The sequence below is a fragment of the Streptomyces violens genome (assembly GCF_000717745.1).
Classification (GTDB): domain Bacteria; phylum Actinomycetota; class Actinomycetes; order Streptomycetales; family Streptomycetaceae; genus Streptomyces; species Streptomyces violens.
Genome location: NZ_JOBH01000002.1, coordinates 684,749 through 742,249, shown reverse-complemented (window position 1 = coordinate 742,249; position 57,501 = coordinate 684,749). Strand labels below are relative to the sequence as shown.

47 protein-coding genes (2 of these 47 only partly in view) are annotated in these 57,501 nt (G+C 71.9%); 22 read left to right on the top strand and 25 right to left on the bottom strand.

Annotation, left to right across the window (positions count from 1 at the left end):
* Nucleotides 1-835 carry the 3' portion of an esterase/lipase family protein gene (locus IF04_RS0106585; protein ID WP_030252281.1) on the top strand. Its footprint begins 53 nt before the window's first position, so the window shows 835 of its 888 coding nt (coding positions 54-888); the start codon falls outside the window, past its left edge; it ends in the stop codon at nt 833-835.
* A gap of 71 nt (nt 836-906) precedes the next feature.
* Here the strand turns inward: IF04_RS0106585 and IF04_RS0106580 are convergent, their stop codons facing one another.
* Both IF04_RS0106580 and IF04_RS0106575 read right to left on the bottom strand, forming a co-directional pair.
* A complete protein-coding gene (locus tag IF04_RS0106580; protein ID WP_030252279.1) occupies nt 907-1,884 on the bottom strand; it encodes a lytic polysaccharide monooxygenase in 978 nt (325 codons plus the stop codon).
* Between the two features lie 180 nt (nt 1,885-2,064).
* Nucleotides 2,065-2,739 (bottom strand): response regulator, encoded by a 675-nt coding sequence (locus tag IF04_RS0106575; protein WP_030252277.1) that lies wholly within the window; start codon nt 2,737-2,739, stop codon nt 2,065-2,067.
* A 154-nt stretch (nt 2,740-2,893) separates the two neighbouring features.
* Here IF04_RS0106575 and IF04_RS0106570 point away from each other — a divergent pair, with 154 nt between their 5' ends.
* The 4 genes from IF04_RS0106570 (at nt 2,894) to IF04_RS0106555 (ending at nt 7,246) form a co-directional block, all read left to right on the top strand.
* Nucleotides 2,894-3,877, top strand: a complete 984-nt coding sequence (locus IF04_RS0106570; protein ID WP_211259772.1) for a Bug family tripartite tricarboxylate transporter substrate binding protein — start codon at nt 2,894-2,896, stop codon at nt 3,875-3,877.
* On the top strand, nt 3,874-4,413 hold the full coding sequence (locus IF04_RS0106565) for a tripartite tricarboxylate transporter TctB family protein (protein ID WP_030252271.1): 540 nt from the start codon (nt 3,874-3,876) through the stop codon (nt 4,411-4,413). Before IF04_RS0106570 ends, IF04_RS0106565 begins: the two co-directional genes overlap by 4 nt.
* A 3-nt stretch (nt 4,414-4,416) precedes the next feature.
* The gene (locus tag IF04_RS0106560; protein WP_030252269.1) at nt 4,417-5,919 is read left to right on the top strand and encodes a tripartite tricarboxylate transporter permease; all 1,503 of its coding nucleotides are present in this window, start codon (nt 4,417-4,419) and stop codon (nt 5,917-5,919) included.
* 154 nt (nt 5,920-6,073) lie between these two features.
* Nucleotides 6,074-7,246 carry a methyltransferase domain-containing protein gene (locus IF04_RS0106555; protein WP_030252266.1) on the top strand — a complete coding sequence of 391 codons (1,173 nt, stop codon included), beginning with the start codon at nt 6,074-6,076 and terminating at the stop codon, nt 7,244-7,246.
* 65 nt (nt 7,247-7,311) lie between these two features.
* On the opposite strand, the gene IF04_RS0106550 is transcribed toward IF04_RS0106555, so the two are convergent.
* Complete coding sequence (locus IF04_RS0106550; protein WP_051830742.1) at nt 7,312-8,292, bottom strand: GNAT family N-acetyltransferase; 981 nt, start codon at nt 8,290-8,292, stop codon at nt 7,312-7,314.
* A gap of 527 nt (nt 8,293-8,819) precedes the next feature.
* Here IF04_RS0106550 and IF04_RS0106545 point away from each other — a divergent pair.
* The 3 genes from IF04_RS0106545 (at nt 8,820) to IF04_RS0106535 (ending at nt 11,110) form a co-directional block, all read left to right on the top strand.
* Complete coding sequence (locus tag IF04_RS0106545) at nt 8,820-9,218, top strand: GntR family transcriptional regulator (protein ID WP_030252261.1); 399 nt, start codon at nt 8,820-8,822, stop codon at nt 9,216-9,218.
* A 128-nt stretch (nt 9,219-9,346) separates the two neighbouring features.
* Nucleotides 9,347-10,129 carry a dimethylargininase gene (gene ddaH, locus IF04_RS0106540; RefSeq protein ID WP_030252259.1) on the top strand — a complete coding sequence of 261 codons (783 nt, stop codon included), beginning with the start codon at nt 9,347-9,349 and terminating at the stop codon, nt 10,127-10,129.
* A gap of 18 nt (nt 10,130-10,147) precedes the next feature.
* On the top strand, nt 10,148-11,110 hold the full coding sequence (locus tag IF04_RS0106535; RefSeq protein WP_030252257.1) for a pirin family protein: 963 nt from the start codon (nt 10,148-10,150) through the stop codon (nt 11,108-11,110).
* Nucleotides 11,111-11,212: 102 nt separating this feature from the next.
* On the opposite strand, the gene IF04_RS0106530 is transcribed toward IF04_RS0106535, so the two are convergent.
* A complete protein-coding gene (locus IF04_RS0106530) occupies nt 11,213-12,325 on the bottom strand; it encodes a DUF5925 domain-containing protein (RefSeq protein WP_030252254.1) in 1,113 nt (370 codons plus the stop codon).
* Nucleotides 12,326-12,507: 182 nt separating this feature from the next.
* On the opposite strand from IF04_RS0106530, the gene IF04_RS0106525 reads away from it, so the two are divergent.
* Complete coding sequence (locus IF04_RS0106525; protein WP_078599895.1) at nt 12,508-13,893, top strand: GH39 family glycosyl hydrolase; 1,386 nt, start codon at nt 12,508-12,510, stop codon at nt 13,891-13,893.
* A 36-nt stretch (nt 13,894-13,929) separates the two neighbouring features.
* Here IF04_RS0106525 and IF04_RS0106520 read toward each other — a convergent pair whose 3' ends face one another.
* From IF04_RS0106520 to IF04_RS0106490, 7 genes are all read right to left on the bottom strand, one after another.
* Complete coding sequence (locus IF04_RS0106520; RefSeq protein WP_030252250.1) at nt 13,930-17,766, bottom strand: lipopolysaccharide biosynthesis protein; 3,837 nt, start codon at nt 17,764-17,766, stop codon at nt 13,930-13,932.
* A gap of 86 nt (nt 17,767-17,852) precedes the next feature.
* Nucleotides 17,853-18,623 (bottom strand): polysaccharide deacetylase family protein, encoded by a 771-nt coding sequence (locus IF04_RS0106515; RefSeq protein WP_030252248.1) that lies wholly within the window; start codon nt 18,621-18,623, stop codon nt 17,853-17,855.
* Nucleotides 18,624-18,709: 86 nt separating this feature from the next.
* Nucleotides 18,710-19,819 (bottom strand): glycosyltransferase family 2 protein, encoded by a 1,110-nt coding sequence (locus tag IF04_RS0106510; RefSeq protein ID WP_245654294.1) that lies wholly within the window; start codon nt 19,817-19,819, stop codon nt 18,710-18,712.
* Nucleotides 19,816-20,628 (bottom strand): glycosyltransferase family 2 protein, encoded by an 813-nt coding sequence (locus IF04_RS0106505; RefSeq protein WP_030252242.1) that lies wholly within the window; start codon nt 20,626-20,628, stop codon nt 19,816-19,818. Before IF04_RS0106505 ends, IF04_RS0106510 begins: the two co-directional genes overlap by 4 nt.
* 315 nt (nt 20,629-20,943) lie before the next feature.
* On the bottom strand, nt 20,944-22,086 hold the full coding sequence (locus IF04_RS0106500) for a GNAT family N-acetyltransferase (RefSeq protein WP_037958340.1): 1,143 nt from the start codon (nt 22,084-22,086) through the stop codon (nt 20,944-20,946).
* 1 nt (nt 22,087) lies between these two features.
* Nucleotides 22,088-22,501 (bottom strand): hypothetical protein, encoded by a 414-nt coding sequence (locus IF04_RS0106495; RefSeq protein WP_030252238.1) that lies wholly within the window; start codon nt 22,499-22,501, stop codon nt 22,088-22,090.
* A 237-nt stretch (nt 22,502-22,738) separates the two neighbouring features.
* A complete protein-coding gene (locus IF04_RS0106490; protein WP_030252236.1) occupies nt 22,739-23,974 on the bottom strand; it encodes a S8 family peptidase in 1,236 nt (411 codons plus the stop codon).
* Nucleotides 23,975-24,275: 301 nt separating this feature from the next.
* Between IF04_RS0106490 and IF04_RS0106485 the strand changes: the two genes are divergently transcribed.
* Complete coding sequence (locus IF04_RS0106485) at nt 24,276-25,082, top strand: SGNH/GDSL hydrolase family protein (protein ID WP_030252234.1); 807 nt, start codon at nt 24,276-24,278, stop codon at nt 25,080-25,082.
* On the opposite strand, the gene IF04_RS0106480 is transcribed toward IF04_RS0106485, so the two are convergent.
* Nucleotides 25,052-26,851, bottom strand: a complete 1,800-nt coding sequence (locus tag IF04_RS0106480; protein ID WP_063829437.1) for a serine/threonine-protein kinase — start codon at nt 26,849-26,851, stop codon at nt 25,052-25,054. The genes IF04_RS0106485 and IF04_RS0106480 overlap by 31 nt on opposite strands.
* Nucleotides 26,852-27,194: 343 nt before the next feature.
* Between IF04_RS0106480 and IF04_RS0106475 the strand changes: the two genes are divergently transcribed.
* Nucleotides 27,195-27,455, top strand: a complete 261-nt coding sequence (locus IF04_RS0106475) for a hypothetical protein (protein ID WP_030252229.1) — start codon at nt 27,195-27,197, stop codon at nt 27,453-27,455.
* A 354-nt stretch (nt 27,456-27,809) separates the two neighbouring features.
* Entirely contained in the window at nt 27,810-29,555 is a 1,746-nt protein-coding gene (locus IF04_RS0106470) for an amidohydrolase (protein ID WP_030252226.1), read from the top strand.
* 21 nt (nt 29,556-29,576) lie between these two features.
* On the opposite strand, the gene IF04_RS0106465 is transcribed toward IF04_RS0106470, so the two are convergent.
* The 3 genes from IF04_RS0106465 to hmgA all read right to left on the bottom strand — a co-directional run bounded on the left by IF04_RS0106465 (nt 29,577) and on the right by hmgA (nt 32,996).
* Complete coding sequence (locus IF04_RS0106465; protein WP_030252224.1) at nt 29,577-30,794, bottom strand: type ISP restriction/modification enzyme; 1,218 nt, start codon at nt 30,792-30,794, stop codon at nt 29,577-29,579.
* A gap of 72 nt (nt 30,795-30,866) precedes the next feature.
* Nucleotides 30,867-31,616 carry a GntR family transcriptional regulator gene (locus tag IF04_RS0106460; protein WP_030252222.1) on the bottom strand — a complete coding sequence of 250 codons (750 nt, stop codon included), beginning with the start codon at nt 31,614-31,616 and terminating at the stop codon, nt 30,867-30,869.
* 12 nt (nt 31,617-31,628) lie between these two features.
* On the bottom strand, nt 31,629-32,996 hold the full coding sequence (gene hmgA / locus IF04_RS0106455) for a homogentisate 1,2-dioxygenase (protein ID WP_051830739.1): 1,368 nt from the start codon (nt 32,994-32,996) through the stop codon (nt 31,629-31,631).
* Between the two features lie 136 nt (nt 32,997-33,132).
* Between hmgA and IF04_RS0106450 the strand changes: the two genes are divergently transcribed.
* The 3 genes from IF04_RS0106450 (at nt 33,133) to IF04_RS0106440 (ending at nt 36,625) form a co-directional block, all read left to right on the top strand.
* Nucleotides 33,133-33,747 (top strand): TetR/AcrR family transcriptional regulator, encoded by a 615-nt coding sequence (locus IF04_RS0106450; RefSeq protein WP_030252218.1) that lies wholly within the window; start codon nt 33,133-33,135, stop codon nt 33,745-33,747.
* A 148-nt stretch (nt 33,748-33,895) separates the two neighbouring features.
* Nucleotides 33,896-35,344 carry a CitMHS family transporter gene (locus tag IF04_RS0106445; protein ID WP_030252214.1) on the top strand — a complete coding sequence of 483 codons (1,449 nt, stop codon included), beginning with the start codon at nt 33,896-33,898 and terminating at the stop codon, nt 35,342-35,344.
* A gap of 3 nt (nt 35,345-35,347) precedes the next feature.
* Complete coding sequence (locus IF04_RS0106440; RefSeq protein ID WP_030252212.1) at nt 35,348-36,625, top strand: MFS transporter; 1,278 nt, start codon at nt 35,348-35,350, stop codon at nt 36,623-36,625.
* Here IF04_RS0106440 and IF04_RS0106435 read toward each other — a convergent pair.
* On the bottom strand, nt 36,570-38,927 hold the full coding sequence (locus IF04_RS0106435; RefSeq protein WP_245654292.1) for an ATP-binding protein: 2,358 nt from the start codon (nt 38,925-38,927) through the stop codon (nt 36,570-36,572). The two genes, IF04_RS0106440 and IF04_RS0106435, sit on opposite strands and share 56 nt — an antisense overlap.
* 262 nt (nt 38,928-39,189) lie before the next feature.
* On the opposite strand from IF04_RS0106435, the gene IF04_RS0106430 reads away from it, so the two are divergent.
* From IF04_RS0106430 to IF04_RS0106420, 3 genes are all read left to right on the top strand, one after another.
* Nucleotides 39,190-40,608, top strand: a complete 1,419-nt coding sequence (locus IF04_RS0106430) for an aldehyde dehydrogenase family protein (protein ID WP_030252206.1) — start codon at nt 39,190-39,192, stop codon at nt 40,606-40,608.
* A 103-nt stretch (nt 40,609-40,711) separates the two neighbouring features.
* On the top strand, nt 40,712-41,791 hold the full coding sequence (locus IF04_RS0106425) for a Zn-dependent alcohol dehydrogenase (RefSeq protein ID WP_030252203.1): 1,080 nt from the start codon (nt 40,712-40,714) through the stop codon (nt 41,789-41,791).
* A 213-nt stretch (nt 41,792-42,004) separates the two neighbouring features.
* Nucleotides 42,005-43,390 carry an MFS transporter gene (locus tag IF04_RS0106420; RefSeq protein WP_030252200.1) on the top strand — a complete coding sequence of 462 codons (1,386 nt, stop codon included), beginning with the start codon at nt 42,005-42,007 and terminating at the stop codon, nt 43,388-43,390.
* On the opposite strand, the gene IF04_RS0106415 is transcribed toward IF04_RS0106420, so the two are convergent.
* Complete coding sequence (locus IF04_RS0106415; protein ID WP_245654291.1) at nt 43,365-44,372, bottom strand: urea transporter; 1,008 nt, start codon at nt 44,370-44,372, stop codon at nt 43,365-43,367. The genes IF04_RS0106420 and IF04_RS0106415 overlap by 26 nt on opposite strands.
* A gap of 102 nt (nt 44,373-44,474) precedes the next feature.
* Nucleotides 44,475-45,107 carry a TetR/AcrR family transcriptional regulator gene (locus IF04_RS0106410; protein ID WP_030252196.1) on the bottom strand — a complete coding sequence of 211 codons (633 nt, stop codon included), beginning with the start codon at nt 45,105-45,107 and terminating at the stop codon, nt 44,475-44,477.
* 67 nt (nt 45,108-45,174) lie between these two features.
* On the opposite strand from IF04_RS0106410, the gene IF04_RS0106405 reads away from it, so the two are divergent.
* Together IF04_RS0106405 and IF04_RS0106400 are read left to right on the top strand one after the other, a co-directional pair.
* Nucleotides 45,175-46,326, top strand: coding sequence for an acyl-CoA dehydrogenase family protein (locus tag IF04_RS0106405; protein WP_030252193.1), 1,152 nt, complete (start codon nt 45,175-45,177; stop codon nt 46,324-46,326).
* 118 nt (nt 46,327-46,444) lie between these two features.
* Nucleotides 46,445-47,068 carry a TetR/AcrR family transcriptional regulator gene (locus IF04_RS0106400; protein ID WP_030252192.1) on the top strand — a complete coding sequence of 208 codons (624 nt, stop codon included), beginning with the start codon at nt 46,445-46,447 and terminating at the stop codon, nt 47,066-47,068.
* 21 nt (nt 47,069-47,089) lie between these two features.
* Here the strand turns inward: IF04_RS0106400 and IF04_RS0106395 are convergent, their stop codons facing one another.
* Nucleotides 47,090-47,551, bottom strand: coding sequence for a MaoC family dehydratase (locus IF04_RS0106395; protein ID WP_030252189.1), 462 nt, complete (start codon nt 47,549-47,551; stop codon nt 47,090-47,092).
* A 90-nt stretch (nt 47,552-47,641) separates the two neighbouring features.
* Here IF04_RS0106395 and soxR point away from each other — a divergent pair, with 90 nt between their 5' ends.
* A complete protein-coding gene (gene soxR, locus IF04_RS0106390; RefSeq protein ID WP_030252186.1) occupies nt 47,642-48,133 on the top strand; it encodes a redox-sensitive transcriptional activator SoxR in 492 nt (163 codons plus the stop codon).
* A gap of 6 nt (nt 48,134-48,139) precedes the next feature.
* Here soxR and IF04_RS40325 read toward each other — a convergent pair whose 3' ends face one another.
* From IF04_RS40325 to IF04_RS0106375, 3 genes are all read right to left on the bottom strand, one after another.
* On the bottom strand, nt 48,140-48,253 hold the full coding sequence (locus tag IF04_RS40325; protein ID WP_417828981.1) for an MFS transporter small subunit: 114 nt from the start codon (nt 48,251-48,253) through the stop codon (nt 48,140-48,142).
* The gene (locus IF04_RS0106380) at nt 48,250-49,614 is read right to left on the bottom strand and encodes an L-lactate MFS transporter (protein WP_030252184.1); all 1,365 of its coding nucleotides are present in this window, start codon (nt 49,612-49,614) and stop codon (nt 48,250-48,252) included. The genes IF04_RS40325 and IF04_RS0106380 overlap by 4 nt, the downstream gene beginning before the upstream one ends.
* Before the next feature lie 214 nt (nt 49,615-49,828).
* Nucleotides 49,829-50,440: a hypothetical protein gene (locus tag IF04_RS0106375; protein WP_030252181.1), complete on the bottom strand. Its 612-nt coding sequence runs from the start codon at nt 50,438-50,440 to the stop codon at nt 49,829-49,831.
* Between the two features lie 224 nt (nt 50,441-50,664).
* On the opposite strand from IF04_RS0106375, the gene IF04_RS0106370 reads away from it, so the two are divergent.
* A complete protein-coding gene (locus IF04_RS0106370; RefSeq protein WP_030252179.1) occupies nt 50,665-53,487 on the top strand; it encodes a penicillin acylase family protein in 2,823 nt (940 codons plus the stop codon).
* An 88-nt stretch (nt 53,488-53,575) separates the two neighbouring features.
* Here the strand turns inward: IF04_RS0106370 and IF04_RS0106365 are convergent, their stop codons facing one another.
* The 3 genes from IF04_RS0106365 to IF04_RS0106355 all read right to left on the bottom strand — a co-directional run.
* The gene (locus IF04_RS0106365; protein ID WP_030252177.1) at nt 53,576-54,907 is read right to left on the bottom strand and encodes a hypothetical protein; all 1,332 of its coding nucleotides are present in this window, start codon (nt 54,905-54,907) and stop codon (nt 53,576-53,578) included.
* 95 nt (nt 54,908-55,002) lie between these two features.
* A complete protein-coding gene (locus IF04_RS0106360) occupies nt 55,003-56,334 on the bottom strand; it encodes an MFS transporter (protein ID WP_245654304.1) in 1,332 nt (443 codons plus the stop codon).
* 88 nt (nt 56,335-56,422) lie between these two features.
* Nucleotides 56,423-57,501: the 3' portion of an exo-beta-N-acetylmuramidase NamZ family protein gene (locus IF04_RS0106355; protein WP_030252172.1), read on the bottom strand. It continues 187 nt past the right edge of the window; the window shows 1,079 of its 1,266 coding nt (coding positions 188-1,266); the start codon falls outside the window, past its right edge; the stop codon is at nt 56,423-56,425.

Here is a 57,501-nt window from a genome sequence, read left to right as displayed (position 1 = left end):
CTCCGCCCTCGCCCTCGCCTTCGGCGCCGCCACCGCGGCCACCCCCACGGCGGCAGCCGCCACCGCGCCGGACGCCACCGTCTCCGCAGGCTGGAACGACTACTCCTGCAAGCCGTCCGCCGCCCATCCCCGGCCCGTCGTCCTCGTCCACGGCACCTTCGGCAACTCCGTGGACAACTGGCTCGCCCTGGCGCCGTACCTGGTCGCCCGCGGCTACTGCGTTTTCTCCTTCGACTACGGGCAACTGCCCGGCGTCCCCCTCTTCCACGGCCTCGGCCCGGTCGACAAGTCGGCCGAGCAGCTCTCCGCGTACGTCGACCGGGTACTGGCCGCGACGGGCGCGCCGGAGACCGACCTCGTGGGCCACTCGCAGGGCGGCATGATGCCCCGCTACTACCTCAAGTTCCTCGGCGGCGCGGCGAAGGTGAACGCGCTGGTCGGCATCGCGCCCGACAACCACGGCACCGACGTGAACGGGCTGACCCGGCTCCTGGACCAGTTCCCGGACGCCGAGAAGTACCTCGACTCGCTCGCACCGAGCCTCAACGACCAGATAGTGGGCTCGGACTTCCTCAAGCGCCTCAACGAGGGCGGCGACACCGTGCCCGGCGTGCGTTACACGGTCATCGCGACCAAGTACGACGAGGTGGTCACGCCCTACAAGAGCCAGTTCCTGAACGGCCCGGATGTGCGGAACGTACTGGTCCAGGACCTGTGCCCGACCGACCTCTCCGGGCACCTGGTCATCGGCCTGGCCGACCGGGTCGCCTTCCACGAGACGGCCAACGCCCTGGACCCGGCCCACGCGACGCCGACGACCTGCACGTCGCGCTGACCCCATTGCCGTGCGGTGCGCTGCTCCCCGGGAGCAGCGCACCGTCGGCCTGCCGCGCCGTCGCCCGGTCCTCAGCCGCCGTTCCGGGCGGCCTTGCGGCGGGCGACGGCGAAGAGCAGCGAGGCGCCCAGCGCCAGCACGGCCGCGCCGCCGATGGCGAGCGGAGCGGTCGAGTCGTCGCCGCCCGTCTCGGCGAGCTGCGTGGTCACCGCCTTGCCCGACGAGCCGTCGGGGCGCACGCCGTCGGCGGCGCTCGCGCTCTGGTCCGCGCCCCTGCCCTCGTCCCCGTGGTGCATGTGCGTGTGATCCATCGACGACTTGTCCGCGCCGGCCGCGAGCTGCCGTTCGGTCGGGGCGGTGGCCGCGGGGTGCGACTCCGCGCCGGTACCCGCCGCCGTGCCCGCACTGTCGCCGGCCTTGCCGAAGACCACGTCCGAGCAGGTGTAGAAGGCTTCGGGACTGTCCGAGCGCTGCCAGATGCTGTAGATCAGATGGCGGCCGGAGCGGGCCGGCACCTTGCCCTCGAAGACGTAGTCGCCGTCGGTCAGGGTGGGGTCGGTGACCTTCGCGAACGGCTTCGCCTCCAGGTCCGACCACTTCAGCGGTTTGGCCGGGTCGTAGCCGTCCTTGGTGAGGTACAGCTCGAACGTGCCCTTGTGGGGCGCGGTGGCCTTGTACCGGAACGTGTGGGCACCCGCCGCCATCGGGCTGGCCGGCCAGTCGGCCCGGGCCAGGTCCAGGCCCTTGTACTCCTCGCTGTTCGCGCTGCACAGCTTGCCGTCCGGTATGCGGGTCCTGGACTGGCCGCCCGCCGCGCCGTCCCGTACGCCGTTCCAGTCGTACAGGGCCTGCACGCCGCCGGCCGCGACCATCGCCTTGCAGGCCGCGGAGTCCGGTGACTCCGGGCCCTCGGCGTAGCACGCGGAGATCCGGCTCACCGGGTCCGTCATCGAGCCGTGCGCGGCCGCCGGGCCCGCGGCGAACACGGTGAGGGCGAGCGGGGCGAGGGTCGTGAGGGCGAACGCTGCGGCCTTGCGACGAGCGGTCATCGTGGGGGTCTCCTTCAGGACGTACGGGAGTTCATGCCGTACGTGGCGGGTGCACGCGGCGGGCAGCACGCTAGCCCCGCCGACCAGCGAATTCGCCGTCCGGAGCAGCCCCTTGGCGATCTTTATGGGTGGCTTAAGGAACCGCTCAGCGGTGGTTAAGTACCACGGGCGGGACGGCCGTCAGGCGATCCACCGGTAGCGCCGTTCGGGGCGGCCGGTGCCGCCGTACCGGAGGGAGACCTCGGCCTGCCCGGTGCCCGTGAAGTACTCGAGGTAGCGGCGCGCGCTCACCCGGGACAGCGCGCCCGCCGCCGCGCACTCCGATGCCGAGAGTCCGTCCTCGTGCTGTCGCAGGGTGCGTTCGACCAGATCCGCCGTATGGGCGGCGAGACCCTTGGGCAGACCTCTGGAGGCACGCGGGCGGGTGCCGAAGATCTGGTCCACGTCCTCCTGGCTGGCCTCGCCGAGCCGTTCCAGACGGGTGCGCAACGCGGCCACGTGCCGCAACTGCTCCTGAAGGGAGGCACGGTCGAACGGCTTGATGAGGTAGTGCAGCGCGCCGGCCCGCAACGCGTCCCGTATGACGTGCGCGTCGCGTGCCGCCGTAACGAAGAGCGCGTCGGCGTGCGTCCCGCCCTCCAGGGCCCGCAGCCGACGCAGCACACTGATGCCGTCCATGTCCGGCAGGTAGATGTCCAGCAGGAGGAGATCGGGGCGGAGCCGTTCGGCCGCGCGCAGTGCCTCGGCACCCGTATGTGCCACGCCGGCCACCGAGAAGCCCTCAGTGGCGTTCACGTAGTGGCTGTGCAGCTTGGCGACCATGAAGTCGTCATCGACGACCAGCACCTTGGTCATCGAACGATCCCTTCCGCGACCACAACGTTCACAACGACCCTTAATACCGGAAGCGAGACGCGGAGTTAACCCCCGGGCAACATGTGGCCCTCACCACGATCTCCCCCCCCCACAGAGCCACGAAGCCACACGTAAGAGAAGGGTGGTGTCATCTGTGCATGCGCGCACACCCCTCGCCCTCCTGGGGGCGGTTCTGATCGTCCTCCTCGGCCCGCCCCTGCTGACATCGGGCAGCGGGGCCGACACCGGGACCCGGATCCCGGGCCTGCAGTTCATGGTGCCCAACACGCCGGGCGGTGGATACGACATCACGGCCCGTACGGCGGCGAAGAGCATCGAGGACGCCGGGCTCAACCACAATGTCGAGGTCTTCAACCTCCCCGGGGCGGGCGGCACGGTCGGCCTCAGCCGGATGGTCAACGAGCACGGCAACGGCAAGCTCGCGATGTCCATGGGGCTCGGCGTCGTCGGCGCCGTCCACACCAACCACTCGCCCTCCGGGCTCGGCGACACCACGCCCATCGCGCGGCTCACGGAGGAGCCGGACATCGTGGTAGTCGCCAAGGACTCCAAGTACAAGACGTTCGACCAACTGCTCGCCGACTGGAAGAAGAATCCCCGGAAGATGCCGGTCGGCGGCGGCTCCTCCGCCGGCGGCCCCGACCACCTGGCGCCGATGCTGATGGCCAAGGCCGCCGGGATCACGCCCAAGTCCGTCAACTACGTGCCGTTCGACGGCGGCGGTGAGCTGCTCGCCTCCGTACTGGGCGGCAAGGTCGCCTTCGGGGTGTCCGGCGTCGGCGAGTACCTCGACCAGATCAAGTCCGGGGAGCTGCGGCTGCTGGCCGTCACCGGCCCGGAGCGGGTGAAGGGCCTGGACGCGCCCACCCTCAAGGAGGCCGGCGTGAACACCGAGTTCACCAACTGGCGCGGCATCGTGGCGCCCCCGGGGCTCACCGACGTCGAACGGCAGAAGCTGACCGCCCTCTTCACCGAGCTGCACGCATCCCCGCAGTGGAAGGACGCGCTCAAGCGCAACGGGTGGAGCGACGCCTTCATGACCGGCGACAGGTTCGGCCGCTTCCTGGACGCTCAGGACCGGCGCGTCGACACCGTATTGAAGGAGCTGGGGCTGTGAGCACCGGTACCGAACCCACCGCGCCCCCGAAGGGCAGCGGGCTGCGCGCCTCCTTGCGCGGCCGATCCGAACTGGGCGTCTGCCTCATCCTCCTGGTCCTCGGCGTCCTCGTGCTCACCGACGCGGTCACGATGGACGCCGACATCACCCAGCGCGGCCCCATCGGGCCCACCACCGTGCCGATCGTCGTCGGGGTGCTCCTCCTGGTCATCGCCGTGCTCCTCGCCGTCGACGTCCTGCGGGGCGGCCGCGGAGAGGCCGAGGGCGGCGAGGACATCGACCTCTCCGAGCCCGGCGACTGGCGCACTGTCGCCCTCCTGGCCGGCGTCTTCCTCGCCAACGCCGTCCTCATCGGCCCGCTCGGCTTCCCGATCTCCGGCGCGCTGCTCTTCTGGGGCTCCGCATACGCGCTGGGCAGCCGCAACCTCACCCGGGACCCGCTCATCGCGGCCGTCCTGTCCCTGGTGACCTACGTCGTGTTCAACAATCTGCTGGGCGTGCCGCTGCCCGGCGGCCCGCTCATGGGGGTGCTGTAGACGATGGGCTCCCTGTCCTCACTCATCGACGGCTTCGGTACGGCGCTGACGCCGATCAACCTGCTGTGGGCCGCCATCGGAGTGCTGCTCGGCACCGCCATCGGTGTACTGCCGGGCATCGGCCCCGCCATGGCCGTCGCGCTCCTCCTCCCCGTCACCTACGGGCTGGACCCGACGGGCGCGTTCATCATGTTCGCCGGGATCTACTACGGGGGCATGTTCGGCGGCTCCACCACCTCCATCCTGCTCAACACCCCTGGAGAGAGCGCGGCGGTGGTCGCGGCCATCGAAGGCAACCCGATGGCACGCGCCGGGCGCGGCGCGCAGGCCCTGGCGGCCGCCGCCGGCGGGCACTTCGCGGGCGGCATGATCGGCACGATCCTGCTGGTCGTCCTCGCGCCCACGGTCGCCGCGCTCGCCGTGGACATCGGCGCGCCCGACTACTTCGCCATCATGGTGCTCGCCTTCATCGCCGTGACGTCCGTACTCGGCAGCTCCCGGATACGCGGCTTCGCCTCGCTGCTCATCGGCCTCACCCTCGGGCTCGTCGGCCTGGACCAGATGACCGGGCAGCAGCGGCTGACCTTCGGGATCCTCGAACTCGCCGACGGCATCGACGTCGTCATCGTCGCCGTCGGACTGTTCGCCATCGGAGAGGCACTGTGGGTGGCGGCGCATCTGCGGCGCACGACCGGGGAGTCGATCCCGGTGGGCCGCCCCTGGCTGGGCAAGTCGGAGCTGCGGCGCACGTGGAAGCCGTGGCTGCGCGGGCCGCTCATCGGCTTCCCGTTCGGTGCGATCCCGGCCGGCGGCGCCGAGATCCCCACCTTCCTCTCGTACGTCACCGAGAAGCGGCTCTCCAAGCACCGCGACGAATTCGGCCGCGGCGCCATCGAAGGCGTGGCCGGGCCCGAATCGGCGTCCTCGGCGTCGGCGGCCGGCACGCTCGTGTCGATGCTGACCCTCGGCCTGCCGACGACCGCCGTCGCCGCGGTGATGCTGGCGGCCTTCCAGCAGTACGGCATCCAGCCCGGGCCGCTGCTCTTCGAGCGCGAACCGGAGCTCGTCTGGGGCCTGATCGCCTCGTTGTTCGTCGGCATGGTGCTGCTCCTCGTCCTCAACCTGCCGCTGGCGCCCGTCTGGGCGAAGCTGCTGCGGATCCCGCGCCCGTACCTGTACGCCGGGATCCTCTTCTTCGCCGCGGTCGGCGCGTACGCGGTCGGCGGTGAGCCGCTCGACCTCGTCATCCTGCTGATCATCGGGCTGATCGGGCTGGGCATGCGGCGGTACGGCCTGCCGGTACTGCCCGCCGTCATCGGCGTCATCCTCGGCCCGGCCGCCGAACAGCAGCTGCGGCGGGCGCTGCAGATCAGCGACGGCAGCGTCACCGGCCTGGTCAACACGCCCTTCTCGATCACCGTCTACGCCGTGATCGCGGTACTGCTGGCCTGGCCGTGGATCAAGCGGGCGCTCCCGCGCGGGCGTTCCGCGCGCGCGGAGGACTGAGAGCGGGACGGGAGCCGGACGGGGGCGGGGCGGCGGTCGGCTTTTGTCACCGCGCCCACGGCACCCGCCCGCCTCCGCCCGACCGGCGTCCGGCCGAAATCCGGGTTATCCACAGGCCAGAGCGATTGTCAGTGGCGGCTGTCACTATCTGTACATGGCTACCGACACGCCGGTCACCGACGCCGGTTACTGGGAATCCGCCGCCGAGCGGTTCGACGACGAGCCCGATCACGGGATGCGCGATCCGGCGGTCCGGGCCGCCTGGGCGGACCGGCTGCGGGACTGGCTCCCGGCCGGGCCGTCCGACGTCCTCGACCTCGGCTGCGGCACGGGCAGCCTGGCCCTGCTCGCCGCCGAGCAGGGCCACCGCGTCACGGGAATCGACCGCTCGCCGCGGATGGTCGACAAGGCCCGCGCCAAGTTCGCGGCGGCGCGGCTCGGGGACCGGACGCCGGCCGCGCGGCTGATGGTCGGTGACGCCGCCGAACCACCGGTGGGGGAGCGGCAGTTCGACGTGGTCCTGGTCCGGCATCTGCTGTGGGCGCTGCCCGATCCGGAGGCGGTGCTGCGCCGGTGGGTCCGGCTGCTGCGGCTCGGGGGCCGGCTGGTGCTGATCGAGGGCCGGTGGGGCGAGTCCGATCCGATCGGCTTCACGGCCGCCGAGCTGGAGCGGCTGACCGCTCCGCTGGCCCGCCGCACGCATCTGGAGAGACTCGCGGCTGATACCGCGCTGTGGGGCAGGGAGGTGCGGGACGAGCGGTACGCGTTGGTGGCCCACCCCGCGCCACCGGCCCGCCATACGGAGGTGATCGATGTCCATCTGATTCTGCACCGCGGGGACGAGGTGCTGCTCGCCCGGCGTGCGAACACCGGATACGCGGACGGGTTGCTGCACGCACCCAGCGGGCACGCCGAGGACGGCGAGGACGTCCGGGAGGCGATGATCCGAGAGGCGGCAGAGGAGACCGGGTTGCGGCTGACCGCGTCCGACCTGCGGGTCGCGCTGGTCATGCAGCACCGCGCGCCGGACGGGCGGCCGCGGATCGGCTGGTTCTTCGAGGCGACGTACGGCGCGGGCGGCGAGCCGGTCAACCGGGAGCCGGAGAAGTGCTCCCAGCTCGCCTGGTTCCCGCTGGACGCGCTGCCGGACGACATGGTCGCGTACTGCAGGGCGGGCCTGGACGCGTACCGCACGGGCCGGCGCTTCGTCCTGCACTGGCACCGGCCCGGCGATTCCCTCGCGTACGCCCCGGCGGGCCCGGACCGCGCGGTGCCGCTGCCACCGAGCACGGGCGGCCGCACGGCGGAAACGGGGGGACGGGGATGAGGGGGACGAGATGAGGGGGACGAGGAGGGTGAGGAGGTCGGGGATATGAGGAAGGCGAGGGCTGCTCAGGCCGGGTTCCGAATACCTTCGGCGGTGCCGGTGCCGGTGCCGGTGCTGCGGACGTCGCTGAGGTCGCGGAGGCAGCGCCACTCGGTGGCGTACGGCGCGTAGCCGAAGGCGCTGTTGATGGCCAACATGGGCGCGTTGGTGGTGTCGTTGCCCGTGAAGGCTTCGGTGCAGCCGGCTGCCCGGGCCTCGTGCAGGGCGTGCAGCTTGGCGAGCTTCGCCAGGCCACGGCCGCGAAAGGCGCGTTTGGTTCCGGTAGTGGCGGACGAGCAGCGGCCGAGGCCGTCGGCCGCCACCGCGCTGAACGCGGCCGGTTCGCCGTCCACCACCGCGACCGTGGTGAGGCCGAGGTCGATGTCCGGGTGCTCCCAGGTCTGCGAGAGCCAGTCCTCGTACGACATGGCGTCGCCGGGCACGTCGCACGGCTCGTCGGAGGTGGACTCGGCGTCCAGTGCGTACAGCGGGTACGGGTCGGCGCCGAAGTCGGCGGCGCTGCGCAGTTCCACACCGGGAGGGAGGCGATCGGGGAGCGGCGGCAAGGGCGTTTGGGCCAGGTCGAGGCGGAGGTAGCGGGAGGTGCGGCTGCGGCGGTAGCCGTTGCGGTCGGCGAACGCCGTTGAGCGGCCGTCCTCGTGGACGCTGGCGAGGATGCGGGTGGCACCGAGGGCTGCCAGGCGTTCCTCGGCGGCCGTGAGCAGGGCGCGGCCGGCGCCGTGGCCGCGGTGCGCGGGGTGGACCATCGGGTTGGCGACCGCCTGGCCGGGGACGGTGCTGTCGTGGATGAGCCCAGTCTTGGCGGCGCCGACGACGCGGCCGTTCAGTTCGGCGACGAGGATCCGGAAGTGCTGGGCGGCCGGTGCGTTGGCGGCCTCCCATGCCACTGACTGCGGGGTACAGACGAGGAAGGAGGCGACGGCCCGGCGTACGTCGGCAACGGCCTTGGCGTCGGAGGGACGGAACGCGCGAACGGTGAGCGACATGGCGCAGAACGCTACGCCGCGCCCACCCCACCCGCCTCCCAATTTCGGGCGCCCGAGGGGGGGACGGGGGCAGGCGCCTCGGTCGGTGACAGCGCCGTACCCCCGCCGGGGAGAGTCCTCTCGGTCGGACGCAGCGCCTGGGCCGGAGACGGTCACGCCGGCGGAGGGGGCAGCACCCTGGTCGGGGAGGGCGCACCCTGGTCGGGGAGAGCAGCATCCTGGGCTGGGGAGGGCGCACCCTGGTCGGGGAGAGCAGCATCCTGGGCTGGGGAGGGCAGCGCCCTGGTCGGGGAGGGCAGCACTCCCCGGTCCGGAGCGGTGCCTCGGTCGGGGACGGCCGTGTCGGGCGAGGGGCGGCACCTCGGTCGGAGTCGGCCGCATCGGTATCGAGGGGCGGTGCCTCGGTCGAGGACGGTCGTGTCGGGCGAGGGGCGGCACCTCGGTCGGAGACGGTCGTGTCGGTCGGGGGCGGAGGAGAATGGGTGGGGGAATGGTTTTGTAGCCTCAGCTCTATCGGGAGTGTCACCGTGGCCCTGCACCCTCTGCAGCTTGTCGTCGATCCGGAAGCGGCGGACGCGCCGTACGAGCAGGTGCGCACCCAGATCGCCGAGCAGGCGCGGAGCGGGCGGCTGCCGGCCGGGTTCCGGCTGCCGACGGTGCGCGGGCTGGCGGGGGAGTTGGGGCTGGCCGCGAACACCGTGGCCAAGGCGTACCGGGCGCTGGAGAGCGACGGGGTGATCGAGACCCGGGGGCGGAACGGTACGTTCGTCGCGGCTGCCGGGGACGCGGGGGCTCAGCAGGCCGCGGAGGCCGCCCTGGCCTTCGCCCAGCGGGCGCAGCGGCTCGGCCTCGACCACCAGGCCGCGCTGACCGCCGCGGTGACGGCCCTGCGCGCCACGTACGGCGAGGACGACCAGGACGGGTGACCACCCACCAGTAGCGAGAGCGCCGGAGAGTGTTCTGTCGTCCGGTCCCCGCGTAAGGTGACCCTGCTAACTCGTCGTTCAGTAAGCCCGGTGCGGACTCCGTGCCGGGAACCGGAGGTGGGTGCGTTATGGCCAGCAAGAAGGCGCTTGTTCGTCGGCCTGGTTCGCGGCTTGCGGAAGGGCTGGTCACGCATATCGACCGGCGGCCGGTGGATGCCGGGCTCGCGGGGCGGCAGTGGGAGGCGTACGTCGGGACGCTGCAGGCGCACGGCTGGGAGACCATCGAGGTGCCGCCCGCCGACGACTGCCCGGACGGCGTCTTCGTCGAGGACACCATGGTGGTGTACCGCAACGCCGCGCTGATCTCGCGGCCCGGCGCGGACGAGCGGAAGCCGGAGACCGCGGCGGCCGCGGAGACCGTCGAGGCGCTCGGCTGCTTCGTGGCCCGGGTCCGCGCGCCCGGGACGCTGGACGGCGGGGACGTGCTGAAAATCGGCGACACGGTGTACGTGGGCCGCGGCGGGCGCACCAATGGGGACGGAGTGCGCCAAATTCGGGCCGCATTCGAGCCATTGGGGGCGCGGGTCGTCGCCGTACCGGTCAGCAAGGTACTGCACCTGAAGTCGGCCGTTACCGCACTTCCCGACGGCACCGTCATCGGATACCCGCCGCTCGTCGACGACGAGGCGCGCGCACTCTTCCCGCGGTTCCTGGCCGTACCGGAGGAGAGCGGCTCCCACGTCGTGCTGCTGGGCGGTGGAAAACTGCTGATGGCGGCCAGTGCGCCGAAGAGCGCCGAGCTGTTCGCGGATCTCGGGTACACGCCGGTGCCCGTCGACATCGGTGAGTTCGAGAAGCTGGAGGGGTGCGTGACGTGTCTGTCCGTACGCCTGCGGGAGCTGCCCGCATGACCGCCATATCGTGACCGTATGAGCAACCTCGATCTCAAGCCCGCGGCCAGTCTCTGCGGGGGCGGAGGCCGGACCGGACCGGTCCGTGACGTCCAGCCAGGCAAGCAGGTTCCGCTGGGGGAGTCCACGCTGGTCCGCAGACTGCTGCCGAACCTCGGCCGCAGGATGGTGGGCGCGTGGTGCTTCGTGGACCACTACGGTCCGGACGACATCGCCGGGGAGCCCGGGATGCAGGTGCCGCCGCATCCGCACATGGGGCTGCAGACGGTGAGCTGGCTGCGCGAGGGCGAGGTGCTGCACCGCGACAGCCTCGGCTCCCTGCAGACCGTACGGCCGCGGGAGCTGGGCCTGATGACCTCGGGCCGGGCGATCGCGCACTCGGAGGAGTCGCCGCGCGACCACACCCGGGTACTGCACGGCGCGCAGCTGTGGGTCGCGCTGCCGAACGAGCACCGGGGGAAGGCGCCGTCGTTCGAGCACCACGCCGAGCTGCCGGTGATCACCGGGGGCGGCGGGCTGAGCGCGACCGTGATCCTCGGGGAGCTGGCGGGCGCGCGGTCGCCCGGCACGATCCACACGCCGCTGGTCGGCGCGGACATCACGATCGGCGCGGGGACGCACGTACGGCTGCCGCTGGAGAGCGACTTCGAGTACGCCGTGCTGACGATCGAGGGGGAGACCGAGGTGGACGGCGTACGGCTCGGGCCCGGCTCGCTGCTGTACCTCGGGTGCGGGCGCGGCGAGCTGCCGGTGCGCGCGGACGTCGACAGCAGTCTGATGCTGCTGGGCGGGCTGCCGTTCGAGGAACGGATCGTCATGTGGTGGAACTTCGTCGCGCGCAGCGGTGAGGAGGTGGCGGCGGCGCGGGAGGCGTGGATGGCGGGGGAGCGCTTCGGGACGGTGCACGGCTACGACGGGCCGCCGCTGCCGGCCCCGGCCCTGCCCCCGGTGCCGCTCAAGCCGCGGGGGCGCGGGCGGTGAGGCGGCCGGCCCGCACCGACGCGCGTACGGGCCGCACCGCCACCGGTACAACCCGCACTGTCGCCGGTACGAGCCGCACTGCCACCGGTGCAAGCCGAGTCGCTACAAGTACAGCCCCGCATCCGCTCCCGTGTCCTGGGTGGGGACGGCGGCGGGGCGGGTGCCGCGGCGGAGTGCGTACAGTTCGGCGAGGCTCGCGCCGTCGCGGCCGATGCCCTCGTCCGAGCCCAGCCAGCCGACCGCTTCCGTGCGCGTGAGCGGGCCGACCTCGATACGGGCCAGGCAGCGGCCGGGCCGGACCACCGCCGGATGCAGCCGCTCCAGGTCCTCGTTGGTCGTCACGCCCACGAGGACGTTGCGGCCCTGGCCCAGCAGGCCGTCCGTGAGGTTGAGGAGCCGGGAGAGCGCCTGCCCGGCGGTGTGCCGGGCCTCGCCGCGGATCAGCTCGTCACAGTCCTCCAGGAGCAGCAGCCGCCAGCGGCCGCGGCCCGTCGCGTCGTCCTCGCCGATGGCGATGTCCATCAGATAGCCGACGTCGTTGAAGAGCCGCTCCGGGTCCAGCACGCAGTCGACCTGGCACCAGTCGCGCCACGAACGGGCGAGCGTGCGCAGCGCGGACGTCTTGCCCGTGCCCGGCGGGCCGTGCAGGAGCAGCAGCCGGCCGGCGATCTCCTCGGGGGTGACCTTCATCAGGCCGTCCAGCGCGTCGGCGACCGGTGCCGTGTAGTTCGGGCGGATCTCCTCCCAGGTGCCGGCGGAGATCTGCCGGGTGGTGCGGTACGGGCCGCGGCGCGGGGAGTAGTACCAGAAGCCCATGGTGACGTTGGCGGGCTGCGGCTCCGGCTCGTCCTCGGCGCCGTCCGTGGACTGGCCCAGCACCTTCTGGGCCAGCTCGTCGCTGACCGCCGTGACCGTGATGTCGGCGCCGCGGCTCCAGCGCGAGACGAGCAGCGTCCAGCCCTCGCCCTCGGCGAGGGTCGCGCTGCGGTCGTCGTCGCGCGCCGATCGCAGTACTTCGGCGCCGGGCGGCAGCAGCGTCAGGCCCGGCTTGACGCGCTCCACGGAGAGGCTGCGGGCGTAGGGCTGGCGTCCGTTGGCGAACCGCCCCAGGAAGAGGGCGTCCACCACGTCGGACGGGGAGTCGCTGTCGTCCATCGTCAGACGGATCGGCAGCGACTCCTCGGCGGCGGCCGGCGGCAGGTGATCGGCACACATGGCGGCCATGATCCGGCATGGATCGCGTGCCGTACACGGAATTACGGGATTACCCGGGCCGGACCGGAGGTGGACGCGGGCTTGACCGGCACTTGACAGGCGGCGTGGTAGTTCTGTCCACAGGGCAACCGTTACGCGGTATTGCGGCTCAACAGTCGGGATTCTGGCTAGGCTTGCCCGTTGTGGGACGTCATGGGGGGTTACGGGTGGCAATACCGGGGCGCACGCGGTGGGCGATCACCGCGCTTCTCGGCACGGGGGTGACGGTTCTGTCGTTACTCCTGGTCATGGGCGGGTTTCCGCCGGGGGGACAGGAAGGCAGGGGCACGAACAACGGAGTGTTCGGCAGCGCGAACCCGATGGCTCAGCTGGGCTGGGGGTTCACGCACACCGAGTTCAGCGCCGACCGCGGCGCGGACACCGCCAAGGTGGCGGCCGACCGGCTGCTCACCGGCGACCCGATGCCGCAGAACCAGCACATCATGGGCTGGGGCGCGCGCAATCCGGAGCCGAGTCCCGGGAAATACAACTTCCGCGACCTGGACCGGCGGCTGGAGCTGATCCGGAGCACCGGCGGCACGCCCGTCCTCACCCTGTGCTGTTCGCCGGACTGGATGAAGGGCGGCAAGGCCGGGAAAACGGACTGGGGCGAGCTGGAGAAGGCGCCGACCCCGGAGCACTACGAGGACTTCGCGAAGCTGGCGGGAAAGATAGCGAAACGCTATCCGGAGGTCCGGCACTTCATCGTCTGGAACGAATTCAAGGGCTTCTTCGACGAGGACAAGAACCGCTGGGACTACGAGGGTTACACGCAGTTGTACAACCTCGTGTACAAGGAGCTGAAGAAGGTCGATCCGGGAATCCAGGTCGGCGGGCCGTACGTCGTGATGGACAGCTACGGCCCCGGTGAGGACTCCTACGCGTCCGATCTCGCGGGGCCCTGGGGCTCGGTCGACCAGCGGGTCCTGGACGCGGTCACCTACTGGAACGAGCACAAGGACGGTGCCGACTTCCTGGCCGTCGACGGCTCCAGTTACACCAAGGACGATGTGTACGCGCCGGACGAATTCCGGGCGACGGAGAAATTCGGCGACGTGACGCGGTGGCTGCGCCAGGAGATCGGACTGCCGGTGTGGTGGTCGGAGTGGTACGTCGAGGTCGCGGACGAGAACGACGACCGGAACGGCTGGAGCGAGCCGCACCGTACCGCCGTCCAGGCCGCCGCGATGATGGAGATGGCGCGGGCCGGCGTGGCCGCCGCGCTGTACTGGAATCCGCAGAACGAGGGCAAGGACTGCCCCGGCTGCCTGTGGCGCAGTACGCAACTGGACGACGGCGGCGGCGAATTGCCGATGATGAAACTGCTCGGGAAGTTCGGGAAGGAATTCCCGCCGGGGACCGAATTCCGGTCCGTTGCCGTCGCGCCGGAGGACCGGCCGAACGTACGGGTGCTCGCCGACGACGACACCGTACTGGTGATCAACACCCTCGACCGGATGATCCAGGCCAAGATCGACGGCAGGACCTTCGACATGCCGGGCTACGGACTGCGCTGGCTGAAGCGCTGAAGCGCTGAAGCGCCGGAGCGCTGAGGCACGGCGGCCCTACGACAGCGTCACGAACCGCTGCACGAGGGCCGCCAGGAAGACCACCAGCAGCGGCAGCGAGAACCAGAACGAGCCCTGGACCCAGCGCTGCTTGCCCACGCTCGGCGGGAGCGCCACCCGCACGATCTCGCGGGTGCCCAGCAGCAGGAGCAGCGCCACGACCGCCAGGCCGCCCGCCACCGACCACGGCGTCCAGGTGACCTTCGGGCCCGCCGGGCCCGGGGCGGGCTGCGGTACCGGGCCGGCCGGCGGGTCCATCAGCTCGTACAGCACGGCGTCCTCGTTGACGAGCACCCGCCGCAGGTCGGGGCGGCTGTCCAGGTTCGCGCGCAGCCGCCGCTCCCAGCTGTCCGGGTAGCCGCCGTCCAGCCGCAGCGCCTCGGACTGGCCGCGGTTGACGATCAGGTACGACTGCGGCCCCGCGTCCTTCAGCGCCTTGACGAGCGGCCCGACGAGCACCGGGTCGCGCGGCGCGAGGGTCGGCTCGTACTGGACGCGCTCCATGTCCTTGGCGCCCCACGGCATGTCCGGGGTGACGTTGTCGACCGGATCGTCGGTCAACCACAGCAGCCGTACGGTCGGCTCGTCGTGCGCGTACACGTACTCCATCGCCGCGACCTCGCCGGACCGGGTCCGCTCGAACGGCTCGTTGCCCCAGCGGGCCACGAGGAAGCCGAAGACCAGCACCAGGCCCGCCAGCAGGGCCGCGAGCGGCCCGAGGCCACGGCGGCCGGCGGTGGGGCGGCCGGGGGCCGGGCGGTCGGCCGGAGAGGGATCGGCGGCCGTGCGCGGGAAGAGTGCGAGCGCGCCGAGCACACAGGCGCCGGGCAGCGCGAACATGAAGACGCGCAGCGCCATCTCGCCACCGTAGGACTGCATCCCGAACGCGAGGAACGGCACGAAGGCGAGCACCAGCAGCGAGCGCTCGGTGAAGCCCGCCATGCGCCGCCGCAGCGCGCCCCAGCACGCCAGCGCGAGCACCGAACCGGCCAGCAGGACCCGGGTGTACAGGACGAGCTTGTGAGTGCTGCTGCCGCCCTCGATACGGCCCGCCACGGAGGAGGTGACATTGGAGCCGAGGCCCCCGATGCCGCCGAACAGCTCGTCGAAGTGGCCCGACCAGTAGGGCTCGGCGAGGAAGCCGATCCAGAAGACGACCAGTACGCCGAGCAACAGGGGCAGGCCGCGCAGCGTCGAACGGCGCACGAACACCAGGAAGACGAGCACGCCGAGCATCACGAAGGGCGTGAGCTGGTGGCCCGCCACGGAGACCGTGAACAGGGCGATCAGTATGCAGAGCAGGGCCGCGCGCTGTCCGCGCTCCGCCGGGCGCACCTCGGCCTCCCCGGGGCGCAGCTTGCCGGGCAGCACCCGGGGGTCGCGGAACCACACCAGGAGGACCGCGACGAACACGAGGTAGAGCAGGTACGTGAAGCCCTGCGGGGAGAAGTAGTCCTGGCCGACCCAGCCGCACAGCGCGAACAGCCATGCCGCGCTCCACTTCGCGCGCCAGTCCGCCCGTACGGAGCGCAGCAGCAGGAACACGGGAGCGAGGTACAGGAGTTGGATGGTCAGCGGCCACCAGCGGAGCAGCGCGTCAAAGCCGGTGACGCCGCACGCCTCGGCGAGGAACTGCGCCCCGGCGAAGAAGCCCGGCCAGCTCCAGCGCGCGTCAAGGTCCGGTACGGCGGTGCCGGTGCGGCCGATGTAGTCCAGGAAGCCCAGGTGCTGCCAGGCGGTGGCGAAGCGCGGCTCCGCCTCCAGGACGGCGGGCAGCGCGTGCAGCGCCACGACCGTCAGGAGGAGTGTCGCCGTCAGCAGGACCCGGCGCGGCCGGGAGAGCCACAGCGCCGCGGCGAAGGCCACGGCGAGCAGGGCGGCGCCGACCAGTGTTGCGACCGGCAGGACGGAGATCAGGCCGAGCCCGCCCATCCGGTCCAGGTCGGCGTCGCCCATCCCGCGCAGCGGCAGCCAGAAGAGCGCGAGCGCGGTGCCGAGCAGGGCCCAGACGCCGAGGTCGGCGCGTGCGGCGAGACGGACTGCCAGGCCGCCGCGCGGGGCCGCGGCAGGAGCGGCCGGGGCCGCGGCCGCCGGAGTGACCTTCGGCAGTCGTACGGTGTGCGCCTCCGAGGCGCTCGACGGGGAGACGACCGGCAGCGGCAGCGTGTGCGCCTCCGCCGGGCCACCGGGCTCCGGCGCGGCTTCCTGCGCGGTCTCCTTCGCCCAGGACGGCTTCCCGGGAGGCGGCGGCGCGCCCGTACCGGCGCTCGCCGTCTTCCGGTATGCCTCCGCCACCGGCTCCTCCCCCAACGGTGGCCGTACATCCGGCCGGCGTTCCATGTGATCGAAGTCCACGTGGACACCCAGCGGCATCGTGTCCACGTCGAGCCGGGCGCGCTGCGCCCATGAGGGCGCGCGTACCGCGTCGCCCAGGTCGCCGTGCATCGCCAGGTCCGCCAGGTCGCCGTCGGGGGCCACCCCGTCGGCCGGTGCCTTGGCCAGCGGCGCCACCGGGCGGCCGCGGACCACGCCGTACAGCTTCACCGTCGCGATCGAGGCGATCACGGCCAGGCTGCACACCTCCGCGACGCCCGCGCCGGCCAGCCCCATCCGCGGCAGCAGCAGCAGCGTCAGGCCGAGCACGAGGAGGCACAGCAGGCCCTGGAGGTAGGCGAGGCCCGAGGTCCGGCTCTGCGCGCGCAGCACCGCGAAGTACGTCTCCATCACCACGCGCAGCACCGCGCCGACCGCGAACCAGCGCAGCAGCGGCGTCGCGGCGTCCGCGTACCCCTTGCCGAACACGCCGAGGATGTACGGCGCGCAGACGAAGAGGAAGAGGGCGACCGGGAGCATGATGCGGACCATCCGGCGCAGCGCCGCGCGGGTGTTCTCCGCCAGCCGCGCCGGGTCGTGCGAGCCCTCCACGGTCAGCGAGGCGCCCATGTTGGTGGCGAGCAGGTTGACCGTGCCGCCGATCGTGGTGGTGATGTAGAAGTACGCGTTGTCGGCCGCGCTGACCTGCGAGGCGACGATGACCGGTACGAGGTAGACCACCGCGAGCGAGAAGAGGGAGCCGGTGTAGTCGCCGGCCAGGAAACGGCCCATCTCGCGCAGCGAGGGCGGCCGTACGGTGCGCGCGGTGGCCGCGATGTGGCGCGGCACGAGGCGCCGGAAGACCAGCCAGCCCAGCGGGATCACGGACACCGCGATCGCCGCGACCCAGGACACGAAGACGCCCGCGGTGGGGATCGCCGCCGCCATCGCGACCAGCAGCGCCAGCTTCACCGCGGAGAAGACCAGATTGCCCACCGGCACCCACAGGGCGCTGCGCAGCCCGGTGAGTACGCCGTCCTGCAGGGTCAGCAGCGACCAGGCGATCACCGCCACGATGAAGCCCAGCCCGTTGAGCGGGCCGTGCAGGAAGCGGTACGAGGGGCCCCACAGGTCCAGGGTGAGCAGGAAGACGCCGGCGGCCACCGCCACGACCAGCGAACTGCCCGCGTACGTACGGAAGACCAGCCGGCCCGTCGCCCGCCCGGCGACCGGGATGAAGCGGGCCAGCGCGCCGGTCAGCGTCAGCGCGGTGAGTCCGGCGAGCAGCTTCATCGCGGCGATCGCGGCCGAGCCCTGGCCGACCGCGGACTCGGTGTAGTAGCGCGCGGCGACCAGCCAGAAGCCGAGGCCCAGCAGCCCGGATATGCCCGTGTTGAGCATCAGCGCGTAGGCGTTGCGGAAGAGGGGCGTACCGCCGCCGCGCCCCGGGAACCGCAGCTTGCGCCCGTCCGGTGCCGGGTCCTGCGTGCGTTCCTCGGTCCGGGTGGTCGTGTCAGACACTGGCTCGGGTTCCCTTTCCTGAGGCCCGGCACTGTCTGTCACCGGGCCCCACTGACGGCATTGCGTCGGCGCTGTGGCGCGCGGGGTCAGTCCCCGGGCGTGCAGAGCCGGATCGCCTGACGCGATCTGCGGAGCAGGGCGTAGCCCTTGGTGAGGACGCGGTCCTTGGCGAAGGTGCGGCCGATGGCCTCGCCCGCGACGATCCGCCGGAACTCCGCCAGGTCCGTGCTGCGCCGCACGGTCAGCCGGCGCAGCGCATACGGGCCCTGCCGGCGCCCGGCCAGATCGTTGCCGACGGCCAGCGACTGGTGGAAGCCGGCGGCGCGCACCGTGCGCCGCACCCGCCGGCTGGAATAGCCGTACGGGTAGGCGAAGGACACCGGGGCCGCGCCCAGTTGCTCGGCCACGATCGCCTTGCAGCGCAGCACCTCGGACCAGAGCCGGTCGTCGGCGAGCTGGTCGAGCTGGGGGTGGGTGTGGCTGTGGCCGCCGATCTCCACCCCGGCAGCGGCCAGCTCCCGCACCTGGTCCCAGCCGAGCATGGTGTCCAGCGCGCCACCGGTGTCGTACGGCCCCGGCAGCCAGCCGGTGGAGACGAACAGGGTGGCCGGGAAGCCGTACTTGGCCAGGACGGGCAGGGCGTGGCGGTGCACGCCCTCGTAGCCGTCGTCGAAGGTGATCAGCACCGGGCGGTCGGGCAGCGGGGCGGCGTCCCGCCAGGCCGCCGCGAGCTGCGCGGTGGTCAGCGGGTGGTACCCCTCGTCGTCCAGGACCGCCATCTGCTCGGCGAACGCGCCGGGCGCGACGGACAGGGCGTGCGTCGCGGGGGCCGGCTTGTGGGCGACCGCGTGGTACATGAGGATCGGCACGGGGGAGAGGGCGGTGCCTTCGAGGCCGGTGCCTCCCAGCCCGGTGCCTTCGAGGCCGGTGCCCGCGAGGCCGGTCATGCGACCGCCCCCTCGTCGCCGCGCAGCACTCCCGTGCCGGGGACCTGAGCGTCGCCGCGCGCGGGCTTCTCGGCCCGTACGGTCAGCCGTACCGGTTCGGCCGGGGGCGGTTCGCTCGCTGTGTCCGGCGCGGGGCCCGGTACCGCCGCGATCACGAATCCGCCGCCGGAGCGGCGGGTGCGGGCGGTGCCGACCAGATAGCCGCCGGCCGCGGCCGCCACGCCCGCGACGATCGCGCCCGCCCGGGCGGCGCCGCCCGGCCTGCGCAGCAGCGCGTCGCGGACGCCGCGCGCCACCCCGGCGGGCAGCACGCGGGTGGTGTAGCGGCGCTCCGTCGCCAGCCCGTCCTGGGTGCCGACGCTGCGCGCGACCAGGGCCTTGGAGAGGCCCTCCGCGTAGGCGCGAGTACGGAAGTACGCGAAGCGCTCGCGGCCCGCGGGGACCCGGTGGTGGATCACCGAGCGGTCGTCGATGAGCAGGACGGCGTCCGGGCACGCGCGGGTGAGCCGGATGCAGAGCTCGGTCTCCTCGCAGCCCAGCGGCCGCTTGTCGCCGTCCCGGCCGATGCCGGTGGCGAACCCGCCGGCGATCTCGAACGCCTCGCGGCGGAACGAGGCGTTGCCGCCGAGGACGTTGCGCACCCGGGTCCGGCCCGGCGGCAGGCCGAGGTAGGTGCAGCCGACGACCCAGTCGAACTCCCGGGGGAACCAGTCGGGGCGGCGCCCGGATGCCCAGACCGGTTCGGTGCGGCCGCCGATGGCCATCACCCTCGGGTCGGCGTACCCCTCGGCGAAGTGCAGCAGCCATTCGCGCTCGGCGACCGCGTCGTCGTCGAGGAAGGCGATGACCTCGCCGGTGGACTCCGCGACGCCGGTGTTGCGGCCCGCGGAGAGACCTCTGGGCCCGGCGTTGGGCAGCACGCTGATGTCGGTGGCCCCGGCGAACTGCGTGCGCAGCCGCGTCAGCAGGGCCGGGTTGTGGTCGACGACGAGCAGGATCTCGTGTGCCGGGTGGAGCTGGTCACGCACCGAGGCCGCCGCGGCGAGAATGTCGCCCCAGCGGTCCTCGGTGTACACGCAGATCACCACGGAGATGCGGACGCTCAAGACACCTCTCCCGTGATCAAGGCGGGCCGCACCGCACGCTTACGGGTGCCGCGTTCGCGCAGGATGACCTTCAGGACGCGGATGCCGTCCCGGACCGCGCGCAGATTGCTGACGCCGTGGATGCGGTTGTACTCGTGGCTGGGGATCTCCTGGACGCGCAATCCCGCCTTGACGACGCGGATGTTCATCAGCGTCTCGACCTCGAAGCCCGCGCAGTCCAGCGCGATCTCGTCCAGGCAGTGCCGCCAGAAGGCGTTGTAGCCGTAGCACAGGTCGGTGTAGCGGGCGCCGAACTTGGTGTTGACCAGGGTGGTCAGCACACGGTTGCCCAGCTTGCGGATGGGCGTCATGTCGTCGGTGCCGCCGCCGTTGGCGAACCGCGAGCCCTTGGCGAAGTCGGCACCGCCGACCAGCGCCGAGACATAGGAGACGATCTCGCCGCCGTCGGCCGAGCCGTCCGCGTCGATCATGACGATGATCTCGCCGGTGCACGCCGCGAAGCCACTGATCAGGGCATCCCCCTTGCCCTTGCCGCGCTGCTTCACGACCGTGACGTCCGGCCACAGGTCCCGCGCCACCTGCACGGTGTCGTCGGTGGAATTCCCGTCCACCAGGACCACTTCATGGATCCAGTCCGGAAGCGTCTTGAAGACGTACGGGAGATTTTCCGCTTCGTTCATCGCCGGTATCACGACGCTGACCGGCGGAGCAATCGCCAAGTGCGAGGAAACGGGTCGGTATTGCGCCTGTGCGGGAATCCGCGCGGCGGATTTCTGATCCGTCTCCGCAGGGCGAAGGAACGAGCTCATGAGTCTTTTTTCCCTCTCGTCCGGTAGGCCGCCCACCCCCGGGCAGCCCGGATGTGTTTCCGGTTCGAAAGGGGGGTTCACACTCTGCTCAGCACGGCATGGAACACCGGACCGAGAGAGCGAGCTGGCATGCGTGTTTCCGCGGCTCGTGGCTCGACGCTGGCACACGTATCGAGCACGGCACCCCCCTACCGCGCCCCGCATCGGGCCCCGTCGCGGCGCTTGAGCCCTCCCCTAGAGCCGCTTCATGACGATCCGTTGCGGGTGGATTGTACGACCGTATTGATGATTGACACTCTATGGCAAGAGCTGGAACTACAAATCCCCTTTTGTCTTGTCGGCGGAAAGGGTGCGGGCTGCTCCGAGTTCTCCGGTACGGATTCGGCCCATCCGTTTGAGCAGGCGGTCGGCCGGCTCGAACAATTCCGGCCGGGTCACCACGGTGTTCCGCAGTGCCTTTACCGGAGCGCGCCGCGCGCGATGTCCCAGCGCCACCGGATGGCGCCGCGTCACCCACCCTTCGGAAACCTGAATTTCGCGTGTCTTGAAGGAGTCCTTGTACTCCTTCTCGCCGCGGCCGAGATCCAGGTACGCCATGGAATCCGCGGCGGCCCCCTCGGCCATCCGCAGATGCAGGATCAGCCCAGGCGAGAATTTCGCGAACTCCGGGTCGTACGCAGGGAACCAGCACGCCAGCACCCGCTCCGAACGCAGCCCGAAGTGCGCGGCGACCGGCCGCTCGCCGGCGTACAGGACCGACAGCACGCCCGCGAAGGAGTCGGTGCGGGTGTGGAAAAGCTGCTCCACCAGGTGCGTGATCCACGGCCGCGCGAAGCGGTCGCTGCGTCCCGTTCTTCGGTACTGCGCCGATTTCCAGTCGATGAGTCTGCGCAGAACGGCCGGATCCCGCTCGTCGTGGACGTACCGCACCTCGCCCACGTCCCGCCCGAGCTTGCGCTCCTTGGCGAGGGTGGTGCGGGTGAACTTCGGCGACTGCTTCCGCAGCCGGGCCAAGTACGCCTCGAAGCCCTGGTCCACGTCGATCACCGGGGACGGGAAGGGCTGCAACGGCTGCGCCTCGAAGGGCTTCTGGCCCTCGACCAGGTGGTCGAACTCCAGCACCGCCAGCCCGCACGCGTGCAGCAGCTCGCGCGCGTCCCACTGGAAGCCGGGCCGGTGCACCAGGCCCTGGGCGTCCGAGACGCCGAGGCCGATCGCCCGTCCCACGCCCAGCGCGGTCCGCTGGAAGGGCAGGAACGCGGCCGGCTCACCGTCCTCCCTGATCACCGCGATCCGCACGCCGCGGCGGCAGCGGCCCACCGCGAGCGCGAACTCCGGTGCGAGGAAAGGGTTGGCCAGGACCGGTGCGCCTAGGAGGTGTGCCTGGGACTGCACGGCGGTCCACGCCGCCCGGTCGGCGCCGCTCAGTTCGCCGGGGCGGTACACGCTGATGTCCACTTCAGTCCGTCCGTGCCTCTGGCGCGGACGCACCCCGGCGCACCACGCTCGCCAGCAGAAAGAGGGTGCCGCTGATCGCCGCCACAGCCACGACCCCGCCGCGCGCCGACCACACGTGCAGCGACAGCATCGTCTGGGCGACCAGCATGTCGACCGCGAGAGCCCCCGCGCCCGCGACCACCGTGCGGCTGAGCGGGTCCAGGCGTCCCAGGGCGGCGGCGATGGCCGCCGCCGGCGCGCCGAGCAGGAAGAAGAGCGTGAAGGGTGCGCGCAGCGGCGAGTCGAGGTCGGCGAGCGCCAGCACGGCACCCACACCCCCCACCGCGACGGCGGCGCCCGCGAGCAGCGGCATCGGCTCCCCCCGGGCCGGTCTGCTGCCGCTCGATCTGTTGCTGTTGATGGTCTTGGTCTGCATTGGCAGCTTTGCCCCCCATAAAGCGGCCTGATGCTCATAAGCACCCGATGCCGGGCTTCAATGTGGCGCGGCTGCCGGGTGCTCGTCAAGATGCAAAGAAGACGTGAACGAGCCACGTCCGCCGCACTGGTCGCGGTGGACGCGGCTCGCCTGCAAACTGTGGTACAGGCTATGGAATTGTTGATTCCGGTCGTGTCCGAAACGTGGTGGGCACCGGCGTGTGCGGGCGCCCGGAGGTTACGGAACGATCTTCAGGAGCTTGTTCGGTGAACCGCTGCCCGGGCTGGTCACGACGCCGGACGTGGCGCCGCCGACCAGGGCGCTCGACACGGCGGCGGGCGAGGCCGAGGGGTGCCCGGCGAGGTAGACGGCGGCCGCGCCGGCTACGTGCGGGGTGGCCATGGACGTACCGGAGATGGTGTTGGTGGCGGTGTCGGAGGTCCGCCAGGCGCTGGTGATGCTGCTGCCGGGCGCGAACAGGTCGAGGCGGGAACCGTAGTTGGAGTAGCTGGCGCGGGCGTCGGTGCTGGTGGTGGCGCCGATGGTGAGCGCTTCGGGGACGCGGGCCGGCGAGGAGGTGTTCGCGTCCAGGTTGCTGTTGCCGGCCGCGACGGCGTACGTCACGCCGCTCGCGATGGAGTTCTTCACGGCGGTGTCCAGCGCGGTGCTCGCGCCGCCGCCCAGCGACATGTTCGCCACCGACGGGCCGCTGTGGTTCTTGGTGACCCAGTCGATGCCGGCGATGACCCCGGCGGTGGTGCCGGAACCGGAGTTGTTGAGCACCCGTACGGCGACGACCTTGGCCTTCTTGGCGACGCCGTAGCTGGTGCCCGCCGCGGTGGCCGCGACATGGGTGCCGTGGCCGTTGCCGTCCTGCGCGACGTTGTCATTGTCCACGGCGTCGTAGCCGTTCACCGCGCGGCCGCCGAAGTCCTGGTGGCTGATCCGGACCCCGGTGTCGATGACGTACACGGTGGTACCGCTTCCGGCGCTGTCCGGGTACGTATAACTCCGGTTCAGCGGGAGGTTCGTCTGGTCGATGCGGTCCAGGCCCCAGGACGGCGGGTTGGCCTGGGTGCCGGTGGCGTGCACCGTCGTGTCCTGGAACACCTGGTCCACGGCCGGGTCGGCGGCGAGGCGTCTCGCCTCCGCCGCGGAGAGGTGGGCCGAGTAGCCGTTGAGGGCGGCGGTGTACGTGTGCTGCACGGTGCCGCCGTGCGCGGATATCAGGCGTCTGCCGTCGGCGGACGCGGCCTTGAGGCCCGCGGACTTCTTCAGGGTGACGAGGTAGCTGCCCTGGACGGCGTTCTTGGCGCCCGCGCCGATGACCGTGCCCTCGGCGGGCGCGGCCTGGGCCGGGAGCGCGGTGACGCCGAGGGTGACGGCGGCCGACGCGGCGGTGATCGCCGTGGCGATCCGGAGCCTGGCCGGAATCCGGCCGAAAACCTTGGTGGTGGTACGCATCACTGCCATGCGAGGGGGTCCTCCTCATCAGGTGCGCGTGGTGCGTGCGCATGGGGGGTGGCACACGGATTCGTGTGCTACGAGCGGCTGTTGAGGGTGCGACAGTCCGCCCGGACGAAAGATTCGCCGAGATGCGGTGGGGGTTCAAGAGGGCCTCGCTTGATCGTCACGGGCGCGACATAGTGCGGCAATCCGCCGGACGCATGGCCAGTAATGCTCTACGCGGGTAGCAAAGTTGGCATGAACACTTCCATCAACCGTGTCGTACTGCTACCACGGTTGCGGCAGAGATCCTGCTATTGGAGGTTCCATGAGAGTTTCCAGATGTGCGGGCTTCTTGTCCGCCTTCCTCGTCTCCTCGTCCCTGGCACTCCTCGGCACCACTCCCGCCTCCGCCGCCCAACTCGACGGCGTCGCCCGCTATGTGGCGCTCGGCGACTCCTACTCCTCCGGCCTCGGAGCCGGCAGCTACGACAGTGGCAGCGGCTCCTGCAAGCGCAGCAACAAGGCGTACCCCGCCCTCTGGGCCGCCGCGAACTCACCCGCCTCGTTCACCTTCGCGGCCTGCTCGGGGGCCCGTACGGGTGATGTCATCAACAGCCAATTGACGTCGGTGAACGGTGACACGACCCTGGTCTCCCTGACCGTCGGCGGCAATGACGCCGGCTTCGCCGACACCATGACCACCTGCGTGCTCAACTCCGAGAGCGCGTGCCTGTCCCGGGTCCAGCAGGCGCGCACGTACATCAACACCACCCTCCCCGGAAAGCTGGACCAGGTGTACAGCGCCATCTCCGGCAAGGCGCCCAACGCCCGGGTGGCCGTCCTGGGCTATCCCCGCTTCTACAAGCTGAGCGGCAGCTGCATCGCCGGCCTCACGGAGAAGGAGCGCGCCGCCATAAACGCCGCGGCGGACGACCTCAACGCCGTCACCGCCAAGCGGGCCGCCGACCACGGCTTCGCCTTCGGTGACGCCAACACCACCTTCGCCGGCCACGAGATCTGCTCGGGCAGCGCCTGGCTGCACAGCGTCCGCTATCCCGTCGAGGAGTCCTACCACCCGACCGCCACCGGCCAGTCCAGCGGCTACCTGCCGGTGTTCCGCGCCACCACGTGATCCCCGCCGGGCGAACTCTCCTCGTAGGAGGGCGATCCGTCGCTCCCCGAAGGCGAGCCCGCGCTCTCTGAAGGCGGGCTCTCGTCGTACGTAGGAGAGGCCGTCCCCGTGTCCGTATCCGTAGGGGACGGCTCCGGGGTCGTCTTCGTGGGTGACGGTGCCGGGGTCGTGTCCGTGGGGGCCGGCCCCGGGTAGGAAGGAGCAGGGGAGGCCCCGCCGCCCGGGGCCTCCCTCTCGCACGTCAGGGAGAAGGCGGCGCGGTTCGAGGCGACCGCCTTCGGACTGCGCACCCGCAACCCCGCGCGGCCCGCCCGTGTGCCGCCCGGCTCGTATGCCGTCACCGTGAGCCCGACCGTGACCCGCTGCGCCCCGCCGTCCGGGAAGCGGACCGTCCGCCACGGCCCGTCGGAGGTACCGCGGCCGTCGACGTCCCAGCGGTAGACGACCTCGGCCGGACCGCGGCTGACCGAGATGACCCCGGAGAACGCGGGGGCCGCGGCGGCCGGCGGTGGGCAGCGGCCCCCGTAGCGGCCGCGCAGGGTCGACACGGCGGCCGTGACCCTGACCTCGGGCGGTGACGTGCGCGCCCCGCCCCCGTGGCCACCGCCCCGGCCGGTGTCCTCTCCCGGCGACGCCCCCGGCGCGCTCGCGGACGACGTACGGTCGGCCGGTCCGGGCCCCGGGCCGCCGTTCCCGCCCAGCAGCCCCCAGGCGGCGCCGCCGGCCGCCAGCGCGACGGCCAGGGCGGTCACTGCCAGGCTGACGGCCGAGCGGCGCCTGCGGCGGGGCGGCGGCGCGGTGTGCGGGCCGTAGGAGCCGACAGGGGGAGGCGGCGGGGCATCCGACGCGGAGTCCGTACCGGTGTCCCCGGGCGGGCCGGGCGCCGCGACCGTCGGGGAGTACGGGAGCGGCGGCGCGGCGGCCGTCACCGTGGCCGGCTGCCCGCCGCTCGCGACCGCCGCCAGCATCCCCGCCACCTCGTCCGCCGGCAGCCGCTCGCGCGGGTCCTTGCGGAGCAGCCCCGCCAGTACGGGCGCCAGCGGGCCCGCCCGGCGCGGCGGCGGCAGCTCCTCGTCGACCAGCGCGCGCATCGTGCCCAGCGGCGTCTCCTCGTGGAACGGCGGCGCGCCCTCCACCGCCGTGTACAGCGTCACGCCCAGCGACCACAGGTCCGACTCCGGGCCCGGCGTCCGCCCGAGCGCCCGCTCCGGCGCAAGGAATTCGGGCGAGCCGATCAGCTCGCCGGTCAGGGTCAGCGCGGAGGACCCCTCGACCGTCGCGATCCCGAAGTCGGTGAGCACCACCCGGCCGTCGTTCGCCAGCAGGACGTTGCCCGGCTTGACGTCGCGGTGCAGCACGCCCGCCGCGTGCGCCACCCGCAGTGCGGCCAGCACCTCAGTGCCGATACGGGCCGCGCGCTCGGGGGACAGCGGCCCGTCGGCCGCCAGCGTCTCGGCGAGCGAGAGGCCGCGGACCAGCTCCATCACGACCCACGGGCGGCCGCCCTCGGTGACCACGTCGAAGACGGTCACGACGTTCCGGTGCGCGATCCGGGCCGCTGCCCGGCCCTCCCGCTCCAGCCGCGCGTACAGCAACCGTTCCTCGTGCGCGGGCAGTTCGCGCGGCGCCCGTACCTCCTTGACGGCCACCTCGCGGCCCAGCAGTTCGTCCCGGGCCCGCCACACCGCGCCCATGCCGCCGCGGCCCAGCTCGTCGAGCAGGCGGTAGCGGCCCGCCAGTACCCGTTCGTTTCCCGCACCTGTGTCCATGGCACGAGCCCCCTCGACCCCGCAAAAGGAGCGATGTGGGGAAAACGTACCTCCGTACGCCGCCGTTGCCGCCCCTTCGGAGGCAATCCGGCAGCGATACGGGGCGGGGCGCGGCCCCTTGTGGTGACGCTCCGTCATGGGGGGCGCACGCTCGGGGCCACCGCGTGCCCCCGTACGCCGTCAACTCGGCCTGGAGTAGGTGCGGTACGCGGACGTTCCGTATGGTGTTGGTCAACGCCCTTGCGGGGCAGGTGAATACTGATACCGGGCTGCGCGAAGGACGTGCGGGAGAGATAGGGTTACCCTGCCCGGGCCGGGTGCCCTCGTACGGGTGGGGAGTGTCATGGAACAGATTGCAGTACGCAGCAGGCCGCGAGTGCCTGCCATCACATGCGGCGGCGCGTCCAGTGCGCGTCTGGACCGCCATCTCGCGGTGCTCGGCGGACCGGCGATACCGCAGCGGGAGACCGAGGGCGCCACGTCGCTGATGCAGGAGATCACCAAGCGTGACCACGCGCGGACGCGGAAGAGCCGCGGGGCGCGGGTGTCGCTCTTCGCGCCGCTGCGCCGGCTGCGCCGGTCGCTCTTCGGCGGCCACGGCTGAGCGGGGCCGCGCCGAGCGGTGCTCCGGTGCGCCCCGAGTGCGCCCCGTCAGCTCCCCGCCGCTGATCCGGCCCCGTCCGCGGGCCCCGGAACCGCCCGGCCCCGGCCACCGCAGCACAGCGTCACGGTCGTACGCGTCCGTCCCTCTCCCGGCAGCCCGGGGGCGGGGCGGGCGCGTTCGGCGTTTCCGGCGGCCGGTGAGCGGTATCGGCGTACCGGGTTACCTGCTCACCTGTACCGGATCATCGCCTCACTCGTAACGGTGATCTCTCGCCGGGCTGTTGACGTGACGATCATTCCGCGTCAGGGTGCAGTCGCTTGCCCCGTACAACCATCTTTGCCGCGGGAGGCGCCGGTGTGTGATCTGCACGACGACCACGAGCACAAGCACGGGCACGACGCGGGGGCGGCCCCCGGCGGGCTCAGCAGACGCAGAATCGTTCAACTGCTGGGGGCCGCGGGGGTGAGCACGGCGGCCATGAGCGCCGCCGCCGACCCCGCGATGGCCGCGGCGTCCGACGCGACCGCCGCCGACCCCGACGGATACCAAGCGCCGAAGGGGCTGGCCGAGGACTCCCCGGCCAAGGCCGCCGCGCTCGCCTGGATCGACGACCAGCGGGCGAAGATCACCGGCCTGGACGACGAGATCTGGGAGAACGCCGAACTCTCGCTGCGCGAGTGGAAGTCCTCGCTCGCCGAGGCGGACTTCCTCAAGGCCGCCGGCTTCGACGTGGAGTTCGGCACGGCCGGCTTCCCGACCGCCTTCACCGCCACCTTCCGGCACGGCAAGGGCGGCCCGGTGCTCGGCTTCAGCGGTGAGTACGACGCGCTGCCGGGGCTGTCACAGCGCAAGGGCGTGGGCCACCACGACCCGCTGGAGTACGTCCACGACCCGTTCGCGCCCGGGTACGGGCCCGGCCACGGCTGCGGGCACTGCGCCCTCGGTACCGCGGCGGCGGCCGCGGCCGCTGCGGTCGCCAAGGCCGCCACCGCGCACGGCCTCGACGTGACCGTGAAGTTCTTCGGCTCCACCGCCGAGGAGCAGCTGATCGGCAAGACGTACGCGGTCAGCAAGGGCGTGTACGACGGGCTGGACGCCTTCCTGGACTGGCACCCGTCCACGTCCAACGCGACCGGCTGGGGCTCGTCCACCGCGATGACCGCGGTCACCTTCACCTTCCTCGGCGTCGCGGGCCACGGCGGCACCCCGCTCGGCAACAAGAGCGCGCTGGACGCCGCCGTGATGATGGCGACGATGTCGGAGTTCCTGCGGGAGGAGAACCTCGCGCCGTCCGGCCGGCTGCACTGGGTGATCAACAACGGCGGTGACATCCCGAACGTCACCCCGGAGATATCCGAGATCTCGTACTATGTGCGCGAGGGCAGCCCGGAGCGGGTACAGGTCCTGCTCGACAAGGTCATCGAGGTGTCCGAGGCGGCCGCCAAGGCCAGCCGGACCACCGTCCGGCACCGGATCACCTCGGCCTGCTGGAACCAGCTCCCGTCCCGGTCCTTCGCCGAGCTGATGCACGACAACATGCGGAAGATCGGCCCGCCGGAGTTCAGCGACGAGGCTCAGCGGCTGGCCAAGGACCTGCAGAAGTCGCTCGGCCTGCCCGAGAAGGGGCTGCACGACAAGATCGGCGAGCTGACCCCGCCCAACCCGGTCTTCATGGGCGGCGGTTCCACCGATGTCGCCGACATCAGCTGGAACGTGCCCACCGTCTCCATGGGCGCGGCCCTCGCCCCCATCGGCACGAAGATGCACACCTGGTCGACGGCCGCCTGCGCCGCGGCGGCGCCCGGCCACGCGGCCCTCCTCGCGGCGGCGAAGTACCTCGCGGCGACCGCGGTGGACCTGATCACCCAGCCCGCGCGGCTGAAGGCGGTCAAGGACGAGTTCGCCGAGCGGACCAAGGGCGTGCGCTGGAAGACCGCCCTTCCGGACGGCTACGAGCCGCCCATGTACGAGCCGCCGCAGTGGTTCCTGGAGCGCACCGGCCAGTCCTGGCCGCCGCCGAACATCACCTGGCCCCCGAAGCGCGTGGTGAGCAACGAGAAGTTCAGCTCGCTGGGGCCGGAGCTCGCGCCGCAGAAGTAGTCCTGCGGGCCGCGGGCCCCGTCAGAGCAGCGCGAACTGGCCGTCCGGGCCCTCCTCCTGGTGGTCCAGGACGGAGGCCGGGCGGCGCGTCGCCGCGGGTGCCGGGAGGACGCCCGCGGCGGTCAGCTCCGTGGCGCCGACGGGCGGGGACGCGGCGAGCGCGGTCGTCAAACCGGCTTGTTCGGGGGAGAGTTCGCCGAGCAGGGCCAGTACGGTGATCAGCTCCAGGAGGTCGGTGGTCCACTCCTGGGGCCAGGCGGCAGGGCGCAGCGCCTCCAGGGTGCCCGGCTCGACCGCGCCCGTACGCCGCTCCAGCCACGCCTCCAGGACGCGGACGCCGCCCGCGTGCGCGTCCCAGGCGGCGACGGGTACGGGGGAGATCCGGCCCCCGCCGATGTCCAGCGCCTCCTCCTCCGGGTCGTACGCGATCTCGGTAGGGAGCCCCCGGGCGGGCAGCGCTGCGCGCACGTACGGGCGGCGGCCGCCGGGCAGCCGGGGGCGCTCGCCGGAGCCCGCACCACGGGTGTGCAGCCGGATCAGCTCGCGCCCCAGCGCCACCCCGCGCGCCCACACCTCTGGGTCCGCAGTGAGCGGGACGGTGATGCCTGCGCTCTCGTGCCGGGCGGTGGCGGCGAGGTAGGCGAAGGCGTCCTCGGCGGTGACCGGGTGCCCGAGGCGGTCACCGAGGTGGCCGAGGAGGCCGGGCGCGAGGTTCGGTTCGGTGCCGTTGGGGCGGCGGTACAGGGGGCGGACACGGCCCTGGCGGCCGACGGGAAGCACCGCCGAGAGGGCGAGCGCAGGGCCGGTGTCCTGCGGGACGCGCGGCTGCTCGACGGCGAAGAGCTGGGCGGCGTCCGCGACCCGCCACAGTTCGGGCCGGGCCGCGTCGATCAGCCGGTGGTCGGGCAGCAGCCAGAGCTGGTCGTACGTGCCGTGCCGGACCCGCATCGGCTCGGCGCAGGGCGCGTCGCCCGCGACCAGCCGGGCCAGCCGGCCGGTCGTGGTGGCCCGGCCGGGGAGCTGGCCGACCGCGGTGTGCAGGGTGCGGGCCCGGGACGGGCGGAAGAGCCGCTCACGGTCCGCAAGGCCGTCGGCTCGCAGCAGCGCGTCCCAGCGGGCGCGCAGCGAGGCGGCGTCGGGCGCCATGATCCACGCCCGGCCCAGCCGCGGCGCGGGCACGGACCACGGCATCAGATCGGACAGCAGGGGCGCGTCCCCCTCGTCCCGCTTCGCCGTCACGCGGCAACCCTCCCGGACGTTTCCGATGACCCGGGCATGGTAACCACGCCCCCGCTGGACGGACTCAGGCTCTCAGTGGGCGTCCAGCGTCACCGTGAACGAGAAACGGTCGCCCCGGTAATGGATCCGCGCCACATCCACCACCTGCCCCGCCTCGTCGTAGGTGATGCCCGTGTAGTGCAGGATCGGGCTGAGCAGCGGGACGTCCAGCAGCCGCGCGGTTTCCGGGTCCGCCAGCCGAGCTTCCACGGTGTCGGTGATCCGGCCGATCCGCAGGCCCACCGTGTCCCGCAGCACCTTCGTCATCGGGTGGCGCTCCAGCTCGGCCGGGTCGATGCGGGCGGCGACGTCCGGACGGACGTGGTTGACGGCGTGGTTGGTCGGCTCGCCGGTCCGCTCGTCGCTGCGCAGTCGCCGGTACACGCCGACCTCCGGCAGCCCGGGGAAGTGCTCGGCCAGCTCCGGCGGCACCGGCCCCGTGCCGTGCTCCAGCAGCTCGCTCACCATGCCGGACTGCTGGGCCACGATCGCGTCCACCGAGCCCAGCAGCTGTACCGGGGCGCCGCGCCGCGCGGCCGGCTCGATGAAGGTGCCGCGCCGCCGGTGCCGGCTGATCAGCCCCTCGGTCTCCAGCTCCTTCAGGGCCTGCCGCATGGTCAGCACGCTCACCCCGTAGTGCGCGGCGAGCGTCTCCTCGGTGGGCAGCCGCAGCGGCGCTTCGGGGGAGCGGCCCAGTATCGAGGCCCGCAGCGACTGCGAGACCTGGTACCACAGGGGCAGCTTGCGGTTCAGGGCGAGCGAGTCGGGCGCGAAGGTCGTCACGGCGGGCTCCGGTCAGGGACGGCTGGGTTCTCCGGGGAATCCTCCCCCGGACCCCCACTGGCGTTCGAGACCCTGCCACACGTCGTCGTAGCCTCGTTGCAAGTGGTCGGCGCTCGCGGCCTGTTCGGTGAGCAGCACCGGCCAGCGCGTCTCGAACATGAACGCCAGCCCGTCGTCGACCTTCTGCGGCTTCAGCTCGGCGGTGCTCGCCTTCTCGTACGTCGCGCGGTCCGGGCCGTGCGCGGACATCATGTTGTGCAGCGACCCGCCGCCGGGCACGAATCCCCCCTTGCCGCCGGTCTTCGCGTCGTACGCGCCCTCGATGAGGCCCATGTACTCGCTCATCACATTGCGGTGGAAGTAGGGCGGCCGGAAGGTGTTCTCGCCGACCAGCCAGCGCGGCGCGAAGACCACGAAATCCACGCCCGCCAGGCCCGGGGTGTCGGACGGGGAGGTGAGCACCGTGAAGATCGACGGGTCCGGGTGGTCATAGGAGATGGACCCGAGGACATTGAAACGGCGCAGGTCGTAGACGTACGGGACGTGATTGCCGTGCCAGGCGACGACGTCCAGCGGAGAGTGGTCGTAGGTCGCGGTCCAGAGGTTGCCGCAGAACTTGTTGACGACCTCGTGGGGGCCCTCGACGTCCTCGTACGCGGCGACGGGAGCCAGGAAGTCCCGCGGATTCGCGAGTCCGTTGGCGCCGATCGGGCCGAGGTCGGGGAGCTGGAAGGGGCGGCCGTAGTTCTCGCAGACGTAACCGCGGGCGCTCGCCTCCAGCAGCTCGACGCGGAAGCGGACGCCGCGCGGGATCAGTGCGATATGCCCCGGTTCGGCGCGCAGCAGCCCGAATTCCGTGCGCAGCAGCAGCCCGCCGCGTTCCGGGACGATCAGCAGCTCGCCGTCGGCGCTGCTGAACACCCTGCGCTCCATGGAGGAGTTGGCGCGGTAGAGGTGCACCGCCATGCCGCTGCGCTCGGTGACGTCGCCGTTGCCGCCCAGCGTCCACAGTCCGGCGACGAAGTCGGTGCCGGGCGCGGGCTCGGGCAGCGGGTCCCAGCGCAGCCGGTTGGGGTCGGGCACCGTCCCGGTGAAGGGGGCGGCGCGCACGCCGCCGTTGTCCGCCCGTACGAACGGCGGATGGGCCGCCGAGGGGCGGATGCGGTACAGCCAGGAGCGGCGGTTGGCGGCCCGCGGCTCGGTGAACGCGGTGCCGCTGAGCTGCTCCGCGTACAGACCCAGCGGGGCGCGCTGGGGGGAGTTGCGGCCGGTGGGCAGTGCGCCGGGGACGGCCTCCGAGGTGTGTTCGTTCCCGAACCCCGGGGAGTGGGCCAGTCCCTCGGCCGTCTTCCTCGCCCGCTCCTCGCCCGTGCCTGTCATCGCGTACTCCCGCCGCTCAACCCGGAGAACCTCAAGGAATCCTGTGCATGACCTTAGGATTGGCGCCCGGGCCCGTCAACGGAATCGCCCGGAGACGCTCCCGTGAGCGGCGGGAACCGGCCGGAGTGCGTGCAGGATGGAGTACGTGGATACCCCGTCACTCCGCCGCGCCCCGGTCCAGCGACGCAGCGCCGAGCGCCTGACCCGCATCCTCGACGCCTGCGCCGAAGTCCTCGACGAGCAGGGGTACGAGGACCTGAGCACCCGCGCGGTGGCCGCCCGGGCCGAGGTGCCCATCGGCTCGGTCTACCGCTTCTTCCCCAACAAGCGGGCGATGGCCGAGGCGCTGGCGCTGCGCAATCTCGACGGGTACGCGGAGCGGGTCACCGCCGGGCTCGCGGCGGCCGGTGACCGGCTGGACTGGCGGTACGCCATGGACGTGGTGATCGAGGAGTACCTCGTCATGAAGCGGTCCGTGCCGGGCTTCGCGCTGGTGGAGTTCACCGTGCCCGCGCCGCAGGCCACCCGGGAGGCCAACCACCGCGTCGCCGACCGGCTGCTGGCGCTGCTGGCCGGGCCGCTCGGCCTGGACCCCGCGGAGGAGCGGCTGCGGACCGCGTTCCTGGTGGGCGTGGAAGCGGCCGACGCGCTGGTGCAGCTGGCCTTCCGGGTCGCGCCCGAGGGCGATCCGGGGATCGTCGCGGAGACCAAGGAGCTGCTGCGGGCGTACCTGGGACGGGTGCTGGACTGAGCGCGCTGCGACCGCTGCCCTATTGACCTGGGGTTTTGCTCGTATTGCTCGCGCGTCAAGGTCTTGTTAACAAAAGTTCGCCGCCCCTAACGTCACCACGACCGCCACCCCCTGGCAGGTGTTCAAGGGCGAACGTGAGGTACCCCCAATGCTGACAATCCTCGGGTTTGTCATGATTGCCACCTTCTTGGTGCTGATCATGATGAAGAAGATGTCGCCGATAGCGGCGCTCGTGCTCATTCCCGCACTGTTCTGCGTCCTGATCGGACAGGGCGCGAACCTTGGTGACTACGTCATCAAGGGCATCGGCGACCTGGCGCCGACCGCCGCGATGCTGATGTTCGCGATCATCTACTTCGGAGTGATGATCGACGTCGGCCTCTTCGACCCGATCGTCCGCGGCATCCTGAAGTTCTGCAAGGCCGACCCGGTCCGCGTGGTCGTGGGTACCGCGCTGCTCGCCGCCATCGTCTCGCTCGACGGCGACGGCTCCACCACCTTCATGATCACCGTCTCGGCGCTGTATCCGCTCTACAAGCGCCTGAAGATGAGCCTCGTGGTGATGACCGGCGTCGCCGCCACCGCCAACGGCGTGATGAACACGCTGCCCTGGGGCGGCCCCACCGCCCGTGCCGCGACCGCGCTGAAGCTGGACGCCGGCGACATCTTCATCCCGATGATCCCCGCGCTGGCCACCGGCCTGCTCGCCGTCTTCGTCCTCGCCTACGTGCTGGGCCGCCGCGAGCGCAAGCGGCTGGGCCTGCTCACCCTGGACGAGCCCGGCAGCGCCAAGGTCATCGCCGAGGACACCGAGAACGCAGTGGTCACCGAGAAGGAGACGGTCCTCGTCGGCGCGGGCGCCGGCGGCAAGGGCGGCACCACCGGCCGTACGCTGCCCACCGGAGGCTCCGCCGGGACCGCCGGCCCGGACCACGGCCCGGCGCCCGAGGAGGAGTTCCAGGTCCTGGACCCGCACCGCGCCACCCTGCGCCCCAAGCTGTACTGGTTCAACGCCGCCCTCACCGTCGCGCTGCTCACCCTGCTGATCATGCAGGTGCTGGACATCCCGGTGCTCTTCCTGCTCGGCGCGGCCATCGCGCTCACCGTGAACTTCCCGCACATGAAGGACCAGAAGGCGCGCATCGCCGCGCACGCCGAGAACGTCCTGAACGTCTCCGGCATGGTCTTCGCCGCCGCCGTCTTCACCGGCGTGCTCACCGGCACCGGCATGGTCGAGCACATGGCCCGCTGGCTCGTCGGCAACGTCCCCGAGGCGCTCGGCCCGCACATGGGCCTGGTCACCGGCCTGCTCAGCATCCCGCTGACGTACTTCATGTCCAACGACGGCTTCTACTTCGGCATCGTCCCGATCCTCGCCGAGGCCGGCGCCGCGCACGGTGTGGGCGCCCTGGAGATCGCCCGCGCCTCCCTCGTGGGCCAGGCCCTGCACATGTCCAGCCCGCTCGTCCCCGCCGTCTACGTCCTGGTCGGCATGGCCAAGGTCGAGTTCGCCGACCACACCAAATTCACCGTGAAATGGGCCGCGCTCACGTCCCTGGTGGTGCTCGGCGCCGGACTGCTGTACGGAATCATCTGACCCATGAACGCTCCGACGCCCGGCAGGGGCTGGCTGCTGCGCCTCGTTCTCACCTTCTCCTTCGCCCAGGCGGCGGTGAGCATGGCACGGCCCGCCGTCTCCTACCGGGCGCTCGCGCTGGGCGCCGACGAGACCGCCGTCGGCGTCATCACCGGCGTGTACGCGCTGCTGCCGCTGCTGGTCGCGGTCCCGCTGGGCCGCCGCACCGACCACGGCCGCTGCACGCCCCTGCTGGCCGTCGGCATCGCGCTGATCACCGGCGGCTGCGCGCTCAGCGGCGTGGTGGCCTCGCTGCCCGCGATGGCCGCCTGGAGCGGTGTGATGGGCCTCGGCCACCTGTGCTTCGTGATCGGCGCCCAGTCCATCGTCGCCCGGCGCAGCGCCCCCGAGGAGCGCGACCGGAACTTCGGCCACTTCACCATCGGCGCCTCGCTCGGCCAGCTCATCGGGCCGATCGGCGCCGGACTGCTGATCTCCGGGCACGACGGCGCGATGGCCCGCACCAGCGCCACCGCACTGCTGGTCTCCGCGGCCGCCGCGGCCTGCGCCTGTACCGCCCTGTGGCGGCTGGAGCGGCAGGAACGACGAGACGGCGTACTCGGGGGTGGCACTGCACGCACCCATGCCCGCCGCGTTCCGGTCCTTGGCATCCTGCGCACCCGCGGCGTCGGCGCCGGCATCTTCATCAGCCTCTCGGTGCTCTCCGCCACCGACATCCTCACCGCCTACCTCCCGGTCGTCGGCGAGGCCCACCACATCGCGCCCGCCACGATCGGCCTGCTGCTGAGCCTGCGCGCCGCGGCCACCATCGCCTGCCGGCTGGTGATGACCCCGATGCTCCGCCTCCTCGGCCGTACCGCGCTGCTGACCAGCACGTGCGCGGCGGCGGCCCTCCTGTGCGCGGCCATCGCCGTGCCGCTGCCGGTCTGGGCACTGGCCCTCGTCCTGGCCGCGCTGGGCTTCTGCCTGGGCGTCGGCCAGCCGCTGTCCATGACCACCGTCGTGCAGGCGGCCCCCGACGACGCCCGCTCCACGGCCCTCGCCCTGCGCCTCACCGGCAACCGTCTCGGCCAGGTCGCGGCACCCGCCGGCGCCGGACTCGCCGCCGGCGTCGCGGGCGCCGCCGCGCCCTTCGTGCTGCTCGGCGTGCTGCTGCTGGGCTCGGCCGTGATCGCGGTACGGGTGCCGCGCGGGCCCGCCGTGCCCCGCAGGACGGCCGCCAGGGCTACGGAGGCGCGGGCGGGCCGTCCTCGAGAGCGGCGATCTGGGCGCGGGAGCTGAAGCCGAGCTTGGCGAGGATGTGCTCGATGTGCGAGTCGACGGTCCGCTTGGAGACGACGAGCTTCTCGGAGATCTCCCGGTTGGTGAGGCCCTGGGCGACCAGCGCCGCGACCTGACGCTCGCGGGGGGTGAGTTCGTCGGCCGGGGTGCCCCGCCGGACCGGCAGCTCCGGCATCTTCGTGAGGTCCTCGTCCAGCGCCAGTGCCACGGCCGCGGCCGGCGCCAGCGAGCCGCCCTCGGTGAACGCCCGGTGGAACGCGTCCGCGCCCAGTGCCCGGCGGGCCAGCTCGGCCGCCCTGTCGTGGAGCTCGTGCAGGACGGGGATGCCGAACCGGGCTTCCTTGGCGGCCTTGCGCCACAGCACGTCGGCAGCGCCCTGCAGGGTGCCCACCCGCTCGAAGTGGCCCTGCTCCGCGGCGTACCAGGCGAAGCCCTCCAGGAAGTGCGCGATGCCCATCGTGTCGCGCAGGGCGGCCTTGGAGTGGATGCCCTCGCGGCAGCACTCGATACTCTGCGCGAACTCGCCCTTCAGCCACAGGCCGACGCTCTTGACCCACAGCGCCCAGCTGCGCGACCAGTGTTCCTGCGGGTGGGCGGCGTTGCGGCGCAGGGATTCGTCGCACAGGGCGATGCCCTCGCCGATGCCTCCGGTGACGAAGTGGGCGAAGGCGAGGTGGAAGGCGGTGATCAGCAGGGCCACTTCGTCGCCCGCTTCGGCCATCCGCCGGCGGGCGTCGTCGTATCCCTCGATGACGCCGTCGACGGTGCCGCGGAAATAGCGCGCGTGATGCCGGAAGGCGAGCGTCCAGGCGAGGCCGCGGGCATCGCCGGCGCGGGCGGCGATCTCCTCGGCCTCGTCGAGCAGCGCCCAGTTGTCGCCCCGCTCGCCCTGGACGTCCAGGTACCAGCTGGTGAGCCAGAGCGCCTTGACGCGTTCAGGCGTCGGTTCGCGGCTGCATTCGAGGGCGCGGCGCAGCCAGTAGCGGCCCTCGGTGTACAGACCGGTGCACTGCCAGTAGCCCCACAGCCGGGTCGCGAGGCACAGGCCGTCGTACGCCAGGCCCGGGGTGCTGACGCAGGTCTCCAGCGCGGTCCGCAGGTTGGCCTGGTCGCAGCGGAGCCTGCGTACCCAGGCGAGCTGGGCGTCGCCGGTCCATTCGGCGTCGAACTGCCCGGCCCGGTCGAGGAAGTAGGCCGCGTGGCGCTTCCGCAGGCCCGCCTCCTCCGCTCCCGCGGCGAGCTGGTCCCGGCCGAACTCGCGGATCGTGTCGAGCATCCGGTAACGGGTGCCCACCTCGGTCTCCACGCGCTGCACGACGGACTTCTCCACGAGGCCGAAGAGCGCGTCGAGGACGTCCTCGGCCGGGAGGGTGCGCTCGTCGGCGCACACCCCTTCCGCCGCCTCCAGGCTGAACTCCCCGGCGAAGACGGAGAGCCGGGTCCACAGCACCCGCTCCTGGGGGGTGGACAGGGCGTGACTCCAGCCGATGGTGGTGCGCAGCGTCTGATGCCGGGGCACGGTGGTGCGGCGGCCGCCGGTGAGCAGCAGGAAGCGGCGGTCGAGCCGGCCGAGGATCTCCTCCAGGGACAGGGCGCGCAGCCGGGACACGGCCAGTTCGATGGCGAGGGGGATGCCGTCCAGGCGGCGGCACAGGGACGTGGCGTCGGCGAGGTTGTCGTCGGTGAGGGTGAATCCGGGTACGGCCGCGGCGGTGCGGTCCGCGAAGAGCTGCAGGGCGTCGGAGCGTGCGCCGGGCCGGCCGCACCGGGCCGCCGCGGCGTCCGGGCCGTCCTCCACGGACAGCGGGGGAATGGGCAGGACGTGCTCGCCCTCGATGTCCAGCGGCTGCCGGCTGGTCGCGATCAGCCGCACGTCCGGTGCGGTGCGCAGGAGTTCGTCGGCGAGCAGCGCGCACGCGTCGATCAGATGCTCGCAGGTGTCGAGGACGATCAGGGCGTTCTTGTCCTCCAGGTAGGCGGTGAGGACTTCCATGGCGGGCCGGGCGGCCTGCTCGGGCAGATCGAGCGCGGCCGCGACGGTGTTGGGCAGCAGCTCGGGTTCGGTGAGCGCGGAGAGCGGTACGAGATGGACCCCGTCCGGGGACCGGTCGCGCAGCCGATGCGCTGCGCGCACCGCCGTACGGGTCTTGCCGACCCCGCCGGGGCCGGTGAGGGTGACCAGGCGAAAGCGGTCGAGCACCGCCGCGACCTGCGCGATCTCCCGCTGTCTGCCGATGAAGCTGGTCGTTTCGGCGGGCAGCTCGCCGCTGCGCCGGTGCCCGGTCTCCTGGACCATGCGCATCGCCACCCCGTACGTCGGTACTCGTGAATGGTGCTGGATGGCGCGCACGGTAGCGGCGACGCGTGGGTCGTGCGTCCCTTCCGGCGACTGTCACCCGCCCGAAAGGCGGGAGTGGGATACTGCGCCGCCCGCCACCCGAAATCAGTCGAGAGGGGACCCTCGGCAGGGTGGCGCCCCGCAAACTAGCGGCGATAGTTTGTACGCGCGGCGTATGAGCGCCCGCTTAGCGCACCTGACGACCACCCCTGGGGAGGACGCCGACATGAAGGCACACGACGGCATGTACATCGACGGAGCCTGGCGGGACGCGGTGGGGGGCGACACCATCGAGGTGCGCAACCCCGCCGACGAGCAGGTGATCGCCACCGTTCCGGCCGGCACCGCGGCCGACATCGACGCCGCCGTACGGGCGGCGCGCGCCGCCCTCCCCGGCTGGCGCGCCACCGCGCCCGCCGAGCGCGCCGCCAAGCTCACCGCGCTGGTCGAGCAGCTCAAGGGGCGCGCCGGCGAGATCGCCGAGACCATCACCGCCGAGCTGGGCTCGCCGAAGTCCTTCGCCGCGAACGTGCAGACCGGCATGCCGATCGCGGTGACCGCCTCGTACGCCCAGCTCGCCGCCGAGCACTCCTTCGAGGAGCAGCTCGGCACCTCCACCGTGCTGCACGAGCCGGTCGGCGTGGTCGGCGCGATCACGCCCTGGAACTACCCGCTGCACCAGATCACCAACAAGGTCGCCCCGGCGCTCGCCGCGGGCTGCACCGTCGTCCTCAAGCCCGCCGAGGACACCCCGCTCACCGCCCAGCTCTTCGCCGAGTGCGTGGACGCGGCGGGGATCCCGGCCGGCGTCTTCAACCTCGTCACCGGCCTCGGCACGGTCGCGGGCCAGGCGCTCGCCGAGCACGAGGGCGTGGACCTGGTCTCCTTCACCGGCTCCACCGCGGTCGGCAAGAAGATCGGCGCCATCGCCGGCGGCGCCGTCAAGCGCGTCGCGCTGGAGCTGGGCGGCAAGTCCGCCAACGTCATCCTGCCGGGCGCCGACCTCGCCAAGGCCGTGAAGGTCAACGTCGCCGACGTCATCCGCAACTCCGGCCAGTCCTGCAACGCGCTGACCCGGATGCTCGTCCACGAGGACCAGTACGAGGAGGCCGTCCGGCTCGCCGCCGACATCGTCGCCAAGTACGTGCCCGGCGACCCGAACGACGAGGCCAGCCGCCTCGGTCCGGTCGTCAACGCCAAGCAGCGCGACCGGGTCCGCGGCTTCATCGCCAAGGGCCAGGAGGAGGGCGCGCGCCTGGTCACCGGCGGCGCCGAGGCCCCCGAGGGGCTGCCGTCCGGCTACTACGTCCGCCCGACCGTCTTCGCCGACGTCACCCCCGGCATGACCATCGCGCAGGAGGAGATCTTCGGGCCGGTCATCTCGATCATGAAGTACCGGGACGAGGACGAGGCCGTGAAGATCGCCAACGGCACCGTCTACGGCCTGGCCGGCGCCGTCTGGGCCAAGGACCAGGAGACCGCGGTGGCGTTCGCGCGCAAGCTCGACACCGGCCAGGTCGACATCAACGGCGGCCGCTTCAACCTCCTCGCGCCCTTCGGCGGGTACAAGCAGTCCGGCGTCGGCCGCGAGCTGGGCCCGCACGGCCTGACCGAGTACCTCCAGACCAAGTCGCTCCAGCTCTGAGCGGCCCGGGCGCCGGTCCCGGCCGGCGCCCGATCCTTTCCCCGCAGGTCCCATCCCGCAGTTCCCGCCCGTACTCCGCACTCCCCACCGAGGAGACCGCACCGTGGTCCGCGCTGCCGTACTGACCGCCGTCAACGCCCCGCTGGAGATCGCCGAGATCCAGCTCCCCGATCCCGGACCCGGCCAGATCCGGGTCAAGCTCGCCGCGGCCGGGGTCTGCCACTCCGACCTGTCGCTGTCCAACGGCACGCTCAAGCAGCCGGTCCCCGCGGTCCTCGGGCACGAGGGCGCGGGGACCGTCACCGCCGTCGGGGAGGGCGTCACCGGCCTCGCGCCCGGCGACCCGGTCGTCCTCAACTGGGCGCCGTCCTGCGGCGACTGCCACTTCTGCGGGCTGGGCGAGGTGTGGCTGTGCGCCAACTCGGCCGCCGCGGCGGCGAAGCCGTACGCACAGCGCGCGGACGGCAGCGAGCTCTACCCGGGCCTCGGTACGGCCGTCTTCGCCGAGGAGACGGTGGTCGCGGCGAACGCCGCGCTGCCGCTTCCGAAGGGCGTACCGCTCACCGAGGCCGCCCTGCTGGGCTGCGCGGTCCTCACGGGCTGGGGCGCGGTGCACAACTCCGCGCAGGTCCGCGCGGGGGAGTCGGTCGTCGTCTTCGGCGTCGGCGGCGTCGGCCTGGCCACGCTCCAGGCCGCGCGGATCGCGGGCGCGGGCCCGATCATCGCCGTCGACGTCTCCCCGGCGAAGGAGGAGCTGGCGCGCGCGGCGGGCGCCACGGACTTCCTGGTGGCGGCCGATGACACTGCCAAGAGCATCCGCAAGATCACCGGCGGGGTCGGCGCCGACGTCGCCCTCGAATGCGTCGGCCGCGCCGACACGATCCGTACCGCCTGGTCCTCGACCCGCCGCGGCGGCCGCACGACGGTCGTCGGCGTCGGCGGCCAGGACCAGCAGGTCACCTTCTCCGCGCTGGAGCTCTTCTACTTCGGCCGCACCCTCTCCGGCTGCGTCTACGGGAACAGCGACCCCGCCAAGGACCTCCCGGTCATCGCCGAGCACGTCCGCAGCGGCGCGCTGGACCTGTCCGGGCTGGTCACCGAGCGGATCGGGCTGGAGGGCATCCCGGCCGCCTTCGACGCCATGCTCGCGGGCAAGGGAGGCCGCGCGCTGATCGTCTTCTGATGGCCTGACACGGTCCGACTGACCCCCGGGAGCGAGTGCCCCGGGGGCCTTCGGGCTGCCCGGAACATGCCGCTCCAGCTGGGCAAAGCCCCGCTCATGCCTCCGTAAAAACTCCTGTTGCGCAGACCGTTGACCACGTACCAGCCGGTCGGTACGGTCACCCGCAATCACGGCGCCGCCCCCCGTTCCCCAGCACCCTCGGAGCGTGCACGCATGGACACGGCCTCCCCCGCGACACCGAGCCCCACCCCGGCCCCCACCGCCCGGCACCGCCGCAAGGTGGCCACCGCGGCCGCTCTGGCGTCCGCCGTCGAGTGGTACGACTACTTCGTCTTCGGCATCGCCGCGGCCCTCGTACTGGGGCACGCCTTCTTCCCCTCGGGGAGCCAGGTCGCCGGCGTGCTCGCCGCATTCGCGACCTTCGCGGTCGGCTTCCTCGCCAGACCCATCGGCGGCGTCATCGCCGGCCAGCTCGGCGACAAGCGCGGCCGCAAGCCCATGCTCGTCCTGGCGCTGACGCTGATGGGCCTGGCCACGACCGGCATCGGCCTGCTCCCCACGTACGAGACGATCGGCATCGCCGCGCCGATCCTCCTGGTCCTGCTGCGCATCGTGCAGGGCATCGCGGTCGGCGCCCAGTGGGGCGGCGCGATGCTGATGGCCACCGAGTACGCCCCCGAGGGCAAGCGCGGGCTGTACGGCTCGCTGGTCCAGCTCGGCGTGCCGATCGGCGTGGTCACCGCCAACACCGTCTTCCTGGTGGCCGGCGCGGTCGTCGGCGACGCGGGCTTCGCCTCCTGGGGCTGGCGACTGCCGTTCTTCGTCGGCATCCTCGTGCTGGTCCTCGCCTGGTACATCCACACCCGCGTCGAGGAGACGCCCGAATTCCGCGACGCCGAGCGCCGGCTGGCCGCCGCCGAACAGCAGGCGGACGCCCAGCGCTCGCCGCTGCGCACGATCCTCCGCCAGCACCTCGGCACGGTCCTGCTGGCCGGCGGCAGCTTCACGGTGAACACGGCGACGTTCTACATCCTGATCACCGGCGTACTGGACTACGCCACCCGCGAGCTGGCCATGCAGCGCACGGCCGTGCTGACCGTCTCCCTCCTGGTCAGCCTCACCCAGCTCGCCCTGATCCCGGCCTCCGCGGCGCTCTCCGACCGGATCGGCCGGCTGCGTGTCTACACGCTCGGCGCGGTCGGGCTGCTGGTCTGGGCGATACCGATGTTCCTGCTGATCGACACCGCCTCGCTGGTGTGGCTGGCCGTCGGCACGTTCATCGCCAGCTGCTTCCTGAGCATCATGTACGGGCCGCAGGCCGCACTGTTCGCCGAGCTGTTCTCGGCGGAGATGCGCTACACGGGGGCCTCGCTCGGCTACCAGATCAGCGCCGTCCTGGGCGGCGGCCTCGCGCCGTTCCTGATGGTCCTGCTGCTGGAGGCGAGCGGCACCTCGATGGCGGTCTCCGGCTACATCATGGTGCTCGCGGTGATCGCCCTGGCCTCCATCGCGGTACTCGCCAAGCGCGCCAAGCGGGCGGCCGCGGAGGCCGCTGCGCCCGCCGCTGCCCCGGCTACGCAGCCGCGGCCGGCGGAGTAGCGGGGCCCGCCGGGGCCTCGGACGCCGCGGGCTCGCCGGCCTTCCGCAACCGCGGGAAGGCCGGCACCGCGACCAGGAACGCCAGCGTGGTCAGCACGAACGGCCAGGTGAAGGTGTGCCCGCCGGACGGGGCGAAGAGCGCGGCGGTCGCCGAGGTCAGGATGGTGGCCGCGGTCGCGCCGGTCACCGCGTACGCCAGCGACCAGCGGTCGGTGGCCAGGAAGACGCCGCCCAGCGCCATCGTGACGAGCACCGCGTTGTATCCCGTCCCGCCGTCGGCGATCTGCCCGGCGGGCGCGCCCAGCAGCCAGCCCGCCGCGATGCCCACCGCGCTGCCCAGGCAGGCCAGCGCGCCCAGCCGGCGGTCGGCGACGAAGATGCCGACGAGGAAGAGCGCGCCGACGTACCACTGCGGCATGAAGAAGATCTGGGCGATGTTGGAGAAGAAGGCGTGCCAGAGGTCGGACCAGGTGAGTGCGGTCCGGCCGGACGCCGGGCTCGCGAGCGTGGCCAGGCCGGGGCCCTGGTGCCAGACGCGGACGAAGCCGGGCGCCGCGATGGTCATGGCGCTGGCGGTGAGGCAGTACGGCAGGGTCAGCGTGGGCAGGTTCCACGGGCGCAGCAGCGTGCCGACGGCCCCGGTGAGCACGGTGACGACCACGCAGCCGCCTGCGGCCAGCAGCGCGGTGGAGAGGTGGTCGGCGCCCAGGAAAGCGGCGAAACCCACCGCCACCAGGCAGGAGTTGAAGCCCTCCAGGCCCGCGGTGACCCGGTCGCGGGCCACGCCGAGCGCCTGCGCCGTGGCCGTGCCGAGCGCGGTGCCGCACAGTCCGTAGATGCCGTACTGCCAGCCGGCGGCGAACAGGGCGACGGTGAAGATCAGCCCGGCGAGCGCGCTGGACAGGAAGTCGACCTGTGCCTGGCCGCGCAGTACTCGCAGCAGGAAGGCATAGCACCGGCGGTCCGGTATCGGCTGCTGCACGTGTCTTCTCCTGTCGCGCGCGGTACGTCACGGCCGACCGGATATTACATGGGTGTTACATGTACGTAACAGGGGAGGGTCGCGGTATCGCGGCGGGTGAGGTCAGGAGACCGGCTGGTACTGCAGCGCCAACCCGTCGACCAGGGCTCGCAGTCCGGACTCGAAGGCGCCCTCGTCGACCTGCTGCTGGTGCTCGGCGAGCAGATGGGCCTGGCCGAGGTGGGGGTAGTCGGCGGGGTCGTAGGCGGCCGCGTCGTCGACGAAGCCGCGGGCGAAGGAGCCCAGCGCCGAGCCCGCCACGAAGTACCGGACCATCGCGCAGACCTTGGTGGCCTGCGCGGGCGGCCAGCCGGCCTCGACCATGCCGCCGAACGCCGCGTCGGCCATCTTCAGGCCCGCCGGGCGGCGGCCGGGCCCCTGGGCGAGGAACGGCACGAAGTTCGGGTGCGCGGCGAGCGCTGCGCGGTAGGACCGGGCCCACTCCAGCAGCCCGCGCCGCCAGTCCCCGTCGGGTCCAAATCCGGAGACGTCGACCTTGGCGATCACCATGTCCGCCGCGGCGTCCAGGATCTCGTCCTTGGTCGTGAAGTGGTTGTACAGCGACGGGCCGCTCACCCCGAGTTCGGCGGCGAGCCGCCGGGTGGAGAGCGCCTGCAGTCCCTCCTCGTCGATGAGCGCGAGGGCCGCCGTGACGATGCGCTCACGGCTCAGCAGGGGCTTGCGGGGTCGGGCCATGACGCACATAGTAGAGGCCGCCGCAAAAAACTAGCAGTGATAATTAAGGCCCAGAGGAAGACGCATCATGAACCTCGAACTCAATGAGGAGCAGGCCGCCGTCCGGCAGCTCGCCAAGGACTTCGTCGACCGCGAGGTCGCCCCGCACGTCACGGAGTGGGACCGCGCCGAGCAGGTCGACCGCGGAATCGTGAAGACCATGGGCGACCTGGGTTTCCTGGGCCTGACGATCCCCGAGGAGTACGGCGGCTCCGGCGGCGACCACTTCGCGTACGCGCTGGTCACCGAGGAGCTGGGGCGCGGCGACTCCTCCGTGCGCGGCATCGTCTCCGTCTCGCTCGGGCTGGTCGCCAAGTCCATCGCCGCCTGGGGGAGCGAGGAGCAGAAGCAGGCGTGGCTGCCCCGGCTCACCTCCGGCGAGGCCCTCGGCTGCTTCGGCCTCACCGAGCCCGGCACCGGTTCCGACGCGGGCAACCTCACCACCCGCGCCGTGCGCGACGGAGGGGACTGGGTGATCAACGGCACCAAGATGTTCATCACCAACGGCACCTGGGCCGACGTGGTGCTGCTCTTCGCCCGCACCGGCGCGGAGCCCGGCCACAAGGGTGTCAGTGCCTTCCTCGTGCCCACCGACACCCCGGGCCTGTCCCGCCGGGAGATCCACGGCAAGCTGGGCCTGCGCGGCCAGGCCACCGCCGAGCTGGTCCTGGAGGACGTGCGGGTCCCGGCGTCCGCGATGATCGCCCCCGAGGGCAAGGGCTTCTCCGTCGCCATGTCCGCGCTGGCCAAGGGCCGGATGTCGGTCGCGGCCGGCTGCGTGGGCATCGCGCAGGCCGCGCTGGACGCCGCCGTCGGGTACGCGGGCGAGCGCGACCAGTTCGGCAAGACCATCGCCCACCACCAGCTCGTCCAGGAGCTGCTCGCCGACATCGCGCTGGACGTGGACGCGGCCCGGCTGCTGACCTGGCGGGTCGCCGACCTCATCGACCGCGGGAAGCCCTTTGTCACCGAGGCGTCCAAGGCGAAGCTGTTCGCCTCCGAGGCGGCGGTACGCTGTGCCAACAACGCCCTGCAGGTCTTCGGCGGGTACGGCTACATCGACGAGTACCCGGTCGGCAAGCTCGTCCGGGACGCCCGCGTGATGACGCTCTACGAAGGCACCAGCCAGATCCAGAAGCTGCTCATCGGGCGCGCGCTGACGGGGGTCTCCGCGTTCTGACCGGAGTACCGGGTTCCGAAGACACAGCCCTAAGCGCTTGCTCAGTCCTGGAGTATGGTGTTCGATCTGATGGCCCGCCGCGGACGGACCGCGGCGGACCGCAGGATCGGAGTGCGCGATGGGAGCGGAGCGGGCGGACGAGGCCGCAGGAGAATGGGCCGAGGTGGCTCCGGACGCGGCCCAGCGGCTGGTCGGGGCTGCCGTCGAGGCGTTCGCGGAGCGCGGCTACCACGCCACGACCACCCGTGACATCGCCGGGCGGGCCGGCATGAGCCCGGCCGCGCTCTACATCCACTACAAGACCAAGGAAGAGCTGCTCTACCGCATCAGCGTCACGGGCCACGAGCGGGCGCTGAAGATCATGGCGGCCGCGGCCGGCGCCGAGGGCACGGCCGCCGACCGGCTGCGCTGCGCGGTACGCGCCTTCGCGAGCTGGCACGCCGAGCGGCACACGACCGCGCGCATCATCCAGTACGAGCTGAAGGCGCTGAGCGAGGAGCACTACGCCGAGATCGCGGACCTGCGGCGGAAGACCGACCGGCTGCTGCGGGAGATCATCCAGGACGGCGCGGACGCCGGGGAGTTCACCGTGCGGGACGTGCCCGGCACGACGCTGGCGGTGCTGTCACTCTGCGTGGACGTCGCCCGCTGGTTCACCGCGGACGGGAAGCGCACGCCCGACCAGGTCGGCGAGCTCTACGCCGACCTGGTACTGGGCATGGTGGGCGCCCGGCGCCCGTAAAAGCCGGGGCTTCCAGGGGACTTACAGGTAGAAGCGGCTGACCGACTCCGCGACGCAGACCGGCTTGTCGCCGCCCTCGCGCTCCACGGTCACCGCCGTCGTGAGCTGCACGCCGCCCGGCACCTCGGTCACCTCGGCGATCTTCGCGGTGGCGCGCAGCCGCGAGCCGACCGGCACGGGGGAGGGGAAGCGCACCTTGTTCGTGCCGTAGTTGATGCCCATCTTGACGTTGTCGACGCGCATCAGCTGCGGTACGAGGGCGGGCAGCAGTGACAGCGTGAGGTAGCCGTGCGCGATGGTCGTGCCGAACGGCCCGGCCTTCGCCTTCTCCTGGTCGATGTGGATCCACTGGTGGTCGCCGGTGGCGTCGGCGAACAGGTCGATCCGCTTCTGGTCGACCTCCAGCCAGTCGCTCGGGCCGAGCTCCTCGCCGACGGCTCCACGCAGTTCGTCCAGCGAACCGAACACTCGGGGGTCTGCCATGTCCGTATGCCTCCTCATCGACTAAGCGCTTGCTCAGCTTGCTGTCCAGATCCTCCGCTGTCAACGGCTCTTCCTATTAGGCTGGCCGACGTGCCCCAGCTTTCCCGTAAGGTCCACGAGCTCACCGTCGGCCAGCTCTCGGCGCGCAGCGGCGCCGCCGTCTCCGCCCTGCACTTCTACGAGTCCAAGGGGCTGATCAGCAGCACCAGGACCGCGGGCAATCAGCGCCGGTTCACCCGTGACACGCTGCGCCGCGTCGCGTTCGTCCGGGCGGCGCAGCGCGTCGGCATCCCGCTCGCGGTGATCCGTGACGCGCTCGCCGAGCTGCCGGAGGAGCGCACGCCCAACCGCGCGGACTGGGCGCGGCTCTCCGAAGCCTGGCGCAGCGAGCTGGACGCGCGCATCGGCCAGCTCCAGGATCTGCGCGACAGGCTGACCGACTGCATCGGCTGCGGCTGCCTCTCCCTGGAGAAGTGCGCGCTCTCCAACCCGTACGACGAGCTCGGCGAGCAGGGGACGGGCGCGCGGCGGCTGCGTGTGGACCGCGACGGACGCCCGGCGGACCCGGCCCCCGAGGGGTGAGCGGCCTCAGCCGGTGAACAGCTGCGTCATCTTGAGCGTCAGCTCGTACAGCCCGTAGGCGAAGGGCAGTCCGACCCACAGCCAGACGAGGACGAGCAGGGCGGTGCGGCGGCCGGTCACCGGGCGGCTCCTTCTTCCTGTGCTTCCAGGCGGTCCGGCGGCACCGGCTCGTGGTGGCGCGAGTGGACCGGCCGGACCAGCTCGTTGGCGATGAAGCCGATCACGAGCAGACCGATCATGATGAAGAACGACGTGGTGTAGAGGTCGGGGCCGCTGCGCCCGGCGGCGTGCTGGGAGTCCGCGATGGCGTTGACGATCAGCGGGCCGAGGACGCCGGCGGTGGACCAAGCGGTGAGCAGCCGCCCGTGGATCGCGCCGACCTGGTACGTGCCGAAGAGGTCCTTCAAGTACGCGGGGACCGTGGAGAAACCGCCGCCGTAGAAGGACAGGATGACGGCCGCGCAGGCGACGAAGAGCGGTTTGGAGGCGTCGCCGGTCAGCGCCAGTACGAGGTACAGCAGCGCGCCCACGCCGAGGTAGAGCCGGTAGATGTTCTTGCGGCCGACCAGGTCGGAGGTGGTGGACCAGGCGAACCGGCCGAGCATGTTGGCCAGCGAGAGCATGCCGACGAAGCCGGCCGCCGCTGCCGCGCTCACGGGTGTGGCGGTGTCGGCGAAGAAGTCCGCGATCATCGGCGCGGCCTTCTCCAGGATGCCGATGCCGGCCGTGACGTTCATGCAGAGGACGACCCACAGGCACCAGAACTGCGGGGTGCGCAGCGCGTTGCGGGCCGAGACCTGGGCGCTGGTGACCAGGGGGCGTTGAGAGGTCCGGGCGGGCGCGGCGCCAGGGGGCCGCCAGTCGTCCGGGGGTACCCGGACCAGCAGCACACCCAGCGACATGAAGACCGCGTACACCAGGCCCATCACGAGGAACGTCCGCGCGATACCGGCGGAATCGGCGCCCAGCGCTTCCAGCAGTCCGCTGGACCAGGGCGAGGCGATCAGCGCGCCGCCGCCGAAGCCCATGATGGCGATGCCGGTGGCCATGCCGGGGCGGTCCGGGAACCACTTGATCAGCGTGGAGACGGGGGAGATGTAGCCGATGCCCAGGCCGATCCCGCCGATGAAGCCGTAGCCGAGCACGACCAGCCAGTACTGGCGGGTGGCGGCGCCGAGCGCGGCGACGAGGAAGCCGGAGCAGAAGCAGAGGGTGGAGACGAGCATGGCCCAGCGCGGGCCGCGCCGTTCGACGAGCGTGCCGCCGAACGCCGCCGACAGGCCGAGCATCACGATGGCGAGCTGGAAGGGGAGCGCGGAGGCGGTGCCGGAGAGCCCGAGCGAGGACTCCAGCGGGGGCTTGAACACGCTCCAGGCGTACGCCTGGCCGATGGCGAGGTGGATGGCGAGCGCGGCGGGCGGGACGAGCCAGCGGCTCCAGCCCGGCGGGGCGACGGTGGCGGAACGGGCGAGCGGGAGCATGCACGGGAACGTACAACCTTCATGCACTCGCGGGAAGAGGCCCTCAAGTGCGATACCGCGGTGGCTCGTTGGCGGTTCGTGGCGGCGCGGGTCCCCCGTACCGGCGCATCCGGTCCCACGTCCGCCTGATGCGGCAGGTGCGCGCCCGGCGCCCCGCCGTTTCCCCCTGGTGCTTACACCCTGTTGCCGGGTGCTGCCGCGTGCTGCCCGTGGCTCAGGCCGCGGCGAAGGCCCGGTCGGCGTTGGCGCGCCGGGCGGCGGAGAGTACGGCGGTGGTCAGGACCGCCGACGGGGTGACGACTCCGCATTCCTGGCAGACCGGCCCGTTCACCGGGTGTGCCCCGTCCGTGTGCCAGACGAAGCGCCGGCCCCCGCACACCGGGCAGTCCTCGCGCTGCCGGCCCGACTCCATGGCCGCGATCACCCGGCGCAGCACCTCGGCCAGGCGTGCGGTCGGATGCCGGTGCGGTGACTCGCAGGGCACGATGTCGCACCCGCCCCAGGTGCGCAGGTGCCATTCGTGCAGGGCGCCCGGCTGCCGGATGCCTTCGTGCTTCTCACGCCGCCGACGGGCGGCGAAGTCCTCTTCATAAGCGAGCCAGAGGTTGCGTGCCTCCTCCAGTTCCGCCAGGGCGGCCATGAGCCTGCCCGGGTCAGGGTTGCGGTCCTGCGTCCCGATGCCTGCACGGGTGCACAAGTGGTGCCAGGTCGCCCGGTGCCCGTACGGGGCGAACCGTTCGAGGCACTTGCGCAGCGCCGTCCGCCGCTGGGTCGCGACGAGCCCGGGGTTGCGGACCTGCTCGGCGAGAGCTCTGAAACCGGCCAATTCATCCCACCTCCGTGGGGAGGAACCCGACTGGACATGGAATGGACGTAACGGAACGGCATCCGGATCCATCGAACTGCCGTGCGAGAAAGGGGTGTTACCTGGGGTGTAGAGGTGATGCGTGGGGGGAGTGGGGTGGTTGAACGAAAGTTGACTGTTGTTCATCTTCCGTCGCGGATTTACCGACGGTAACGTCCAGCGCACCCGCCTCCCAAGGAGCAGGAATGCGACGACGTACCGGAGGGCGCGCCGCTGCCGCCGTGGCAGCGGTGTGCGCCCTGGGAGCCAGCGCCCTGGCACCCCTCCCCGCCGCGGCGGCCACCGCGGACCCGCCACCCGTCACCGACCACTGCCGGGGCCAGTGCGCCGACATCCTGCCGCCCGGCGAGAACGGCAACGCCACCCTCGCCGAGATCCTCGGCAACAAGCTCTTCGGCACCCGTCCCGCGCACGCCTCCGACCAGCTCGGCCCGTACAACGACCTGAACGGCGGCCACCAGTCGCTCACCGACGAGACCCTGACGAACTTCTTCAACGACGCCTCCTTCGGCGTCCCCGAGGGTCAGGTCGGCAAGGTCACCCGGCCGCGCGACGACGTGACGATCACCCGCGACAAGAAGACGGGGGTGCCGCACATCAAGGGCACCACCCGCTACGGCACCGAGTACGGCGCGGGCTACGCCGCAGCGCAGGACCGGCTCTGGCTGATGGACCTCTTCCGGCACATCGGCCGCGGCGAGCTGACCTCCTTCGCCGGCGGCGCGCTCGCCAACCAGGGCCTGGAGCAGGAGTTCTGGCCGAAGGCCCCGTACACCGAGCAGGACCTGAAGGACCAGGTCGAGGCCATCCGCGAGAACAACGGGCCGCGCGGCGAGCAGGCCATGGCGGACGCCCAGGCGTACGTCGACGGCATCAACGCCTACCGCGAGAAGTCCAAGAAGGGCCGCTACTTCCCCGGCGAGTACGTGCTGACCGGGCACGTGAACGCGGTCACCAACGCCGGGGAGATCAAGCCCTTCGAGCTCACCGACCTGATCGCCCTCGCGTCCGTCGTCGGCGGGCTGTTCGGCAACGGGGGCGGCGGCGAGGTACCGCAGGCCCTCGCGCTGCTCTCCGCGCAGCAGAAGTACGGCGTCGAGAAGGGCACCGAGGTCTGGGAGTCCTTCCGGGAACGCAACGACCCCGAGGCCGCGATGACGCTCCACGACGGCCAGTCCTTCCCGTACGCGGTCAAGCCGAAGCACGCCAAGGGCACGGCGCTGCCCGACCGCGGCTCGGTCACGCCCGAACCGCTCGTGTACGACCGGAAGGGCGCGGCCACCGCCAAGAGCGACCCGCCACAGGCCGATGTGCAGACCCCGAAGAAGCTCAAGCCGCTCGAAGGCGTCTTCAAGGACGGCGTGCTCCCGAAGGGCAGCTTCGACGCCACCCAGCACCGCGGCATGTCCAACGCCCTGCTGGTCTCCGGGAAACACACCGCCAGCGGAAACCCGGTTGCCGTCTTCGGGCCGCAGACCGGCTACTTCGCCCCGCAGCTGCTGATGCTCCAGGAGATCCAGGGTCCCGGCATCAGCGCGCGCGGCGCCTCCTTCGCGGGCGTCGGCATGTACGTCCAGCTCGGCCGCGGCCAGGACTACGCCTGGAGCGCCACCTCCGCGAGCCAGGACATCACCGACACCTACGCGATCGAGCTGTGCAACACCGACGGGTCCACGCCCACGAAGGACTCCACGTCCTACCGCAAGGACGGCCGGTGCGTGCCCATGGAGAAGCTGGAGCGCACCAATTCCTGGAAGCCGACCGTCGCCGACCCGACGGCCGCCGGCTCGTACCGTATGCAGGTCCACCGCACCGACTACGGCGTCGTGACGCACCGCGCGACCGTCGACGGCAAGCCCGTCGCCTACACCGCGCAGCGCTCCACCTACCGCCACGAGGCCGACTCCATCATCGGCTTCCAGATGTTCAACGATCCGTCCTACGTCAAGGACGCCAAGTCCTTCCAGCAGGCCGCACAGCACATCGGGTACGCCTTCAACTGGTTCTACGCCGACTCCAAGGACATCGCGTACTACAACAGCGGCCTCAACCCCGTCCGCAACCCGGACGTCGATCCGTCCCTCCCGGTCCGCGCGGAGAAGGCGTACGAGTGGCAGGACTGGGACCCCGAGGCCAACACCTCCGCGTACACCCCGCCCGAGGAGCACCCGCAGTCGGTCGGTCAGGACTACTACATCTCCTGGAACAACAAGCAGGCCAGGGAGTACGACTCGGCCGGCTTCGGCAACGGCTCCGTGCACCGCGGCAACCTGCTCGACGACCGGGTGAAGGAACTGGTCGCGGACGGTGGCGTCACCCGCGCCTCCCTGACCCGCGCGATGAGCGAGGCCGCGGTCACCGACCTGCGCGGCGAGGACGTACTGCCGGAGCTGCTCAAGGTGCTGCGCTCGGCACCGGTCGACGACCCCAAGGTCAAGACCGCTGTCCAGCAGTTGGATGCCTGGCGCAAGGACGGCGCACAGCGCCGCGAGACCAGCCCGGGATCGAAGACGTACGCCCACTCCGACGCGGTGAGGATCATGGATGCCTGGTGGCCTCTGATGATCGAGAAGGTGTTCAGGCCGGGCCTCGGGGACGGCCTCTACGACGCGATCAAGGCCAACATCACCATCGACGAGTCGCCCTCGGCCGGGCACGGGCCGACCGGCAGCCACGCCGGCTCCGCCTTCCAGTACGGCTGGTGGTCCTACGCCGACAAGGATCTGCGCGCGGTGCTCGGCGAGAAGGTGCGCGGCGGCCTGGCCGAGCAGTACTGCGGCAAGGGCGACCTGGACGCGTGCCGCGACACGCTGGTCAGCACGCTGAGCGAGGCGGCCGCGAAGACCGCCGAGCAGGTATACCCGGGCGACGACGCCTGCAAGGCCGGTGACCAGTGGTGCGCGGACGCGATCATCCACCGGGCGGTCGGCGGCCTCACGCACGATCCGATCAGCTGGCAGAACCGGCCCACCTACCAGCAGGTGGTGGAGTTCCCGAGCCACCGCTAGGCGGTTCGGGAGAAGCGGTGCGGTGCGCGGAGCTGTGGGGGCTTCGCGCACGCACTACTTCGCGCACCGCACTTTGCGCTCCGTCCTGTCAGGCGCGGCCGACCCGGCCCGCCTCCAGGATCACCCGGGCCAGCTCCGGATGGCAGATGTCGCTGTGCGCGCCGGCCGGCGGCGCGCCGCGCCGGACCACGGCGGAGACGTCCACGTTCACGCACCCCGGCGACGTCGGCAGCTCCTCGCCCAGCCGGATCCGCCGGGTCCCGTCCACGCCCTGGATGCCGCCGAACCCGTTCGCGCCCCACCGGTCGAACACGCCGAGGAAGCCGGTGTCGTCCCCGGCCAGCTTGGACGCCAGCGGGTAGAACGTGCCCAGCGCGTCGTCGTGCCGGGAGTAGCAGCACACCAGCGGGCCGTCGATCCGCTCCTGCGCGCCGTCCAGCGTCCCGGCGCGCGCCCGGTCGTGCGGCAGCTCCGCGCAGAACGCGAAGTGCGAGAAGGCCCCTTGCAGCAGCGTCACCGACTTCACCTGCCGCGCGCCGTGCGGCATCCCGCGCAGCGCGTAGGAGACCAGCCGGGCGCCGAAGGAGTGGCCGGCCAGGTGCACCCGCAGCGCGGGCGCCTCGTCCGCCAGCCGGCCGAGCACCGGGCCCAGCCCCAGCTGGCCCACCGTGCCGGAGCGCCGCTTCATGCCGTAGTAGACGCCCTGCCGGAGCAGTTCGCGGGCGCCGTTCCACATCCGGGTCAGCCCGCCGCCGAACAGCGGCCGCTGCTCCGCGTCCATGGCCTCGCCCGGCCACACCGTCACGCCCGCCGACCGCAGCGCCGCCGTGAGGACCTCGCAGACCTCCAGCGCGTCGTCGGTCAGCATGCCGGGCAGGCCTTCACCGCTGTCCGCGGCGAACAGCAGATCCGGGCTGTCCTGCCGGATCGACACCAGCTCCCGCACCAGCCGCGCGAACTCGTCGAACGCCGAGCGCGCGTCGGGCCGCTCCGACAGCAGCTGCGCGAGCCGCTCCAGCACCATCTCCCGGCCCGGGAACGCCTGCGCCAACTGGTGCCGCAGGGCGTCCTCCAGTACCGGTTCGCCGGCGGCCGCGGCGCGCGCTGCGGCCCGGGCCGGCGGCGCGGGGTCGAAGTCGGGGATCGGCTCGTCGGTGAAGCGCAGCGCCGGCCAGATCACCCCCGCGTACCCCACCCGGGCCCGGCTCCCCGCCAGCAGCTCCGGGAAGGGTTCGAAGAAGCGGGTGTACAGCCGGGTGGCCATCGACCGGTCGTTGTTCCACCCGTGCGCGAACACCACGAGATCGGTGAGCCGTTCCCGCGCCGCCCCGGCGAGCAGGGCGTCACGCTGCCGCTGATCGACGTCCCCGTCGGCGTCAAACGTCAGTTCCCAGTACGGCTTCACCCCGACACCCGCCATGACGAACCCCTTCGCTGCCGCTCGTGCAGCATCGTCCTGCGCATCGGCGCTTCCCGCCATACGCAGCGCTGCGGCGAACGCCGGAGGCCCCGGGATCAGGCCAGTTCGCGCTCCCTGGTCTCCGGCAGCACCAGGACGCACAGCAGGGAGATCACGGCCATCGCGGAGACGTACCAGCCGACGGAGGAGGACCCGAAGGCGGACTGCAGGCGGGTGGCGATCAGCGGGGAGACCGCGCCGCCGAGGACACCGCCGAGGTTGTAGGCGAGCGAGGCACCGGAGTAACGGACCTTGGTACCGAACAGCTCGGGCAGATAGGCGCCCATCGGCCCGTACACCACGCCCATGCAGAACAGTGCGCCGCCGAGGGCGAGGGCCATCAGTACCGGCGACTCGGTGTCCAGCAGCGGGAAGAGGACCAGGCCCCAGACGACGGCGAGGCCGCAGCCGGCCAGGATGAGCTTGCGGCGGCCCGCGCCGTCGGAGCGGGTGGCGGCGAGCCAGGTGCCGGCGGCGAGGAAGAGGCAGGCGACCAGGGACAGGGCCAGCATGGTGTTGCGGGAGACGCCGAGGGTGCCGGTGGCGTAGGAGAGGCAGTACGTCGTGGCCGTGTAGAACAGCCCGTACGCGATGATCATGCCGCCCGCGCCGAGCAGCAGCTCGCGCCAGTGGCCGCGGATCACGTCCAGCGTGGGGACCTTGCTGGCCTCCTGCGCGTCCATCACCTTCGCGAAGACCGGCGTCTCACTGATCTTCAGCCGGACGAACAGACCGACCGCCACCAGCAGGAACGACAGCAGGAACGGGATCCGCCAGCCCCAGGACCGGAAGGCCGCGTCGTCCAGCGAGGCGGACAGCAGCCAGAAGATGCCGGTCGCGGCGAAGAACCCGACGGACGGGCCCAGTTGCGGGAACGCGGCGTACAGGCCGCGCCGCTTCTTCGGGGCGTGTTCGACGGCGAGCAGCGCCGCGCCGCCCCACTCGCCGCCCAGGCCGATGCCCTGAATGAAGCGGAGCAGGATCAGCAGCAGCGGGGCCCAGATGCCCAGCGTGGCGTAGCCGGGCAGCAGACCCACGAAGGCCGTGGACAGGCCCATCAGCAGCAGCGAGACGACCAGTACGGACTTGCGGCCCACCCGGTCGCCGAAGTGCCCGAAGACGATCGAGCCGAGCGGCCGCGCCGCGAACGCCACCGCGTAGGTGGAGAAGGAGGCGAGGGTGGCGTTGACCGGGTCCAGGGTCGGGAAGAACGCCTGGTTCAGTACGAGCGCGGCCGCGGTCCCGTAGATGTAGAAGTCGTAGAACTCGATGGCCGTCCCGATGAACGACGCCACGGCCACCCGCCGCAGGCTCTCGGGGCTGCCCTCGCCGCCGGCGGGTCCGGCCGTGGTCTCTTCTGCTGTCGCTTCGCTGTGCACGAGCCGCATGCTCACGGTCGTTGTATGGGGCAGTCAATAGGTGGGACGTGTGGTCTCGTCTACTGAGACGGTTTCCGTGCGGCTCCGGCCGCCGGGCTCAGTGGTAACGCAGGTAACCGGCGCGCAGCGCTCGGAACTTCGCGAGCTCCGCCTGCCAGGCGCCGACGACCTCGTCCGTCCCGGCCCCCGCGTCGATCATCGTGCGGACCTTGTCGGAGCCCGCGAGCCGGTCGATGCCGTTGTCCGGGCGCCAGGCGAACCCCTTCCACGTCTTCTTCGCGGTCACCAGCAGCGCGATGCCGGTCCGTACCGGGTCGAACGCCGCCCGGTCGTGGACGTGCAGCTGCACCCCGCCGATCGTCTTCCCCTGGAACTTGGAGAACGTCGGCGCGAAGTACGCCTCCCGGAAGCGGACCCCCGGCAGCCGCTCGGAGTTGACCGTCTCCGCCCACTTCCGGTCGATGCCTTCCGCGCCGAGCAGCTCGAACGGCCGCGTCGTGCCCCGCCCTTCGGAGAGGTTCGTCCCCTCGAAGAGACACGTGCCGGAGTACACCAGTGCGGTGTCCGGGGTGGGCATGTTGGGGCTGGGCGGCACCCACGGCAGCCCGGTCGCGTCGAAGAAGTCGGCGCGCCGCCAGCCCTTCATCAGGACCGTGTCCAGCCGTACCGCCTTGCCGGCCGCCGCGGGCACGAACCGCTCGTTGAAGAGCAGCGCCAGCTCCGCCACCGTCATCCCGTGCGCCTGCGCGATCGGCTCCCGGCCGACGAACGAGGCGTACTTCTTGTCCAGCACGGGGCCGGTCGCCGCGCGGCCGGTCACCGGATTCGGCCGGTCCAGCACCACGAAGCGCTTGCCCGCCATGGCCGCCGCCACCATGCAGTCGTACAGCGTCCAGATGTAGGTGTAGAAGCGCGCGCCCACGTCCTGGATGTCGAAGACGACCGTGTCGACCCCGGACTCGGTGAAGATGTCCGCCAGCGCCCGGCCGCTCTTCTGGTACGTGTCGTACACCGGCAGTCCGGTCGCCGGGTCGGTGGACTTCCCCTCCGAACCGCCCGCCTGCGCCGTGCCGCGGAAGCCGTGCTCGGGCCCGAACACCGCGGTCAGCCGCACACTCCTGTCCGCGTGCATCACGTCCACGAGGTGCTGTACCTCCTGGGTGATGCCGGTCGGGT

What these genes read in the sequence shown, in the direction of transcription:
- IF04_RS0106560 (WP_030252269.1), top strand. Translation starts at nt 4,417, where the DNA reads ATGGGCTCCCTGTCCTCACTCATCGACGGCTTCGGTACGGCGCTGACG.
- IF04_RS0106370 (WP_030252179.1), top strand. Translation starts at nt 50,665, where the DNA reads ATGCGACGACGTACCGGAGGGCGCGCCGCTGCCGCCGTGGCAGCGGTG.
- IF04_RS0106495 (WP_030252238.1), bottom strand. Translation starts at nt 22,501, where the DNA reads ATGCAGACCAAGACCATCAACAGCAACAGATCGAGCGGCAGCAGACCG.
- IF04_RS0106530 (WP_030252254.1), bottom strand. Translation starts at nt 12,325, where the DNA reads ATGTGTGCCGATCACCTGCCGCCGGCCGCCGCCGAGGAGTCGCTGCCG.
- IF04_RS0106555 (WP_030252266.1), top strand. Translation starts at nt 6,074, where the DNA reads ATGGCTACCGACACGCCGGTCACCGACGCCGGTTACTGGGAATCCGCC.
- IF04_RS0106410 (WP_030252196.1), bottom strand. Translation starts at nt 45,107, where the DNA reads ATGGCCCGACCCCGCAAGCCCCTGCTGAGCCGTGAGCGCATCGTCACG.
- IF04_RS0106450 (WP_030252218.1), top strand. Translation starts at nt 33,133, where the DNA reads ATGGAGTACGTGGATACCCCGTCACTCCGCCGCGCCCCGGTCCAGCGA.
- IF04_RS0106365 (WP_030252177.1), bottom strand. Translation starts at nt 54,907, where the DNA reads ATGGCGGGTGTCGGGGTGAAGCCGTACTGGGAACTGACGTTTGACGCC.
- IF04_RS0106435 (WP_245654292.1), bottom strand. Translation starts at nt 38,927, where the DNA reads ATGCGCATGGTCCAGGAGACCGGGCACCGGCGCAGCGGCGAGCTGCCC.
- hmgA (WP_051830739.1), bottom strand. Translation starts at nt 32,996, where the DNA reads ATGACAGGCACGGGCGAGGAGCGGGCGAGGAAGACGGCCGAGGGACTG.
- IF04_RS0106475 (WP_030252229.1), top strand. Translation starts at nt 27,195, where the DNA reads ATGGAACAGATTGCAGTACGCAGCAGGCCGCGAGTGCCTGCCATCACA.
- IF04_RS0106505 (WP_030252242.1), bottom strand. Translation starts at nt 20,628, where the DNA reads ATGAGCTCGTTCCTTCGCCCTGCGGAGACGGATCAGAAATCCGCCGCG.
- IF04_RS0106550 (WP_051830742.1), bottom strand. Translation starts at nt 8,292, where the DNA reads ATGTCGCTCACCGTTCGCGCGTTCCGTCCCTCCGACGCCAAGGCCGTT.
- IF04_RS0106400 (WP_030252192.1), top strand. Translation starts at nt 46,445, where the DNA reads ATGGGAGCGGAGCGGGCGGACGAGGCCGCAGGAGAATGGGCCGAGGTG.
- IF04_RS0106430 (WP_030252206.1), top strand. Translation starts at nt 39,190, where the DNA reads ATGAAGGCACACGACGGCATGTACATCGACGGAGCCTGGCGGGACGCG.
- IF04_RS0106380 (WP_030252184.1), bottom strand. Translation starts at nt 49,614, where the DNA reads ATGCTCCCGCTCGCCCGTTCCGCCACCGTCGCCCCGCCGGGCTGGAGC.
- IF04_RS0106515 (WP_030252248.1), bottom strand. Translation starts at nt 18,623, where the DNA reads ATGTACCACGCGGTCGCCCACAAGCCGGCCCCCGCGACGCACGCCCTG.
- IF04_RS0106395 (WP_030252189.1), bottom strand. Translation starts at nt 47,551, where the DNA reads ATGGCAGACCCCCGAGTGTTCGGTTCGCTGGACGAACTGCGTGGAGCC.
- IF04_RS0106420 (WP_030252200.1), top strand. Translation starts at nt 42,005, where the DNA reads ATGGACACGGCCTCCCCCGCGACACCGAGCCCCACCCCGGCCCCCACC.
- IF04_RS0106405 (WP_030252193.1), top strand. Translation starts at nt 45,175, where the DNA reads ATGAACCTCGAACTCAATGAGGAGCAGGCCGCCGTCCGGCAGCTCGCC.
- IF04_RS0106440 (WP_030252212.1), top strand. Translation starts at nt 35,348, where the DNA reads ATGAACGCTCCGACGCCCGGCAGGGGCTGGCTGCTGCGCCTCGTTCTC.
- ddaH (WP_030252259.1), top strand. Translation starts at nt 9,347, where the DNA reads ATGGCCAGCAAGAAGGCGCTTGTTCGTCGGCCTGGTTCGCGGCTTGCG.
- IF04_RS0106535 (WP_030252257.1), top strand. Translation starts at nt 10,148, where the DNA reads ATGAGCAACCTCGATCTCAAGCCCGCGGCCAGTCTCTGCGGGGGCGGA.
- IF04_RS0106480 (WP_063829437.1), bottom strand. Translation starts at nt 26,851, where the DNA reads ATGGACACAGGTGCGGGAAACGAACGGGTACTGGCGGGCCGCTACCGC.
- IF04_RS0106485 (WP_030252234.1), top strand. Translation starts at nt 24,276, where the DNA reads ATGAGAGTTTCCAGATGTGCGGGCTTCTTGTCCGCCTTCCTCGTCTCC.
- IF04_RS0106575 (WP_030252277.1), bottom strand. Translation starts at nt 2,739, where the DNA reads ATGACCAAGGTGCTGGTCGTCGATGACGACTTCATGGTCGCCAAGCTG.
- IF04_RS0106490 (WP_030252236.1), bottom strand. Translation starts at nt 23,974, where the DNA reads ATGGCAGTGATGCGTACCACCACCAAGGTTTTCGGCCGGATTCCGGCC.
- IF04_RS0106360 (WP_245654304.1), bottom strand. Translation starts at nt 56,334, where the DNA reads ATGCGGCTCGTGCACAGCGAAGCGACAGCAGAAGAGACCACGGCCGGA.
- IF04_RS0106580 (WP_030252279.1), bottom strand. Translation starts at nt 1,884, where the DNA reads ATGACCGCTCGTCGCAAGGCCGCAGCGTTCGCCCTCACGACCCTCGCC.
- IF04_RS0106445 (WP_030252214.1), top strand. Translation starts at nt 33,896, where the DNA reads ATGCTGACAATCCTCGGGTTTGTCATGATTGCCACCTTCTTGGTGCTG.